Raw genomic sequence first — 56,879 nt, 5'->3', positions numbered from 1 at the left:
GCATCACCATTTTGGAATTCATCTACAAGCTCCTGACGGCGTGCTGTAGGCACCTTTCCATCAATCCTTACAGTCTTCAAGCCAGCTTTATGCAAAGTGGATTCAATGAGATCCAGCACGTCCTGGTGATGAGCGAAAAAGACCACCTTGCCTTGGGATTCCACAGCCTCAATGATGTACTCAGCAACAAGTGGTGCCTTGGCAACGGCGCTAATCTTCCTGACAAGCATAAGCTGCGAAAGGAAATTACCTCTGAGATCGGCTAAATCTTTTGCTGCTGCACGGTAGACCTTGTGCGAAGGGTCATATTTACTCATCGTCTTGATGATGCCTTCATACAGCTTGTGAGCTTTTTCAACTACGGCCATTTCGCCTTTAATAGCAATCTTCAATGAAGCATGGTCGCAAGGCATTGGCACAACACTGTGTATCTTGTCAGGTAATTCCGCTAACACATCCTTTTTCAAGCGACGAATCATTCCGGCTTCTTTAAGCTTCGTTTGTAATTCGTTCAGGTTCATTAAGAAGTGAGGGGCTATCTTCGTGTCAAATATGCCAGAACAATATCTATACCCAAATGAGCCATAAGACTTGAATGACTCTGGAGCTAGCTTGTTGGCTATCGTGAATATTTCATAAGGATTATTGAGGAAAGGTGTTCCTGTAAGAGCTATAAAGTTTTTGCATGGTATAGAAAGGGCAGAAATGGTTCTATTTGCTTTTGGGTTTTTTAAGTAGTGGCTTTCATCAAAGATTATATAGTCATAATTCTGAGCTGTAAGTGAATTAATCTGCTTTCCTAGAATATCGTAGTTGATTACATCTGCAGCATATTCTCTGTGGGTATCTATTATTGACTTGCTGGTCAATACAGATGCTGATTTTGAGAGTTCAGGATTTACTAACCATTTTTGTAATTCGCGTTTCCAATTCGATTTCAAAGTTGCTGGGCAAACTATAAGTATCTTTTTGGCATTTTGATAATTAATAACTCCAATCGCTTGTATCGTTTTACCTAGCCCCATTTCGTCAGCGATTAATGCATTACCTTTTGCGACAGCATATTCAATACCAGCCTTTTGGTATGGAAGGTAATGTAGACCAATTGGAGCGGGCACTACGAATTGGGAAGATGTTTTACTGGAAGCCGCGAGTCTCTTGTTTAATTCTGTTTCTGCAATATCTGATTGGTAATCAAAGTCAGGGGTTGTTGTGTATCCTTCTTCGCTTTCGTTTAGGGATTCTATAAGGTTCAATACGTTTACGAAGCTGGGCGTAACCCATGCGGTAAGCGGTTTGCTCCAGTTGAATCCAGCCGATTTTGGATAATCTTTTAAGTCATAAATTGTTTTGCATATGTAAGTGTTGTTCTCGTAGTGTAGGTTTAACATTTTATTATTGTTTGTTGTATTAAAATTATATCATCTTGATTTCTCCAAATTTGCTGTTAGTGAAGTTATTTATTAAATGTTTATGAAATAGATATGAATTACTTCATAAGTGGTTATGAAATACTTATTAAGTGGTTCTTAAATTATTGGTTTTTTACGGGTTGGATACGGCTTGGTTAGGATTCCGCACACGTCCTGTGTTGAAATTGGCAGGGCAATGCCTCGCAAAAAAGACCAGAATTCAACACAGAGCGCCTATGCTGGAGGAGTTTTCCGCAAGGAAATTCAAGATTGCTTTGCCCGTGAATAAGCTAGCCCATGATACCAAGCCGGTCGAGAAGGGTAGGAAGAGCCCCAAGAAAATAGACATGCTTGATTCCTGGGCGCGCCTAACTGGTAGCTATGGCAGTGGAAAGCGTTGAGGGTACGCTTATGAACAGTTTCGTAAGTGTTTATTAAGCGCGTCCAGTATGGATATGAACGACTTCATAAACGTTTATGAGCCAATTATGAAGTGGATGTGAACCATATATTAAGTGTTTGTGGTCTCACATGACATCCACAAAAAAGCCCCATTAGCGGGGCTCCTTTGTGAGGCAGTCATAGTCAACTAGCATTCATTTCTGATGCTTCGCCCGGTACTCGTTTGCAATTGTAGTAGCGTCAGCTCTTGCGCCTAAATTTGGCTTGGTTCCACCTTTCTCAATGATTTCGTTGACGTGCATACCATCGAAATAATCACCAAGATCTTTTTTGATGTCATCATCGTAACCATGCTTGATAACCCATTCATTCATTAGGTTAGGCACTGCGACGGCTAAGTCTTTCTTTTGGCCGGGAGTAAGCTGATCGCTATGCTCAATAAACTGACCTACATCATCGATGGTTTTTGCTTTGATGACAGGGCTTTTGTCGCCCCCGCAAGCAGCAAGAAATACGCAAAAGCAAACAGCAATACCAGCATTTCGCACAAGCTTCATGATCGTTCCTTGAATTGGTTAAGCTGAAGTATCTGGTTGATCCATTGCGGCCAATTGCTTTTGATAGTCATCAATGCGCTTCTTGGTTTGTTCAAGCTGATTTTTGTAACCGACCAACGAGTTTTCAAACCAGCTTTTCCAGCCAGCATCATCTAGAGTTTCAGCTACCGCGACCTTGGTACTCAAGTCGGTTGCTTTGATCAGAGTTACGTCAACCTGAAGGTTGCTTGGCTCATAACGATACGCAGATGAGGCTGAAACGTTGTATGAGACGTGATAGCTAGAGCCGGGAACCACGCCAGCACCGTCAATGGTCAGCCGTGTTGTAGGGCTTGTAATAACACCTGCATCGGCGGCTATTTTGACGTTAAACACTATTTCATTGAATTGGACTTGTGAGCCGTTCACCACGTCAAACTCGACAAACCTTTTGCGCGGGCCGTCTACCTTGATAGCTACATTCTTGATTTGGACTTTAGGATAGTCAGCAACTGCATCAGTAAATGGCTTCTTCTTGATTTCATACTCGCTGATTTGAGCTTCCAGCTTCGGAATGTTTTGCTCAAGCTGTGTGATGTTTTGAGTCAATTGCACTTTTTGTTGGCGGGCATATTCTAATTTCTGAATGCGAGCATTTTCAACGATTTGCTTTTGACGCTGCTCTGCTAATTCGTTTTGAGCTTTTTGCCACTGAGCTTTCAGTTTTACCAGCTCTTCATCCCAATCTTCTTTCTGGCTGATAACTTTGCTAGCGGTTTTGCCATCAAACAATTTCAGCAAGTCGCGCTCTGTCGCATCCTCTGCGCTCGTGTCCACTGTCTGACCTTGCATTCCGCGCATTACTTGACCAAAGATGTTGCCAATGTTTTGGTCCGGTGTACGCCCGCCGTGGTTTTTGGCATAGACGTAGTTCATGCCAGATTCAAAAGCCTCTTGAAATTTCACCTGCTCTACAGGATCGAGTTCTTTGGAGATTTTCTGAATGCTGGCTTTCAAAACGGAGACTGAAGGTGCTTCGATCTTTTCTTGGCATCCGGCCAACAGAGTGACGGAGCCAATCAATACAGCAGTTGCCAAAAGCTTGCGGTTGAAAAATTTCATTTGGGTCCAGTCCATTTGGTTAGGTAACAGTCAGATTTTTTCATAGACTGATAGCAGAAAGCTAGTTTTTTTTCGTTTTAATATCTTTCATTTTTCCTAGGCTGGCCGAACAAGTGGCTGATAAATGGGTAAGCTTCATATTTGCTTGTGAAGGGTTTAATAAATGGTTAATAAGTGCTTATGAACTGTTTATGAAGTACATATGAAGGGCTTCTGAAATTCCCACAAATCAGAGCTTAAATCGTAGGCCCAAAAAAGCCCCGATTAAGGGGCTTGGGTTTTTGAGTCTATATCAGTCGATGGTTCGTCTGAATTCTGTGTCTACGTCATCCAGGTAGGATTTCAGAACCGGGTCTGTCAGAGCCTTCAAGCGCAGGATGCACATGCGCTCAACGTCAACGCTGACTGAGCTACTCACGTACCCTTTGCCATAGCGCTTGTTGTTCGTGATGGACTCGAAAGCCTTGATAGCGCTATCGGTCTTGTCTGTGAACGCGAAGCTGCGCACGCTCAATTTGTTGCCTTCAGGCAAGGCTTTGTGTTCCTTCAAAGCTTGGTCGATTTTGAAAGCCAAGACCTTTTGATCGTGGATAGCTTTTTCAGCGGCTGCTTGCTCGATTTCTGCTTGAATCTGTTCCGGTGATTTTGGAGTTGTCTCTACCAAAGTGATTTCAGATACTGGTGGTGTAGTAGGTGCTTCCGCTCTTTTAGCTTCTGCACGGGCTTTTGCTGCTTGTAAGTCAAATGTCATGATTGTTATCTCCTTTTAGTTAGTTTGTGATTGATTCGTTTTGGGCAGTGGCGACCACTGATGTTTCAGCAATGGCTTCAAGAATCGCTTTCACCACAAGATTGAATTCAGCTTGTGCAATTTTGGCCGATTCAGTCGTGGCGTTATAAATGGTCTGCCCTTTGTTGAATTGGTTAGGGTATATCGAGCGAAAAATCAAAGGTGCTTCCAACGGCTTCTGGTGTTCACCAAACGCATCACCAAATGCCCTAATATCTGCATCAATCTGGTTCTTACGGTCGATTTCCTTCAAGGCTTTACGTTCTGCATTTCGGGCAAGTCTTGCTGCAGTCGTGGATGTATCCGTCAAGGTGAGGTTAGCGCTGACCTCTTTGGAATTTGCCTTGATGCGTGCTGGATCGAAAGCCAGCAGAGAGCGTACCTTTGTGGTGAATTTTCCGCCTAGGCTCACAGCGTCGTATTTCAAATCCTCAATGATTCCCGACACGGTAACGGCAGTCACTGCGTTCTGTGTGTCACCTTTGTAAGGTGTAATCACCAAGTCACTAAAGCTGATGAGCCTTTTAATTTCCTTGATTGGGTTGTTTTTCGAGTCGAGAACCTTGGCTGGAACATCTACAATAATAAAGTCAAAGTGAGCGTAGTCACGTTTGATTACATCAAATTGTGCGTCCAGCTCATAAAGGCTGCGGGCAATAACGATAGGACGGTTTTCAAGTGCGAATTCATCGTACTCAAGTTGATCCAGCAAGGACTGGTTTATAGCTCTACCTTTATTTTTAAGCAATTCCACCTTGGCTTTGTTTTTGATAATGCGTTTTTCTGTTACTTCTTTGTTCTGCTCGATATGCATTTGAATAGCTGGAACGCCATCAGTGTCGATAATCAGCGTGCGATAACCTTGAAGCGCCAAGGAGTGGCTGAGATTTGAAATGGTCGTGGTTTTAGTAATGCTTTTATGACTGATTAAGGCCAAAATTTTAGCTGGTTGGTTCATGATTAAATTCCTTTAGTTTTGGTTTGTTTTTAAAATAATAACATTTGAAAAAAGAAAACAAGCCGTTAGTGTGAAATATTTCATAAATAGTTATGAAATACTTATGAGGTGCTTCATAAGTGTTTATGAAGTGCTTAATAACGTGGTGGATCATGAATTAATTTTTGGCTTCAGTAAAATGATTGATCCATGGTTTTTAGACTGAAGGGATATCAAAACCTTACGTTTACTAATTTGCGGATATCAAAACCAAAAAAACAGGAATCTCTTCCTGTTTATTTTCTAAGATCACAATTATTTTTCTTAGTAAATCCTTTCTGGCAGAATTTCTTTATACGGTTCATTTGTGGATTCCTCCACAAAGCATTCCTCTGTAAGCATTCCTTGCTCGTAAAGCTCCGTTAGCTCTATGTCTCCATCGATTAGATCTTCAAAAGCTTGTTTTCTGGTTTTCTCGAAATTATTCATATTTTCAATGTCCTCTTTTTTTGTTGTTGTTCTTGGGGCGTAGGGGTCTCTACCGCTGAATCTCTAGGGCTTATGGTCGGCGCCTTCACCTGTGGCGTGGAATCCACTTCAGAGCGAGATAGGCGCTGTTTGATGAAGTCAGAGACGGGTAGGGTAGGGTCTAGGTCGTACTTGGCTTTGAGGTCATTCTCTAGCTTGTAGATGATCTCGTTCGCTGTGCGGTCTGCGTCTGCGGCAGCTTTGAATACCTGATCAGGCTTGTCTCTCAAGCCCTTCAAGGCCCAACCCACATCGTAGGTCTGGTGGTTCTTGAAAAAGGCATCGTCTAACTGTTCGCGCATACCGTCTGTGAGGTTGAAGTTCAGGTGCTTGATGACACCTTGTGCTGAGAGATTTGCTACCAATTCTTCATAAGCTCGGTGTTCATCGCTTTCTGCATATTTTGCGAGGCTTTCACGGTTTTTGCGGCTTACTACGCCGTATGAGTGGCTGACTTCGTGGAGAAGCGTCGATAGCTCGTGGAGGTCGCTCTTGAAGTAGCCAGACGGGGCCATGTAGATGGTGTCTTCAATTGGTGAGAAGTAATTGCTGTGTTCCGCCCCTGCGTGCCTTTTGAGCGGTGTGGGCATCGTATCCATGATTGACTGAAGCACCGTCTGTACTTCGGCTGGTGTTGGGAACTTGGCGCGTTGCGCCATCTGCGCTTTTATCTTCTCGGGTAGCTCGCCTGTAAATTGCTGCAGGTTGAAGACAGGGGATAGCTTTGAAGCACGTCTATAGATGGCTTTGCCTTCCCCATTGGGCTCCTGGTCATCGTTACCCCCAGTACCTGGCTTTTCGCCGTCTTTTACAAAGCCGATCTGCATGCCGAAGTGGTGAACAACGAAGTCTCCCTTCTCGCCCTTGTTTGACAGGCCAGCGTCGTAGCCCTGTTTCGCTGTGAGGTAGTAGGGCAGTTCAAAGCCTTTCTCTTTCCCTAGCATGGACAGAAGCATGGAGTTTTCGAGGTTGTAGACTGTTCCTGACACGGGATTCAGGTATCGGATTTTGAAGCAAGGGGAGTTCCAAACAGGCACGTATGGATTTTCTGTCTGGAGCATTGCGTGGATGCTATCGACCTTATCCGCAAGGAATCCTTCCAGCTTCTCTTTACTGTTGTCGATGTACTCCTTTTTTTCTTTGTATGATTTTCGTTTAGCTACTGCCATTTTGTTTCTGGTTGTTATATGACTGATTTTACCATTTCATTTTTAGAAGGCATTCGCTACGCGAAATAAAGGCAGGGGCACTGTGTCTAGACGAACTGTTGGGCATTGCAGGGAAAAGCAATTTTTAAGCTATATCTGCCGGGTTTCGTAAGGTTCTAAAATATTTCTTGGAACGATCTTGATTGATCCAGCAGACTGGAGCTATGGTTTTGCCTCTAACCAACATCGAGTGATTCAAATGAAAAGGATTTTGACTGCTGTCGTTCTTGCCATGTGCGTAGCTTCTGCAAGCCACGCAGATGACCGATTCACCTTTGAAAAATACCCGGCGTCATCTGTCTCTTCCAAGCCACTAGCTAAAGTCGATTGGTCGAGTAACAAAGCCCTGGCAGGCCAATGGCGTATCAAAGAATCCATCGAAGGCACCGTTGGCAAGAAAGCCGATTTTGCTGGGCACTTTGTGGTCGCTACTTATGGTTGCGGCACGGGATGCCAAGCCACGGTCTTCGTTGATGTGAACGATGGGAAGCTATACAAAGCACCTATGCAGTTTCCAAGCGAGTCAGATGCTCTTGCCCCAGCTAATGGTGGGGTTGCTCACAGGCAAAACAGCAATGCAATTTTCATGAGTGATTTGCGTTACTACAAAGCTGGTAGCCCTGACATGATGCAGAATGACGGCGTTGTCTTGTGGAATGAAAAGGCTAAGAAATTTGATATTGTGGCTAAATCCAAACCTTTTCTTGTGAAGATGGATTGACCAATTTTCCGATTTGAATGATTTCATGTATCATCAAATCACAACCAATTTATTAGGTATGCACAATGTCGAAGCTTGCAGAATTCCGTCAGCTAGAAAAACACCTAGCCGAACAAATGGCTCAGTTGGAAGCACTGAAAGGTGATGCTGGTCTAGCTGAAGAGATAAAATTTGAAGAGAAGCTGCGCAACCTTCTTGGCCAATATGGCAAAAGCCTGCGCGACGTGATCGCAATCCTCGATCCAGCTTCGCTCAACCGTAAAGGTGCAGCCCTGGCACCTATCAAAGCTACTCGCCGTGAGCGAGTTGTGAAGGTCTACAAGAATCCTCACACTGGCGAAACCATTGAAACGAAAGGCGGAAACCACCGCCAATTGAAAGAATGGAAAAGTGAGTTCGGTGCTGACACCGTTGAGTCTTGGTTGAAGTAACCTCGTAGCTATCATGCCGCCGCAATGGCGGCATGTGCCTCATTTCGCGTTGGCTGCTTTGATCTCGTTCAATGTGAAACTGATGTGATACTCAAAAAGTGAGACGTTTGGCACTGCCACCACCGCATGGCGTAAATTCTGGCTTATGTCCTTTGCGACAATGACTCCCTTCACCTTCGTTCCTTCCTCCTTGTTGGTTATCAGCCAGCCCATGTACCGGCTGATCTGGCCTATGGCTTTGTCGGCTACGCGACCACGTTTCAGCTCAAAGACGACATAGGCGCCATCTCTGTCTATTGCCAAAATGTCTATAGGGCCAACGCCAGTGGGGTATTCAACCCCGTCTCGTCCTTGGTCATCGACGTATAGGCGCAAGCTTTTGCCATCAACGGACAGTGATTCGATGTTATGAGCAATGAAGTCTCGCAACTGCCATTCCAGCTCAAAGACGCTACCCCGATCATCATCAGGCGTTTCACCACCTTCCTGCTCTAGCTCTTTGTTTTCCAGGTCTTTAAGTGCCGTTTGCGGCGTTCCTGGGTGAAGGATCAAAACCTGTGTCTCGGTTTCTTCTATGACCCAACCCATGCGGGCAAACCCTTTGCGAAGCTGCTGTGAGTTAGCTTCGTTAGGGTTCATTGAAGGGGCTTCAGTTGGGTTCTGCCTGCACCACTCCTTCATAGGGAAGAGATCGCTAGCTCCTTCTGGCCCTGCTTTCACTATCAGGTATTTCTTAGGTGGCTGCATACGCTTCAACTTGGAGGGGGGAGGGCAAGCAGCAATTTACCATGAAGAAATCTACTGGTTGATCTAATGATGGCGATTCGATAGCTTTATGAGCTAATTCAAGGAGGCGGGGACGCGCGGGATGAAGGAAGGAATCGCAATTATTTTACAGTGCATTGGCTATGCGGTTGCAGCTTCGCTTTGCTTATTCGTTCCGGTATATCTATTTTTCTGGTTTACGCAAACGGTTTCGTTCGCGAAGTACTATTCGCTTGGCGTAACGTTGGTTATTGCTTTGGCTTACGCGTATTACCGTATATGCACAAATTTAGAAAACACAAAAACTTCTTTCACGTTATATAAAAAACAGTTAAACAGCAGAGTCATAGCTGGTGTTTTTGCTGGTTGTGCTATTGCTGGAGTAGTGGGCTATACAGCTTATGACGTTCAAAGATCCCAGCAGATATGGGAAGAGCGGCTTGCACGATTAAGCAGCAAGAAAGCACTTCCAACGTCGTGTTATGACATAGGGGTTCAGTATGGGCGAGCTTCAGCAAATGGGCTGAAGGGAGAGGTTGTTGACGGAAAAAATGATATGGCTGTTCCTGAAAGGTGCCGTAATCAGCCGGAAACAAATAAAGGTATAGTGAAAGGGGTACAGGCATCTAGCACTTTGTAACCGTATTCAATCTTATAATTTATCGTATTACACGTCGAGGCTGCTTGGCAGTCTCAAAGGGGGGATTCGTGAGTAAAATGTCCATTGGCAAACGAAATGAATTTTTGGTGTGGGCTAAGCTTATTGAGGCTGGTTTTGACGTCTATCCTTCCCTTGTCGATGATAAAGGGATTGACGGTATTGTTGGTGCAAACGGTAAGTATTTCGAGATTCAGATAAAAAGCGGGGCCAATTGGGTAAATCAGCGTGGTTTCAAAAAGGAGGTTCTAGAGGCCAATCCCACTCGAATTTATCTAGTCTATAATTATACAGTTAATGAGTTTAGGTACTTTACAGCACAGCAAATACTTGAAGAGGTATTTTGGTCTCATTCCATTTCCTGGAAATTGTCACAAATAAATTTAAACAAAGCCATGTTGGAAAAGTATAAAGCTCATGATTGGAGTGGTTTTTTATCCTATCTTACCGCAGTATGAATTGCGGGTGGAAGACACAGGTTTTTAATTGTCCTTTTCAGTTGCTAATCTGACTTCCCAGGTGCCTAGAAGATATAGAGCGAGAGAGCCCGCCAGATTTACTGCCAGTTCTGCATGGCGTGGTGCGGGTTTAATACCAGTTTTCCCTTTGCCGTGGGAATCACTGAGTCGATTCCGTAGGGCTCCTAAACCTTCCACCACCGCTGTGCATCCTCCAAGAATTTGTTTGAAAACCTGTTCAGTGTGTTGAGATGGTGCAAGGTTCAGCAGCTCAGCTGTCTGCCTATATAGTTTGTTTAAGTCGGGACTGTCCTCGTATTTCGATCCTGCATCATCAAGAATATGTTTGCATACAGACTCGAGAAGAGTGCGAGCCATTGTAATAGCGCCCTCTGGATCAGTAGTGCGTCGCTCAAGAGATTTAGTCCACGCGTTCCTAACATGCTCCGAGTCAAACCTGTCGATAGCGCCAGATACAACGTGGTCTGCGGGTGAAAAACCGCCTTTCTCTACAAAATCAAGAAGTGGACGAAATTCATCCCATAGATACGCTCTGCGCTCAGCATATGTTCCGTATTTGTTCTTTATAAACTGCCAGAATTGCCCAAGGCTCCTGCAAGTGTTGAGCAGGCGCGGCGCCAATGTGTTGAGGGTTGGATCATCCAAAATTGCGCGGCGAAGCATGACGTAAGACGTATCGTCCTCGTTTCCTCCTGTCGCCTGTGAGACAAGAATGTTCTGGAGTGCTTCTGCTTCTTCTGATAGTGGGTGCATAGGTCTCACTTGAAGTCGTAGAGTGACGATTCTAAAGGTAATAATTAATTGGCATTCAATCCACTGTCACGAGTCAAAAGCCTCTGTTTCCAATGAATTTCCTTTAGCTTCATCTCTTCGACGCCGGTGTGCTTATCGGCAATTTCTAAGATGCTGAATCTGAAATTTTCAGAAAACGACTCACCACGTTTCAGGTGAAGGTCACGTATGCGGGCGTTACCGCCATGCCCATTCTTTGAGTACGTTACCCAGCGATCCCACAAGCCACCTGTGCCCGTAGCAGAGCCTACATAGAGCTGGTGTTCACCCTCGGTGCGGTCGGATATTAGGTAAACGCCTGCAACACTGCTCAAAGCAGTCTGCCACGACACAAACCCTTCCCTGGCGATGATTTTCAATTCTTGAAAGCTAATGTTCACATCCTTGAAGCCGGGGAATCCCCCCACGGTCATTTTCCTTTCTAGGATTTCAGACAGCTTCATCGTGGGCATGCATGTCTTGAGGTACAGGTAGTTGGCCCTTGGTTTTTTGTACTCAAGGACCAATCTCCCCGCCAGCTCTTCGAACTCTGGCACACGGCGGTATTCGTAAACGTAATCACGATTGACCTTGCCTTGGCGTACCTCTTTCACCTTCAACGAATCGTAGATCCCAGCTAGGAGCCAGTTCTTGGACTCTGGAATCTCAACAAGGCCGATGACGTATCGGCACTCGAAATTCTTCCTCGACTGCCACGACTGCCACTCATCAAAGTCCCCAGCCAGGTACACGTCCATTGGGTGTTCGATCCCGTTGTGCTGTGCCAAATGGATCTTGGTGTTATCGGGTGTGAGGGTAGGCAAGAGGCTGGTCAGGAGCTGCATGAGCATGTTGGTAGAAATCCTCGGACGATTCGAGAATCTAGCATTTGATGCATTCCGCTGCGCGGGAAGATGTGCCTTCAGGGGTTGCTAGGAGTGGAAGCTCTGGAAAAGCAGAAAAGGCGTTTTCAGCCTGATAATTTTGAGGGGAGGGGCATGGACCAGAGGAACCCTTGCAGGCTGTGGCTTTGAGCGTTTTTTAGGCAATAAAAAACCCGGCGCGTGGGCCGGGATCTTTGATTTGGAAGTTCCAAAAACACTTCCAAAAATTACTTCCAAAACTTTAAAACCGTAAGCTGGTAAGTGCTTGATTTTAAAGGAAAATCTTGGTGCCCCGAGGGAGACTCGAACTCCCACTCCTTTCGAAAACGGATTTTGAATCCGCCGCGTCTACCAATTCCGCCATCAGGGCTCAATGGCGGCGAAGTATAGAGATGAGATTACCGTTGGTCAATCACGTTTCATGGTCAATTTTCACTATTTCCGCTAGACTTCCCGGCCCTGCTAGACGAACCCCATCATGCGCGTTGCTGACTTTACTTTTGAGCTCCCTGATTCGCTGATCGCTCGCCATCCTTTGGCCGAGCGTCGCGCCAGTCGACTGCTGACCCTGGACGGGGTCAGCGGTGCCCTCGCACACCGTCAATTCACTGATTTGCTTGAGCATTTACGCCCAGGCGACTTGATGGTTTTCAACAATACCCGGGTGATTCCGGCTCGCCTTTTTGGCCAGAAAGCATCCGGCGGCAAGCTGGAAATTCTGGTGGAGCGGGTGCTGGACAGCCATCGCGTGCTGGCCCATGTGCGCTCCAGCAAGTCGCCGAAACCGGGTTCGAAGATCCTTATCGATGGCGGTGGCGAAGCAGAAATGCTGGCCCGTCATGATGCGTTGTTCGAGCTTGGGTTTGCCGAGGAAGTGTTGCCGCTGCTGGAACGCGTCGGCCATATGCCGTTGCCTCCTTATATAGACCGCCCGGATGAAGACTCGGACCGCGAGCGTTATCAGACGGTGTATTCCCAGCGACTGGGCGCGGTGGCTGCACCGACGGCGGGGCTGCATTTCGACCAGCCGCTGCTGGATGCGATTGCCGCCAAAGGCGTTGAAACGGCCTATGTGACCCTGCACGTGGGGGCCGGCACGTTTCAGCCGGTGCGTGTGGATAACATCGAAGACCACCATATGCACAGCGAGTGGCTGGAAGTCAGCCAGGACGTCGTGGATGCGGTTGAAGCGTGCAAGGCGCGCGGCGGGCGGGTGGTGGCGGTCGGTACGACCAGCGTGCGCTCGCTGGAAAGCGCGGCGCGCGATGGCGTGCTCAAGCCGTTCAGTGGCGACACAGACATCTTTATCTACCCGGGCCGGCCGTTTCATGTGGTCGATGCTCTGGTGACCAATTTCCATTTGCCGGAATCCACGCTGTTGATGCTGGTGTCGGCATTTGCCGGTTATCCCGAGACCATGGCCGCTTATCAAGCCGCCATCGATAACGGATACCGTTTTTTCAGCTACGGTGATGCGATGTTTATCACCCGTAATCCGGCGCCGCGCGGCCCAGAGGAACAATCATGAGTCGTATGTCGTTTGAATTGCTGGCCACGGATGGTAAAGCTCGCCGCGGCCGTTTGACTTTCCCTCGCGGTACCGTCGAGACCCCGGCTTTTATGCCGGTCGGTACCTACGGCACGGTAAAAGGCATGCTGCCGCGTGACATCGTCGCCACGGGCGCCGAGATCATCCTCGGCAACACCTTCCACCTGTGGCTGCGCCCGGGCACCGAAGTGATCAAGAAGCATGGCGACCTGCATGACTTCATGAAGTGGCAAGGCCCGATCCTCACTGACTCCGGTGGTTTCCAGGTGTTCAGCCTGGGCGCCATGCGCAAGATCAAGGAGGAGGGCGTGACCTTCGCCTCCCCGGTGGACGGCGCCAAAGTGTTCATGGGCCCGGAAGAGTCGATGCAGGTGCAACGTGACCTGGGCTCCGACATCGTGATGATTTTCGACGAGTGCACGCCGTACCCGGCCGATGAAGACGTCGCGCGGATTTCCATGGAACTGTCGTTGCGTTGGGCCCAGCGCTCGAAAAACGCCCATGGCGATAACACCGCTGCCCTGTTCGGTATCGTGCAGGGCGGCATGCATGAAAGCTTGCGCAAGCGCTCGCTGGAAGGCCTGGACAAGATCGGCTTCGACGGCCTGGCCATCGGCGGCCTGTCGGTGGGCGAGCCCAAGCACGAGATGATCAAGGTGCTGGATTACCTACCGGGCCTGATGCCGGCTGACAAACCTCGTTACCTTATGGGCGTTGGCAAACCGGAAGATCTCGTAGAGGGTGTGCGCCGCGGTGTGGACATGTTCGATTGCGTGATGCCAACCCGTAATGCCCGCAATGGGCATCTGTTCATCGATACAGGCGTGCTGAAGATCCGTAACGCGTTCCATCGCCATGATGAATCGCCGCTGGATCCTACCTGTGACTGCTACACCTGCCAGAACTTCTCGCGCGCTTATCTGCACCATCTGGACAAGTGTGGGGAAATGCTGGGTAGCATGTTGAATACCATCCACAATTTGCGTCACTACCAAGTCCTGATGGCTGGTTTGCGCGAGGCTATTCAACAGGGTACATTGGCCGCCTTCGTCGATGCCTTCTATGCCAAGCGCGGGCTGCCTGTGCCGCCCTTGGACTGAGTTTTCCGACCCTAAGATTCACTATTTGCAACTGGAGTGCTAAATGAGCTTTTTTATCTCTAATGCCATGGCTGATGCCGCTGCACCGGCCGCTGCCGGTCCTATGGGCGGTGGTTTTGAGTGGATTTTCCTGGTCGGCTTCCTGGTCATCTTCTACCTGATGATCTGGCGTCCACAGGCCAAGCGCGCCAAAGAGCAGAAGAACCTGCTGGGCAGCTTGCAGAAAGGCGACGAAGTCGTGACCACTGGCGGCATCGCCGGCAAGATCACTAAAGTGTCCGACGCTTTCGTGGTTCTGGAAGTCTCCGACACCGTAGAAATGAAGTTCCAGAAGGGCGCCATCGCTGCCACGCTGCCAAAAGGCACGCTCAAAGCGATCTAAGTAACAACCTTTACCAATCGACGGGGCGCGCAAGGCGCCCCGCGTTATAAGCGGGCGGCGTGATGCTGAACAAATACCCTCTGTGGAAATACGTACTGATCCTGGCGGTGCTGGCGATCGGTTTTATTTATTCCGCTCCCAATCTCTATCCTGATGACCCGGCTATCCAGATCACTGGCGCCAGCACTGCGCTGCAGGTCAATCAGGCTGATCTGGACCGTGCGAGCAAAGCGCTCACCGACGCGGGTATCCAGGTTAAAGCGGCAAGTTTGGCTGCTGATGCGAAGGGCGGCTTGTTGCGCCTGACCAAGCAAGAAGACCAATTGCCGGCAAAAGACGTTGTGCGCAAGGTCATGGGTGATGACTACGTCGTCGCACTGAACCTGGCACAGACCACGCCAAAATGGCTGCGCGCGATCGGCGCACACCCGATGAAGCTGGGTCTGGACTTGTCCGGTGGTGTGCACTTCCTGCTGGAAGTGGACATGGACAAGGCCCTCGACGCTCGCCTGAAAGTCTACGAAGGCGATGTGAAGAGCCTGCTGCGTAAAGAGCGCCTGCGTTATCGCAGCCTGCCGCAGCTCAACGGTGCCATCCAGCTGGGCTTTGCTGACGAAGCAACCCGCGAACAGGCCCGTGCGCTGATCCGCAAGAACTTCAACGATTTCGACATTGTTCCGGCCGACCTCAATGGTCAGGCGGTACTGCGTCTGGCGATGACCCCGGCCAAGCTGGCGGAAATCCGTGAATACTCGATCAAGCAGAACTTGACCACGGTACGTAACCGCGTCAACGAGCTGGGTGTGGCCGAGCCGATCGTTCAGCGCCAGGGTGCCAACCGCATCGTGGTTGAACTGCCGGGCGTGCAGGACACCGCTGAAGCCAAGCGTATCCTGGGTAAAACAGCCAACCTGGAATTCCGCCTGGCGGCTGAGCCGGGTGCTACCCGTGCTACTGCAGAAGAGTTCGAGTTCCGTGAAGGCAATCGTCCACCTGCACTGATCGAGCGTGGCTTGATCATTACGGGTGACCAGGTGACCGACGCCAAGGCTGGTTTCGGCGAGCACGGTACGCCTGAAGTGAACATTCGCCTGGATGGCCACGGCGGCGAACTGATGAGCCGCGCAACCCGCAGCAACGTCGGTCGCAGCATGGCGGTGATCTTCATCGAGCAGCGTCCTGTCACCACCTACACCAAGCAAGTGGTCGACGGCGTCGAGAAAGACGTACCGGTACAGACCTTTAAAGAAGAGAAGAAGATCATCAGCCTGGCGACCATCCAGTCGCCGCTGGGTGCTCAATTCCGCATCACCGGCCTGAACGGCCAGGGTGAGTCATCCGAACTGGCGCTGCTGCTGCGTGCCGGTGGCCTGGCCGCCCCGATGTACTTCGCTGAAGAACGTACCATCGGCCCGAGCCTGGGTGCTGACAACATCACCAAGGGTATCGACGCTGCACTGTGGGGCATGCTGTTCGTCTCCCTGTTCATCATCGCCATCTATCGCTTCTTCGGCGTCATCGCCACCGTCGCGCTGGCGGGCAACATGGTGATGCTGCTGGCCCTGATGTCGCTGCTGGGTGCAACGCTGACCCTGCCAGGTATCGCCGGTATCGTACTCACCATGGGTATGGCGGTTGACGCCAACGTACTGATCTTCTCGCGGATTCGTGAAGAGATTGCTGCGGGCATGACCGTGCAACGGGCAATCAACGAAGGCTTCGGCCGGGCATTTACTGCAATTCTCGACTCCAACCTGACCACCCTGTTGGTCGGCGGGATTCTCTTTGCCATGGGCACCGGCCCGGTCAAAGGTTTTGCGGTGACCATGTCCCTCGGTATCTTTACCTCGATGTTCACGGCCATCATGGTGACCCGCGCAATGGTCAACCTGATCTTTGGCGGACGTGACTTCAAGAAGTTGTGGATTTAAGGGGCTGCCATGTTACGTACAATCAACTTCATGGGCGTTCGCAACGTTGCGTTCGGCTTCACCATGCTCCTTACCGTTCTGGCGTTGTTCAGCTGGTTCCATAAGGGCCTGAACTACGGTCTGGACTTCACCGGCGGTACGCTCATCGAGCTGACCTACGAGAAGCCGGCCGACGTTAGCCTGGTGCGCAACGAGCTGGTCAAGGCCGGCTATCACGAAGCCATCGTCCAGAGCTTTGGTGCAACCACTGACCTGCTGGTGCGTATGCCGGGCGAAGACCCGCAACTGGGTCACCAGGTAGCCGAGGCCTTGCAGAAGGTCGGCGGCGACAACCTGGCGTCGGTCAAGCGCGTCGAGTTCGTGGGCCCGCAGGTAGGTGAAGAACTGCGCGACCAGGGCGGCCTCGGCATGCTGATGGCGCTGGTCGGCATCATGATCTACCTGGCTTTCCGCTTTCAGTGGAAGTTCGGTGTCGGCGCCATTGTGTCGCTGATCCACGACGTGATCGTGACCGTGGGTATCCTGGCCTACTTCCAGATCACCTTCGATCTGACGGTATTGGCGGCGGTGCTGGCAATCATTGGCTACTCCCTCAACGACACCATCGTGGTATTCGACCGGGTTCGTGAGAACTTCCGGGTGCTGCGCAAGGCGACGTTGATCGAGAACATCAACATCTCCACCACCCAGACCCTGCTGCGCACCATGGCGACTTCGATCTCCACCTTGCTGGCGATTGCCGCACTGATGGTGTTCGGTGGCGACAACCTGTGGGGCTTCTCGCTGTCGCTGTTCATCGGCGTGCTGGCGGGTACCTACTCGTCGATCTACATCGCCAACGTGGTACTGATCTGGCTGAACCTCAACAGCGAAGACTTGATCCCTCCTGCCAGCACCGGCAAGGAGGTCGACGACCGCCCTTGATGGGTGATTGTTGATCTGCTGTTACAAATAAGGCGCGAGTATTGAACTCGCGCCTTTTTTTTTGCTCCAAGGCTGGGTATAGCGCGGATCGTTCGGTCCGTTTGTGATGGTCAGGAGGTTCACGTGAACAAGTCGTTACTGGTTGGTGCGGTATTGGGTGCTGTCGGTGTGACTGCCGGGGGTGCTGTTGCCACCTACAGCCTGGTAAAAAGCGGCCCTGAGTATGCGCAAGTGCTGGCGGTGCAGCCGGTGAAAACCCAGATTAAAACCCCGCGTGAAGTCTGCAAGGATGTTGCCGTAACCCGGCAGAAACCTGTGCAGGATCAGCATCAAATCGTCGGTACGGTGGTCGGTGCGCTGGCGGGCGGCCTGTTGGGTAATCAGGTCGGCGGCGGTAATGGCAAGAAGCTGGCCACCGTGGCCGGTGCGGTCGGTGGCGGTTACGCTGGTAACAAGGTTCAGGAAGGCATGCAGAACCGCGATACCTACACCACCACGCAAACTCGTTGTAATACCGTTAATGACATCAGCGACAAGGTTGTCGGGTACGACGTACGTTACACCCTGGACGGCAAGGAAGGCTCCGTGCGCATGGATCGTGATCCAGGCAACCAGATCCCCGTCGACAAGGAAGGGCGCCTGGTTATCGGTCAGAACCAGCCGCAGCAGTAATCCCAGGTATAAAAAAAGCACCCCGAGGGGTGCTTTTTTGTGCTCGCTCGCTTAGCGCTTCAGCGAAGCCGGCAGGTGCGGCTGGATCGCCGTCAGGACTGCCTTGAAGCATTTGGTGTTGCCGGCAACCACGTGACCCTTCTCCAGGAAGTCGTGACCACCGGTGAAGTCGCTCACCAGGCCGCCCGCTTCTTGAATCAGCAGTGCGCCTGCAGCCATGTCCCACTCGGACAGGCCCGACTCCCAGAACGCATCAAAACGACCGGCAGCGACATACGCCAGGTCCAGGCTGGCTGCGCCGGCGCGACGGATGCCGGCGGTCTGGCCAACCAGGGCGCGGAACATGCCCAGGTAGTTTTCCAGGTTGTCCATCTGGTCGTCACGGAATGGGAAGCCGGTACCCAGCAGGGCGCCGTCGAGGCTGGTGCGACCGCTGACGCGCAGGCGGCGACCGTTCAACTGGGCGCCACGGCCACGGCTGGCGGTGAATTCTTCCTGGCGAACCGGGTCCAGCACAACGGCGTGTTCCAGGCGGCCACGGTATTTGCAGGCAATGCTCACGGCAAAGTGCGGGATACCGCGCAGGAAGTTGGTGGTGCCATCCAGTGGGTCGATGATCCACAGGTAGTCTTCGCCTTCGCCGCTACCTTTGTGCAGGCCGGTTTCTTCACCGAGGATGCCGTGGGTAGGGTAGGCCTTGCGCAGCGCGTCGATGATTTTCTGCTCGGCGGCGCGATCCACCTCGGATACGTAATCCTTGGCGTCTTTTTCGTCGACCTTGATGGTATCCAGGCGCTCGATGGAGCGGAAGATCAATTCACTGGCGCTGCGGGCGGCGCGCAGCGCGATATTCAGCATGGGCTGCATGGATGTGTCACCTAAGGTTGTTAAAGAAAGCCGAGCATTCTAGCAGAAACTTTCTTCAGGTGAAGGACGACGTTACCTTTCATGGCATAACCTTAGGCTGTTCTGTAAGATTTGCTCCCCTTTCCCGTGTCCGAGAGCGCCTCCCTTGCTGCAAAACATCCGTGTCGTCCTCGTCAATACCAGTCATCCCGGCAATATCGGCGGCGTGGCGCGAGCCATGAAGAACATGGGGCTGACGCGCCTGGTGCTGGTGGAGCCGCGGGTGTTCCCGCACCACGAGGCCGATGCGCGCGCGTCCGGCGCCAATGACATCCTCGAAAAAGCCCAGGTCGTTGCCACCCTGGAAGACGCCCTGGTCGGCTGCAACCTGGTGCTCGGCACCAGCGCTCGCGACCGTCGCATCCCCTGGCCGCTGCTGGATCCTCGCGAATGCGGGACCAAAGTCGTGGAAGAGGCCGCCGGCGGCGCAGAAATCGCCTTGGTATTCGGCCGTGAAGACTCCGGCCTGACCAATGAAGAGCTGCAGCGATGTCATTATCACGTGCACATCCCATCAGACCCCGAGTTCAGTTCGCTGAACCTCGGGGCAGCGGTGCAGGTGTTGAGCTATGAAGTGCGCATGGCCTGGCTGGCCGCTGAAGGCCAGCCAAGCAAGGTTGAAAAGGACGAGGTTGCATCGACCAAGAGTGGCGAACTGGCCACCATGGACGAGCTTGAGCGGTTCTATGAGCACCTGGAGCAAACCCTGGTGGCCATCGAATTCCTCGATCCGGAAAAACCGCGGCACTTGATGGCGCGTCTGCGCCGGCTATACGGACGCAGCTCGGTCAGCCGGGCAGAAATGAATATATTGCGTGGCATCCTCACGGAAACCCAGAAAGCGGCCCGTGGCGAGCTTCTTAAGCGGAAGGATTAAAAATGTTCGAGCGTTTGCGAGAAGATATCCAGAGTGTTTTCCACCGTGACCCGGCGGCGCGCAACGCCTTTGAAGTGCTGACCTGCTACCCGGGCATGCACGCGATCTGGATCCATCGCCTGTCCGGCGCCTTGTGGGGCATGGGCTGGAAATGGCTGGCGCGGCTGGTGTCGAACTTCGGCCGTTGGTTGACCGGGATTGAGATTCATCCGGGCGCCAAGGTCGGCCGTCGTTTCTTTATCGACCACGGCATGGGCATCGTTATTGGCGAGACCGCCGAGATTGGTGATGACGTGACCCTGTACCAGGGCGTGACCCTGGGTGGCACAACCTGGAACAAAGGCAAGCGCCACCCTACGCTGGAAGATGGCGTTGTAGTCGGGGCGGGCGCGAAGGTGCTCGGTCCGTTTACCGTCGGTGCGGGCGCCAAGGTCGGCTCCAATGCTGTGGTGACCAAGGCTGTACCGCCTGGCGCAACGGTTGTCGGCATTCCCGGGCGGATCATCGTCAAGCCGGAAGTGGGTGATGAGCAGGAAGCCAAGCGCAAGGCCATGGCCGAGAAGATCGGCTTCGATGCCTATGGCGTCAGCGAAGACATGCCTGACCCGGTAGCGCGTGCCATCGGTCAGTTGCTGGATCACCTGCAAGCGGTGGACGGCAAGCTGGACGGTATGTGCGGCGCCCTGAAAGACCTCGGCAGCAGCTACTGCGCCAAGGATCTGCCTGAGCTGCGCAAGGAAGACTTTGCCGAGATCAAGGACGAAAGTGCCGCCACCAAGGCTGGCTGAAGTCTCGCAATCACTGCAAAACCCATGTGGGAGCGGGCTTGCTCGCGAAAGCTGCGCGTCAGTCACCGAATATATTGACTGAATCACCGCATTCGCGAGCAAGCCCGCTCCCACATTTTGACCTTCATTAGTCCCGAATTCCCGCTTGGCCCTGTTCCCGCTGGTCCATCCCGTCCCGCCCTGCTATGATTCGCGCGCCCTTTTTACGGGTATTCCTGACTAAAGTACTAGGTCTTATAGTTGACTTAAATACTCGGGAATCGCATACTTGCTCCCATTCTGAAACACCTTGGTACTTGTCCATGAGACTGACTACAAAAGGCCGATACGCGGTGACCGCCATGCTTGACCTGGCCTTGCACGCGCAAAATGGGCCGGTGTCCCTGGCCGATATCTCCGAGCGCCAAGGCATTTCCCTGTCCTACCTCGAGCAGTTGTTCGCCAAGTTGCGCCGCAGCAATCTGGTTTCCAGCGTTCGTGGTCCAGGCGGCGGCTATCAATTGTCCCGCGACATGCAGGGCATCCAGGTCGCCCAGGTGATCGACGCGGTGAATGAATCCGTCGATGCCACCAAATGCCAGGGGCTGGGTGATTGCCACGCTGGTGACACCTGCCTCACGCACCACTTGTGGTGTGACCTGAGCCTGCAGATCCATGAGTTTTTGAGTGGTATCAGCTTGGCTGATCTTGTGACTCGCCGTGAGGTGCAAGAAGTAGCCCAGCGTCAGGACCAGCGCCGTTGCAACACCAAGGCGCCGCGTCTGGACAAGATTGAAGCGTCCGCCGTCGAGTGACAGCCGAAGAGCTAACGGCACGCCAGCCAGCCTGATTTAGGAGAAAGTCCATGAAATTGCCGATTTACCTTGATTACTCAGCGACCACCCCGGTTGATCCGCGTGTCGCGCAAAAGATGAGCGAATGCCTGCTGGTTGACGGAAACTTCGGTAACCCGGCGTCCCGTTCCCACGTTTTCGGCTGGAAAGCTGAAGAGGCAGTGGAAAACGCTCGTCGCCAGGTCGCTGACCTGGTGAATGCCGACCCACGTGAAATCGTCTGGACCTCCGGTGCAACCGAGTCCGACAACCTGGCAATCAAGGGTGCGGCGCATTTCTACGCGACCAAAGGCAAACACCTGATCACCACCAAGATTGAGCACAAGGCTGTCCTCGACACCATGCGCCAACTGGAGCGTGAAGGTTTTGAGGTTACCTACCTTGAGCCAACCACCGACGGTATCGTGACCCCTGCGATGATCGAAGCCGCGATGCGTGAAGACACCATCCTGGTTTCCGTGATCCACGTGAACAACGAAATCGGCACCATCAACGACATCGCCGCCATCGGCGAGCTGACCCGCTCCAAGGGCGTGTTGCTGCACGTCGACGCTGCTCAGTCCACCGGCAAGGTCGATATCGACCTGTCGAAACTGAAAGTCGACCTGATGTCGTTCTCTGCCCACAAGACCTACGGCCCTAAAGGCATCGGCGCCCTCTACGTGAGCCGCAAGCCTCGCGTACGTATCGAAGCCACCATGCACGGCGGCGGTCACGAGCGCGGCATGCGTTCGGGCACCCTGGCGACCCACCAGATCGTCGGCATCGGCGAAGCGTTCCGTGTGGCCAAGGAAGACATGGCTGCCGAAAACGTGCGCATCAAGGCCCTGAGCGATCGCTTCTACAAGCAGGTCGAGCACCTTGAAGAGCTGTACATCAACGGCAGCATGACCGCCCGTGTACCGCACAACCTGAATTTGAGCTTCAACTACGTCGAAGGCGAGTCGCTGATCATGGCGCTCAAGGACCTGGCGGTTTCGTCCGGCTCGGCCTGCACCTCGGCTTCCCTTGAGCCGTCTTACGTCCTGCGCGCCCTGGGCCGCAACGACGAACTGGCTCACAGCTCGATCCGCTTTACATTCGGCCGTTTCACCACCGAAGAAGAAGTCGACTACGCCGCGCAGAAAGTCTGCGAGGCCGTCACCAAGCTGCGTACCTTGTCCCCGCTGTGGGACATGTACAAGGACGGTGTCGACATTTCCAAGATCGAGTGGGCGGCACACTAAATATAGAAGCCGCCACCCAAAAGGCTCTGTAAAGACGTGGCGGAAAACGCAGGCGTGTTTACAGGGCTCCAGAGCGGCCCTGATGAGTGAGGATTCAGTACCATGGCTTACAGCGAAAAGGTCATCGACCACTACGAAAACCCGCGCAACGTCGGCAAGATGAACGCGGAAGACCCTGATGTCGGCACCGGCATGGTCGGCGCTCCGGCGTGCGGCGACGTTATGCGCCTGCAGATCAAGGTCAACGAAGCTGGCGTTATCGAAGACGCCAAGTTCAAGACCTACGGTTGCGGTTCGGCCATCGCCTCCAGCTCCCTGGCGACCGAATGGATGAAAGGCAAGACCCTGGATGAGGCTGTGACTATCAGCAACACCCAGCTGGCCGAAGAACTGGCCTTGCCGCCAGTGAAAATCCACTGCTCGGTACTCGCGGAAGACGCCATCAAGGCGGCCGTTCGCGACTACAAGCAGAAGAAAGGCTTGATCTAAGCAATTTGGCGACGAGTAAGGAGTCACGATGGCTATCAGCATGACAGAAGCGGCTGCGCAGCACATTCGCCGCTCCCTGAATGGGCGCGGTAAAGGTGAGGGGATTCGTCTGGGTGTTCGCACCACGGGCTGTTCCGGCCTTGCCTACGTGCTGGAGTTTGTCGACGAGGTGGTCGAGGAAGATCAGGTGTTCGAGAGTCACGGCGAAAAGGTGATCATCGACCCGAAAAGCCTGACCTACCTGGACGGCACCGAACTCGATTTCGTCAAGGAAGGGTTGAACGAAGGCTTCAAGTTCAACAACCCCAACGTACGCGGTGAATGTGGCTGCGGCGAAAGCTTCAACATCTGAGGCTGATTGTGGGTACTCCTTGTCATTTCGCTTTGTTCGAGCTGCAGCCGAGTTTTCGACTGGACCTTGAACAGCTTGCCACGCGCTACCGTGAACTGGCGCGTGGGGTGCATCCGGACCGCTTCGCTGACGCTTCCGAGCGTGAGCAACGCCTGGCGCTGGAGCAATCAGCCAGCCTCAACGAAGCCTATCAGACGCTCAAGAACCCTCCCAAACGCGCGCGCTACCTGCTCGCCATGGGCGGTCGCGAGCTGCCGCTTGAAGTCACGGTCCAGGACCCTGATTTCCTGATGCAGCAGATGCAATGGCGCGAGGAGCTTGAAGAACTGCAGGACGAGGCTGATCTGGCCGGTGTCGCGGTCTTCAAGCGCCGTCTGAAAGTGGCCCAGGATGAACTCAACGAAAGCTTCGCAGCCTGTTGGGATGATGCGGCGCAACGTGAACAGGCCGAACGCCTGATGCGGCGCATGCAGTTCCTCGACAAGCTCACCTACGAAGTGCGCCAGTTAGAAGAGCGCCTCGACGATTAACCCAGTGCCGCCCAGGTTGCACGCCTGATATACAGATAAGTCCTGATTACCATGGCCCTACTGCAGATCGCCGAACCCGGTCAAAGTCCTCAACCGCACCAGCGTCGTCTGGCGGTCGGGATTGACTTGGGCACTACCAATTCGCTGGTCGCTGCATTGCGCAGCGGTCTTTCCGAGCCGCTGCCCGACGCGGATGGCCAGGTCATCCTGCCGTCTGCCGTGCGTTATCACGCTGACCGCACCGAAGTGGGCGAGTCGGCCAAGCTGGCGGCGTCTACCGATCCTTTGAATACCGTGCTGTCGGTCAAGCGCTTGATGGGTCGTGGTTTGTCCGACGTCAAGCAGCTGGGCGACCAGCTTCCATACCGCTTTGTCGGCGGTGAATCACATATGCCGTTCATCGACACGATCCAGGGCCCGAAAAGCCCGGTGGAAGTGTCGGCCGATATCCTCAAGGTCTTGCGCCAGCGCGCCGAGACCACCTTGGGTGGCGAACTGGTAGGTGCGGTGATTACTGTTCCTGCATATTTCGATGACGCTCAGCGCCAGGCCACCAAGGATGCGGCGAAACTTGCCGGCCTGAACGTGCTGCGCCTGCTCAACGAGCCGACCGCAGCCGCTGTGGCTTACGGCCTGGATCAGCACGCCGAAGGCCTGGTGGCTATTTACGACCTGGGCGGCGGTACCTTTGATATTTCGATCCTGCGCCTGACCGGCGGTGTCTTCGAAGTGTTGGCTACCGGTGGCGATACCGCCCTGGGTGGCGATGACTTCGATCACGCCATTGCTGGCTGGATCATCACCAGCGCCGGCTTGTCTGCCGACCTGGACCCGGGTGCGCAACGTAATTTGCTGCAAACTGCCTGTGCCGCCAAAGAAGCGCTGACTGACGCTGCGTCGGTTGAAGTTTCCTACGGTAGCTGGTCGGCTCAACTGACCCGCGAAGCGTTCGATTCGTTGATCGAACCGATGGTCGCCCGCAGCCTGAAAGCCTGCCGCCGCGCCGTGCGTGATTCCGGTGTCGAGCTGGAAGACGTGGTCGCCGTGGTCATGGTGGGTGGTTCGACCCGCGTGCCGCGTGTTCGTGAGGCGGTCGCTGAAGCCTTCGGCCGTCAGCCGCTGACTGAAATCGACCCGGATCAAGTGGTGGCTATCGGTGCCGCGATCCAGGCCGATACCCTCGCCGGTAACAAGCGTGATGGTGGCGAACTGCTTCTGCTTGACGTGATCCCGTTGTCCCTGGGGCTGGAAACCATGGGCGGCCTGATGGAGAAGGTGATTCCACGCAACACCACCATCCCCGTTGCCCGCGCCCAGGACTTCACCACGTACAAAGATGGTCAGACGGCCATGATGATTCATGTGCTGCAGGGCGAGCGTGAGCTGATCAGCGACTGCCGTTCCCTGGCGCGCTTCGAATTGCGCGGCATTCCGGCGATGGTGGCTGGTGCGGCGAAGATTCGCGTGACCTTCCAGGTCGACGCCGACGGCTTGCTCAGCGTTGCCGCTCGCGAACTGGCCTCCGGCGTTGAAGCCAGCATCCAGGTCAAGCCGTCCTACGGCCTGACCGACGGTGAAATCGCCAAGATGCTCAAGGATTCGTTCCAGTACGCCGGTGACGACAAGGTCGCCCGCGTGCTGCGTGAGCAGCAAGTCGACGCCCAGCGCCTGCTCGAAGCGGTGCAGGGCGCCCTGGAAGCTGACGGCGAACGTCTGCTGGATGCCGAAGAGCGCATGGTCATCGACCTGCAAATGCAGGAACTGGCTGAATTGATGAAAGGCACCGATGGTTACGCCATCGAGCAACAGACCAAGCTCCTGTCGCAAGTGACCGATGCCTTTGCCGCCCGTCGTATGGACCAGACGGTAAAAGCCGCCCTGGCGGGCCGCAACTTGAATGAACTTGAGGATTAACTGATGCCGCAGATCATTTTTCTGCCACACGCCGAGCATTGCCCGGACGGTATGGTTGTGGAGGCTGAGACCGGCAAGTCCATTCTCGAAGTCGCTCACGATAACCACATCGAGATCGAAAGCGCCTGCGGCGGCGTTAACGCCTGTACCACGTGCCATTGCATCATCCGCGAAGGTTTCAATAGCCTGGAAGAGGCTGATGAGCTGGAAGAGGACTATCTTGATAGGGCGTGGGGCCTTGAGCCGACGTCGCGATTGAGCTGTCAGGCAAAAGTGGGAACAGAAGACCTCACCGTCGAGATTCCGAAGTATTCGCTCAACCATGCCGCCGAAGCGCCGCATTGATTCAAGGAAATGTCATGAGCCTGAAATGGGTTGATGTACAAGAAATCGCTATACAACTTGCTGAAGCTCACCCGGATGTCGATCCTCTGTCGGTGAACTTCGTCAAGTTGCGCAACCTGGTGATGCAGCTGCCGGAATTTGACGACATCCCGGATCGGGGTGGCGAAAAGGTTCTTGAGGCGATACAAGGCCTGTGGATCGAAGAAGCAGACTGAATCGCCTTTTTACGCAGTTAGGCAATACCCAAGAACCCGCGTATAATTCGCGGGTTTAATTTTTCGCAAATTACCGTTTCTGGAGTTACACCATGGCTGTTCAACGTACTTTCTCCATCATCAAGCCTGACGCTGTTGCAAAAAACGTCATCGGCGAGATCACCACTCGTTTCGAAAAAGCCGGCCTGAAGGTTGTAGCTTCGAAACTCAAGCAACTGTCCAAAGCCGAAGCTGAAGGCTTCTACGCTGAGCACAGCGCTCGTGGTTTCTTCGGCGACCTGGTTGCCTTCATGATCTCCGGTCCTGTTGTTGTTCAGGTTCTGGAAGGCGAAAACGCTATCGCTCTGAACCGTGAGCTGATGGGCGCTACCAACCCTAAAGAAGCTGCTGCCGGCACCATCCGTGCTGACTTCGCTGAATCGATCGACGCCAACGCCGTTCACGGTTCGGACTCCGAAGCCGCTGCTGCCCGCGAAATCTCGTACTTTTTCGCTGCTACTGAAGTAACCGCTCGCTAAGCATTGGCTTAAAAGAGCGAAGGTGAATCCATGACTACATTGACTGCAAAAACCAACCTGCTGGGTCTGACTCAACAGGAAATGGAAAAATTCTTCGACTCAATCGGGGAGAAGCGTTTTCGTGCCGCTCAGGTAATGAAGTGGATTCACCATCTTGGCGTCGATGATTTCGACGCCATGACGAACGTCAGCAAGGCCCTGCGCGACAAGCTCAAGGCCATTGCCGAAGTTCGCGGCCCCGAAGTGGTCAGCGAGGACATTTCCACCGACGGCACCCGTAAGTGGGTGGTGCGCGTGGCGTCCGGCAGCTGCGTCGAGACCGTGTACATTCCCCAGGGCAAGCGCGGCACTCTGTGCGTTTCGTCCCAGGCAGGCTGTGCCCTGGACTGCAGTTTCTGCTCCACCGGCAAGCAAGGTTTCAACAGCAACCTCACCGCCGCCGAAGTCATCGGCCAGGTGTGGATTGCCAATAAATCGTTCGGCAGCATCCCGGCGACCGCCGACCGTGCCATCACCAACGTGGTGATGATGGGCATGGGCGAGCCGCTGCTGAACTTCGACAACGTTGTCGCGGCCATGCACCTGATGATGGACGACCTGGGCTACGGCATCTCCAAGCGCCGCGTGACCCTGTCGACCTCCGGCGTGGTACCGATGATCGATGAGCTGGCCAAGCACATCGACGTCTCCCTGGCGTTGTCGCTGCACGCACCGAATGACGCATTGCGTAACCAATTGGTGCCGATCAACAAGAAGTATCCGCTTAAGATGCTGCTCGAATCTTGCCAGCGCTACATGGCGACCTTGGGCGAAAAGCGTGTGTTGACCATTGAGTACACCATGCTCAAGGACATCAACGACAAGGTCGAGCACGCGGTCGAGATGATCGAGTTGCTCAAGAACGTACCGTGCAAGATCAACCTGATTCCGTTTAACCCGTTTCCCCATTCTGGCTATGAGCGGCCGAGCAACAACGCCATCCGCCGTTTCCAGGATCAACTGCACCATGCAGGCTTCAACGTCACCGTGCGCACCACCCGCGGCGAAGACATCGATGCGGCATGTGGCCAATTGGTAGGACAGGTGCTGGATCGCACCCGTCGCAGCGAACGTTATATCGCCGTGCGTGAATTGAGTGCCGCCGACGATATGCCGCAAAGCGCCGCGACTCGAACCTGAGAGAGGATCTCTATGCCCTTGCGCCTTGCGCTGCTTTTGCTTGTTGCCAGCCTCGCGGCTGGCTGTGTTTCATCGGGCCATGACAGCCCGTTGCAAACCGGCAAGGGCCGTGACGAAGCGCGCGCTGCCTATGTGCAGTTGGGCTTGGGGTACTTGCAGCAAGGGATGACCGAACAGGCCAAGGTGCCGCTGAAAAAAGCCCTCGAGCTGGATGGCAGCGACGCCGACGCCAATGCTGCGTTGGCCTTGGTGTTCCAGGCCCAGGCCGAGCCTGAATTGGCCGATCAATATTTCCACAAGGCCCTGGCCACACGCCCTGGCGACCCAAGACTGCTGAATAACTACGGCAGTTTTTTGTTTGCGCAGAAACGTTATGCCCAGGCATCCGAATATTTCCAGCAGGCTGCGGCCGATACCCTCTATCCTGAGCGTTCGCGGGTTTTCGAGAACCTGGGGGTGACCTCAATGCTTCTCGGCCAGCGCGACACCGCACGCCAGCAACTGGAAAAAGCCCTGCACCTGAACCAGCGCCAGCCACGGGCCTTGCTCGAAATGGCTGAGTTGTCCTTCGAAGACAGGCATTATGTGCCGGCACGTGACTATTACGAGCGTTTTAGCCTGCTGAGCGGGCAAAATGCACGTAGTCTATTGCTCGGTGTGCGCCTGGCGACGGTTCATGAAGAACGCGACAAGGCCGCACGTTTTGGCCAGCAACTCGAACGACTCTATCCCGGTACGCCGGAATATCAGCAATACCTGTCGGAGCAATGATGAAAGCGGCGCACCCGGAAGTTGTAGCAGCTAATCGTGGAAACCCAGGCGAGACCTTGCGTCAGGCCCGCGAAAGCAATGGTTGGTCGCTGGCAGAAGTGGCCCTCAAGCTCAATTTGACCACGACTTCATTGGGCAACCTTGAAGCTGGCGCATTCGACAAGCTGCCAGGGCACACCTTTGCCCGCGGCTATATCCGCGCCTACGCCAAGTTGCTGGGTATCGACCAGGCTGCATTGGTCCAGGAGTTCGACCAAATCACCGGTACCGATTCCCAGGGCAGCAATGTCCATGGTCTTGGCCGCATTGAAGAGCCTGTGCGGGTTTCCCACACCATTTTGCGCATTGTCAGCCTGTTGCTGCTCATCGCCGTGATCGGCGGTGGTTTTGTATGGTGGCAGGATCAGACCGCCCAGCGTGGCAAGGACTTGTCCAGCAACGCCATGGAGCACGTCGAAGTCGAAAGCGCCGACGGCACCACCCAGATTCATCCGTTGGATGAGCCGGAAGACCAGGCCGTGGCCCAGGGTCAGGCGGCGCCTGAGGCAGAACCAGGCGCCGAGCAGCCTGCGCCCGAAGCAGGTACTGCCGCCGCAGTGGCACCCGTCGCACCCGCTCCAGCGGTTGCAGTGACGCCTGCTGCTCCAGCTCATACGCCAGCAACGCCAGCAGTACCGGCGCAGGCTCCGGCAACAACGGCTCCCGTCGCCCCGGCGATTTCCGCGCCAACCACCCCGGTACTGATCGCCGGTGATGGTCGAGTCCAAATTACCTACGTCGCTGACTGCTGGACGCAAGTCTCCGATGGCAACGGCAAGGTGCTGTTCAGTGGTCTGAAGCGTAAGGGAGATACACTTGACCAGGGCGGCAAGCCTCCTTTGACGCTGCGTCTGGGCTTTGCCCGTGGCGCGCAAGTGGCCTACAACGGCCAGCCTGTGGACGTGGCGCCGTTCACCAGTGGCGAGACTGCTCGCCTCAAGTTGGGACAATAAAGTCATGCACGGCGAATCTCCAATCAAACGTCGCGTATCGCGCAAGATCTGGGTCGGCTCGGTGCCGGTGGGCGGCGATGCCCCCATCGCAGTACAAAGCATGACCAACAGCGACACCAATGATGTGGCGGCCACTGTCGCCCAGATCAACCGCCTGGAAGCGGCGGGCGTCGACATCGTGCGTGTATCCGTACCGGATATGGACGCTGCCGAAGCCTTTGGCCGCATCAAGCAACTGGTCAAGGTGCCGCTGGTCGCCGATATCCACTTCGACTACAAGATCGCGTTGCGCGTGGCCGAGTTGGGCGTCGATTGCCTGCGGATCAACCCGGGCAACATCGGTCGTGAAGACCGGGTTCGCGCCGTGGTGGATGCCGCCCGTGATCGCGGGATTCCAATTCGCATCGGCGTCAACGCCGGCTCCTTGGAAAAAGACCTGCAAAAGAAATACGGCGAGCCGACGCCGGCCGCACTGGTCGAGTCCGCGCTGCGCCACGTTGAACACCTCGAACGCCTGAATTTCCAGGACTTCAAGGTCAGCGTAAAGGCTTCCGACGTGTTCATGGCGGTAGAAGCGTACCGCCTGCTGGCCAAGGAAATCGTCCAGCCGCTGCACCTGGGTATCACCGAAGCCGGCGGTTTACGCTCAGGCACAGTGAAATCTGCGGTGGGTCTCGGTATGCTGCTGGCCGACGGGATTGGCGATACTATTCGCATCTCCCTCGCGGCAGACCCGGTAGAGGAAGTGAAAGTCGGTTACGACATTCTCAAATCCCTGCATTTGCGTTCCCGTGGCATCAACTTCATTGCCTGCCCGAGCTGCTCGCGGCAGAACTTCGACGTGGTGAAAACCATGAACGAACTGGAAGTACGCCTCGAAGACCTGCTGGTGCCGCTGGATGTCGCGGTGATCGGCTGTGTGGTCAACGGGCCGGGTGAGGCCAAAGAGGCCCATGTGGGCCTGACCGGTGGTACGCCAAACCTGATTTACATCGACGGCAAGCCGTCGCAGAAATTGACGAATGACAATCTGGTGGATGAGCTGGAACGGCTGATCCGCCAGAAAGCGGCCGAAAAGGTCGAAGCTGACGCAGCGGTTATCGCGCGCGGCTGATCGAACGAATTTAAGGATTTGATGTGAGCAAGTCTCTGCAAGCCATTCGTGGCATGAACGACATCCTGCCTGAGCAGACGCCCCTGTGGCGCTACTTCGAGGGCACTGTCGCGCGCCTGCTGGATAACTACGGTTACAAGCAGATCCGCATGCCGATCGTCGAGTTCACCGAGCTGTTCAAGCGCTCCATCGGTGAAGTGACCGACATCGTCGAAAAAGAGATGTACACCTTCGAAGACCGCAACGGTGACTCCCTGACCCTGCGTCCGGAAGGTACTGCCGCGTGTGTGCGTGCGGTACTCGAACATGGCCTCACCGGCGGTGGCCAGCCGCAGAAGCTCTGGTACATCGGCCCGATGTTCCGCCACGAGCGTCCGCAGAAAGGCCGTTATCGCCAGTTTCACCAGATCGGCCTGGAAGTCTTCAACCTCGACGGTCCGGACATCGACGCCGAGCTGATCGTGCTGACCTGGCGCCTGTGGGGCATGCTGGGCATCCGTGATGCGGTCAAGCTTGAACTCAACAGCCTGGGCACCAGCGAATCCCGGGGCCGCTACCGCGAAGCCCTGGTGGAATTCCTGTCGGCCCACCTGGACAAGCTGGACGAAGACAGCCAGCGCCGCCTGAAAACCAACCCGCTGCGGGTACTGGACACCAAGAACGCCGAGACCCAGGCCGTACTGGTGGACGCGCCGAAAATGGCCGACTACCTGGACGACGAGTCCCGTATCCACTTCGAGGGCCTCAAGGCTCGCCTGGATGCAGCCGGTATTCCTTACGTCATCAACCCGAAACTGGTGCGTGGCCTCGATTACTACAGCAAGACCGTGTTCGAGTGGGTCACCGACAAGCTCGGCGCCCAGGGCACGGTGTGTGCCGGTGGTCGTTACGACGGCCTGGTCGAGCAGATGGGCGGCAAGCCGACCACCGGCGTAGGTTTTGCCATGGGCATCGAGCGGCTGATCCTGCTGCTGGAAACCCTGGAGCAGGTTCCCGAAGAAATCTCCCGTCAGGTGGACGTGTACTTCTGTGCCTTTGGCGAGGCGGCCGAACTGGCTGCCCTGGCCCTGAGCGAGAAACTGCGCGACCAACTGCCGAACCTGCGCCTGCAAGTCAATGCCGGCGCCGGCAGCTTCAAAAGCCAGTTCAAGAAAGCCGACAAGAGCGGTGCGTTGTATGCACTGATCCTGGGTGATGATGAGTTGGCCCAGCAAGTGGTAAGTTTCAAACCCCTGCGTGGTCAGGGTGAACAACAAAGCATTGCCTTTGATGCGCTTGCAGCGCACCTGGCCACCTGCATCGTGCAGGGTTGAAGCTGTCAAACAGCCGATTTAGCGATTAAGGAGTATTGGGGTGTCGAGTACTGATGATGACCAGCTGGCCGAGTTCAAAGACTGGTGGCAGCGCAACGGCAAGCCCCTGGTCACTGGCGGCTTGCTGGCTTTAGTAGTGGTGTTCGGCTGGCAAGCCTGGCACAAGTATCAGGCTAACCAGTCGCAAGGCGCCTCGATTATCTATCAGCAACTGCTGGAAACCACGCTGACGCCAAACGGCAAGCCTGACCTGGCCCAGGTTGCAGACCTGGCCGGCAAGCTGAAGAGCGAATTCGGCGGTAGCACCTACGCGCAATACGGCAGCCTGTTCGTCGCAAAAGTTGCGGTCGACAACGGCAAGCTGGATGACGCCGCCTCCGAGCTGAAAGCCATCACCGACAAGCCGGCCAACCCGACACTGGGTGAAATCGCACGTCAGCGTCTGGCTCAGGTACTGGCGGCACAGAACAAGGCCGACGAAGCACTGAAACTGCTCGACGGCGATGCTGACAAGGCATTCCTGGCCACTCGTGAAGAGCTCAAGGGCGACCTCCTGGTCCAATTGGGTCGTACCGACGAAGCCAATGCTGCGTACCAAAAAGCCAAGGCGGCGCTGTCTGATGAAGCGGCGGTCGGTGGCTTACAAATCAAGCTCGACGACTTGGCCAAAGGGGATGCGTGACGTGATCCGTTGGAAACATGCAGCATTGCTGGCTCTGGCCGTTTTGGCCGCGGGTTGCAGCAGCAACAGCAAAAAAGAACTGCCTCCGGCCGAGCTGACCAGCTTCAAGGAAGAAGTGGTCCTGCAAAAGCAGTGGAGCCGCTCCATTGGTGACGGTCAGGGCGATCTGTACAACCTGATGGTCCCGGCGATCGACGGTGACACTATCTACGCCGCTGATTCCACCGGTGTTGTGGTCTCCATGGATCGCATGAACGGCGACGTCAAGTGGAAGAAAGACCTCGAACTGCCTGTGTCCGGCGCCGTTGGCGTGGGTTCTGGCCTGGTGATGCTCGGCACGCTGAAAGGCGACGTCGTGGCACTGGATTCGAGCACCGGTGAAGAGAAATGGCGCGCTCGCGTGACCAGTGAAGTGCTCTCGCCGCCTGCTACCAACGGTGACGTGGTTGTCGTGCAGACCCAGGATGACCGTGTGATCGGCCTCGACGCCGCCACCGGTAACCAGCGCTGGTTGTATGACAGCACGCCGGCGGTCCTGACCTTGCGCGGTACCAGCGGTCCGGTTGTGACCAGCAACCTGGCACTGGCAGGCCTGTCGACCGGTAAAGTGGTCGCCCTGGACACCCAGAACGGCGTGCCGGCCTGGGAAACCCGGGTCGCGATTCCTCAAGGTCGTTCGGAACTGGACCGCGTAGTGGACATCGACGGTGGCTTGCTGCTGTCGGGTGATACCCTTTACGTTGCTACTTATCAGGGCCGTGTTGCGGCGCTGGACGTGCAGAGCGGCCGGATCAACTGGCAGCGTGATGCTTCCAGCTACGCCGGTGTCGCCCAAGGGTTTGGCAGCGTCTACGTAAGCCTGGCGTCCGGCACCGTTGAAAGTGTCGACGAGCGTTCCACCACTGCGTTGTGGAGCAACGACTCCCTGGCCCGCCGTCAGTTGTCGGCACCGGAAGTGTTCTCCAGCTACGTGGCGGTAGGCGACTTTGAAGGTTACCTGCACCTGCTGAGCCAGGTGGACGGTCGCTTCGTGGGTCGCGAACGTATCGACAGCGACGGCCTGCGTGCCCGTCCGCTGGTGGTAGGTAACATGCTTTACGTGTATGGCAACAGCGGCAAACTGGAAGCGCTGACCATCAAGTAATGGTTTGACTATGCTTGGGGTAATTCCCAGGCGGCCCTGCTTCGGCAGGGCATGCGGCGCTTTCGAGCGCTGCCCCGAGCACCAGCCGCTGCCTTGCAGCGGCTTTTGTATTTTCTGAAATAACGAAGTGGAGAGCCGCATGGTTCCCGTAATCGCCCTGGTGGGCCGACCGAACGTCGGCAAGTCCACCTTGTTCAACCGCCTGACCAGGACTCGCGACGCCATCGTCGGCGACTTGTCCGGTCTGACCCGTGATCGCCAATACGGTGAGGCAAAGTGGCAAGGGCGCTCCTACATTATTGTCGACACCGGTGGTATCTCCGGTGACGAGCATGGCATGGACGAAAAGATGGCCGAGCAGTCGCTGCTGGCCATTGAAGAAGCTGATGTCGTGTTGTTCCTGGTGGACGCCCGCGCGGGCTACACCGCTGCAGACCAGATGATTGGCGAGCACCTGCGCAAGCGCAACAAGCGTTCCTACGTGGTGGCCAACAAGATCGACAATATCGATCCTGAAATGGCCCGCGCCGAGTTCAGCCCGATGGGCCTGGGCGATGCGATCCCGATCGCCGGTGCCCACGGTCGCGGCATCACCCAGATGCTGGAAATCGCCCTGCGCGACTTCCCGCGTGATGACGTGGATGAAGTCGAAGGCGAAGAAGAAATCGTTGCCGAAGGCGAGGAAGCCAAGCGCATTCCTGGCCCAAGCGAAAAAGACGGTATCAAGATCGCTATCATCGGCCGTCCGAACGTCGGCAAGTCGACCCTGGTCAACCGCATGCTCGGTGAAGACCGGGTAATCGTCTATGACGAGCCGGGCACCACTCGCGACAGCATCTACATCCCGTTCGAGCGTAACGACGAGAAGTACACGCTGATCGACACTGCCGGTGTGCGCAAGCGCGGCAAGATCCACGAGGAAGTTGAAAAGTTCTCCGTGGTGAAAACCCTGCAGGCGATCAAAGACGCCAACGTAGTGATCTTCGTCATGGACGCCCGCGAAGGCGTGGTAGACCACGACCTGAACTTGCTGGGCTTTGCCCTGGAAGCCGGTCGCGCCCTGGTGATTGCGATCAACAAGTGGGACGGCATGACGCCGAGCGAGCGCGACTACGTCAAGGTCGAGCTGCAGCGTCGCCTGTTCTTCGTCGAGTTTGCCGATATCCACTTTATCTCGGCACTGCACGGTACCGGCGTGGGTAACCTCTACGCCTCGGTGCAGAACTCGTTCAAGTCCGCGGTTACCCGCTGGCCGACCAACCGCCTGACCCAGATTCTTGAAGATGCGGTCAGCGAGCACGCGCCGCCGATGGTCAACAACCGTCGGATCAAGCTGCGTTACGCTCACTTGGGTGGTGCCAACCCGCCGATTATCGTGATTCACGGTAACCAGCTGGAGAAGGTGCCGAAGTCCTACGTGCGTTACCTGGAAAATACCTACCGCCGTGTCTTGAAACTGGTCGGTACGCCGATCCGTATCGAGTTCAAGGGTGGCGAGAACCCGTACGAAGGTAACAAGAACAGCCTCACCGACCGCCAGGTCAACAAAAAGCGCCGGATGATGACGCACCACAAGAAGGCCGACAAAAAGCGCCGCGACAAGCGCTGATCCTGATCGGTTGAAAAAGGGCTCTTTCGGAGCCCTTTTTTTGTGCCTGGCGGTTGACCCTTCGCGGCATGCAGCTTAAAACTTGGGGCTCACCGCAAGGGGCGCACCGATGATCACCAGCAAGCTGCCGAATGTCGGCACCACCATCTTCACCACCATGTCGCAACTCGCTGCCGAAACCGGTGCGCTCAACCTGTCCCAGGGCTTTCCCGACTTTAACGGGCCCCAGGAGTTGCTCGATGGAGTGGGCAGACACATTGCCCTGGGCCATAACCAATACGCCCCCATGACCGGCCTGCCGGTACTGCGCCAGCAAGTGGCGGCCAAGATCGCCCGCAGCTATGGCGCAACGGTGAATGCCGACAGCGAAGTGACCATCACCCCAGGCGCCACTGAAGCGATCTTCTGTGCGATCCAGGCGGTGATCCGCAGCGGTGATGAAGTCATCGTGTTCGATCCGGCCTACGACAGCTACGAGCCTTCTGTGGAACTGGCAGGCGGTCGCTGCGTACACGTGCAACTGGGCCTGGATGATTTCGCCCTGGACTTCGAGCAACTGCGCGCTGCGCTGTCGCCGCGCACCCGCATGATCATCCTCAACAGCCCGCATAACCCCACCGGTGCCCTGATCAGCCGTGCCGAGCTGGACCAGTTGGCCGAGTTGATCCGCGACCGCGACATCTACCTGGTCAGCGACGAGGTCTACGAGCACCTGGTGTTCGACGGAGTGCCCCATGTCAGCGTGCTGGCCCACGAAGAGCTGTACCAGCGCGCCTTCGTGGTCAGCTCCTTCGGCAAGACCTACCACGTCACCGGCTGGAAAACCGGCTACGTGGTTGCGCCTCCGGCCCTCAGCGCCGAGCTGCGCAAGGTGCATCAATATGTCAACTTTTGCGGCGTGACCCCGTTGCAGTACGCTTTGGCAGACTTCATGGCCGAACACCCGGAACACGTCGAGGAGCTGCCGGCTTTTTATCAAGCCAAGCGCGACCTGTTCTGCGACCTGCTGGAACCGTCGCGTTTCAGCTTTACCCGGGTGGCCGGTACCTACTTTCAATTGGTGGATTACTCACAGATTCGCCCGGACCTGGATGACGTCGCCATGTCGCTGTGGATGACCCGCGAGCATGGCGTAGCAACCATCCCGGTCTCGGTGTTCTACCAGAACCCACCGCAAGGCCAGCGCCTGGTGCGACTGTGCTTTGCCAAACGCGAGGAGACGCTGCGTCAAGCAGCCGAGAAACTATGCGTGATCTGAGTGCACTGCCCAACCTGAACATCGCCCTGGTGCAAACCACCCTGGCCTGGCACGACCGCCAGGCCAACCTGGAGCATTTTGAACTGTTGCTGGAACAGGCCAAGGGTGCCGACCTGATCGTGCTACCGGAGATGTTCACCACCGGTTTCTCGATGGAATCGGAAACCCTCGCCGAGCCTGAAAACGGCCCCACCCATCAATGGCTGCAGGCCCAGGCGAAGAAGTACAACGCGGTGATCACCGGCAGCGTGATCATCCAGGCCGCCGACCGCAGTCACCGCAACCGCCTGCTGTGGGCGCGACCGGATGGTGAGGTGTTGCACTACGACAAGCGTCACCTGTTCCGCATGGCCGGTGAGCACGACCACTACACCCCCGGCGAGCGCCAGGTGCAGTTCGAACTCAAGGGGTGGCGGATTCGTCCGTTGATCTGCTACGACCTGCGATTCCCGGTGTGGAGTCGTGACGCCCAGGACACTGACTTGCTGCTGTACACCGCCAACTGGCCGGGCGCACGTCGCCAGCACTGGAACCGTCTGCTGCCGGCACGGGCCATTGAAAACCTGTGCTACGTGGCGGCGGTGAATCGGGTGGGCACGGACGGCAAGGGCTTTGCCTACACCGGCGACAGCCAGGTCGTGGACTTCCAGGGCGAAAGCCTGCTGAGCGCAGGGGAGGCGGACGGGGTGTTCCAGGTGTGCCTGGACGCAGCGGAATTGGCGGAGTACCGCACACGCTTCCCTGCGAACCTGGATGCGGACAGCTTCGAGTTCACCTGAAGGATTTTCGCCGCCTTATAGATTGCCTTCGCGAGCAAGCCCGCTCCCACATTCGTCCTGCGCTACCTGAAAGAACGCGGTCAAAATGTGGGAGCGGGCTTGCTCGCGAAGAGGCCCTTAAAATCACCACAAATTCCAATAAAAAGGCCCCTGGATTCTCATCCCGGGGCCTTTTGCATTTCAGCGGTCAGTGTTATGCCGCTTTCGCTTCCAGCTGGCTCAACGAGCGGTTCAGCGCGCTGAACACCGCCTTGAAGCTCGCCGTGGTGATGTTTTCATCAATGCCCACGCCATGCACCGGACGCTCACCGTTCACTCGCAGCTCGATGTAGGCCGCCGCCTTGGCATTGGTGCCGGCGCCAATCGCATGTTCGTTGTAATCCATGATCTCCACACCAATCGGCAGCCCGGCCACCAGCGCTTCCAGGGCGCCGTTGCCTTTGCCGTGCCAGCGCAGGTTGGTTTCGCCCTGGCCCTTGCCGGAGACTTCAACTTCCACCGAGCTGTTGCCGTTCTCTTCCTGCAAGCGATGGCTGACCAGCGCGTAAGGAATGTTGGCTTGCAGGTATTCACGCTGCAACAAGCTGTAGATCTGCGCGGCGGTCATCTCCAGGCCCACTCGGTCGGTTTCGGCCTGTACCACCTGGCTGAACTCGATCTGCATGCGGCGCGGCAAGCTGATGCCGTATTCCTGCTCCAGCAGGTAGGCGATGCCGCCTTTGCCCGACTGGCTGTTGACGCGAATCACCGCCTCGTAGCTGCGGCCGATGTCGGCCGGGTCGATCGGCAAGTACGGCACTTCCCACAAGGCGTCGTCTTTCTGCTGGGTGAAGCCCTTGCGGATCGCGTCCTGGTGGGAGCCGGAGAAGGCGGTGTGAACCAGGTCGCCGACGTACGGGTGACGCGGGTGCACCGGGATCTGGTTGCACTCTTCGACAACTTTGCGGATGCCGTCGATGTCGGAGAAGTCCAGCTGAGGGTCGAGGCCCTGGGTGTACATGTTCAAGGCCACGGTGACCAGGTCGACGTTACCGGTACGCTCGCCGTTGCCGAACAGGCAGCCTTCGACACGGTCGGCGCCGGCCATCAGGCCCAACTCGGTGGCGGCTACGCCGGTGCCACGGTCGTTGTGGGTGTGCAGGCTGATGATCACGCTGTCGCGACGGTTGATATGACGACCGAACCACTCGATCTGGTCGGCATAGATGTTCGGGGTGGCGCACTCGACGGTGGCTGGCAGGTTGAGGATCACCTTGTGCTCAGGCGTCGGGTTCCAGACCTCGATCACCGCGTCACAGACTTCCTTGGCGAACTCAAGCTCAGTGGCGCTGAACGTCTCTGGCGAGTATTCGAAGGTCCACTGGGTTTCCGGCTGCTGGGCGGCGTATTTGACGAACAGCTTGGCCGCGTTGACCGCGATGGCCTTGATGCCGTCCTTGTCCTGGTTGAACACGATGCGGCGGAACGACGGCGAGGTGGCGTTGTACAAGTGAACGATGGCTTTCTTCGCCCCGCGCAGGGATTCGAAGGTGCGTGCGATCAAGTCTTCACGGCCCTGGGTCAGCACCTGGATGGTGGTGTCCTCGGGGATGTGATTGTCTTCGATCAGGGTGCGCACGAAGTCGAAATCGGTTTGCGACGCAGCCGGGAAGGAGGCTTCGATTTCCTTCACACCGACGGCGACCAAGGTCTTCCAGAAACGCAGCTTTTTCACCGCGTCCATCGGTTCGATCAGCGACTGGTTGCCGTCGCGCAGGTCGGAACTGCACCAGATCGGCGCGGTGGTGATGGTTTTCGAAGGCCAGGTGCGGTCCGGGATATCAATGGTCGGGAACGCGCGGTACTTCGAAGACGGGTCTTTGAGCATGCTCATCGGGAAATCCTTTGTCTAGGGGCCGAGAAAAGGCGGCCTGCCGTAAAACTGTTATTGGGGATAAAGCGGAAGACGAGGCAGATCGATTCAGCCTGGCAGTCGTGCGCTGACTAGGCACAGGCTGCGGTGCTGGCGGAGCTGAATGAGGGTGTGAGAGGTTTTCATAGGTCCAACCCTAACCGCCGGGGTGAAAGATGGCAAGCAGTCGGAAAAAATTGAGAGAAGTTCTGCTATTGCTGAGGAAAACGAGATTTTATGGTTGAGAATTGTGCGCGGGGTTGTTTTGTTTGCGCACCCTTTGCCGGGTGCGCAATTTAGCATCAGGGCTGAAACGCGCCGATAAAGATCGCCGGATCCACCCGTGCGTCGTTCAGGCTGATGTTCCAATGCATATGCGGCCCGGTCGCCCGGCCGGTGGAACCGACCTTGCCCACCACCGCACCACGAGCCAGTTGCTGGCCCACGCTCACATCAATCTTCGACATATGGCAGAACATGCTGATAAAGCCCTGGCCATGGTCGACAAACACGGTGTTGCCGTTGAAGAAGTAGTTGCCGGTCAGGATCACCTTGCCCGCTGCCGGGGTCTTGATCGGCGTGCCGGCGCCCACGGCAAAGTCCAGGCCGGAATGCGGATTCCGCTCCTCGCCATTGAAGAAACGTCGCACGCCGAACTTGCTCGACAGCGGCCCGTTCACCGGCTTGTCCAGCAGCAGGTTGCTCGGCGTGTTCGGGCTGAAACTGCGATAGGCCTTGAGCTGGACTGCCAGCTCGCCTTCGATGCGCTTGAGTTGCGCCGGGTCCGGGTTCACCTGGCTCTTGTTCTTCAGGGTGATGTGCTGCTCGGGGTATTTCTTGAAGCCCACGACAAACGGCAGGTTCTGGCTGCCGCTGGTGATGCGTTGGGTGCCAGGCTTGACCGTCAGCGGGATGCCCACAATCGCCAGCCAGTTGTTTTGCTCCTTCACCACCAGCACTGGGCGGTTCATGTAGGTGGCTTTGGGCGCCGTGGCCGAAGTGCCGAGGTCGACCACCGCCACGCCACCGGGCACCGGCTTGTTCAGCAGGCGGGTGATGTAGCTGTCGGCATGGGCGTTAAAGGTCAGGCACAGCAGCATCAACAAACTTAAAAAGCGTGGCATCAATCAATCCAGTAACGAGAGGGTGACGGGCGTCAGGTGGTTGTCTTCCACCCGTACCTGCAATTGGCCTTCACCGAGGCGCGCGGTCAGGCGCTGGCCGGTGTGGGTTTGCGCGGCGTTGCGAATCGCCTGGCCGCGTTCGTCGAGCAAGATGCTGTAGCCGCGTCCAAGCGTCGCCAGCGGGCTGACCACGTGCAGCGTCTGCACCTGGCTTTGCAGTTGCAGGCGACGGGCCTTGAGGCCTTCGCGCATGGCACGGGGCAGGCGTTCGGCAAGGCTGTCCAGGCGTTGGCGCAACAGCGCCAGTTGGCGGCCGGGGTGTTGGCCGGCGAGGCGGGTTTCCAGGCGGATCAAACGCTCGCGACGGGTGTTGAGGCTGCGCTCGAAGGCACGCCGCAGGCGCATGTCCAGGTCATCCAGGCGCTGGGCCTGTTGGCGCAGGCGCTCGCCCGGGTGACGCAGGCGACGAGCCATGCCTTCCAGGCGCAGGCGGTCGTGGGTCAGGCGGTTGCGCATCAGCATCACCAGGCGGCGGTGCAGGTTCTCTACCTGGCGAGTCAGGTGGCTGGAGTCCGGCGCCAACAGCTCGGCAGCGGCGGAAGGCGTTGGGGCGCGTACGTCGGCGACAAAGTCGCTGATCGACACATCGGTCTCATGGCCAACGGCGCTGACGATGGGCGTCACGCAGGCGTCCACCGCACGCGCCACGGCTTCTTCGTTGAAGCACCAGAGGTCTTCCAGCGAGCCGCCGCCACGGGCCAGGATCAACGCGTCGAAGCCGCGTGCATCGGCCAGCTTCAGTGCACGGACGATCTGCGCCACGGCTTCACGACCTTGTACGGCTGTCGGGATCAACGTCAGTTCCACGTTGGGCGCCCGGCGACGGAACACGCTGATGATGTCGCGAATCACCGCACCGGTGGGCGAGCTGATAATCCCGATGCGCCGTGGGTGTGCGGGCAGCGGCACCTTGCGCTCGGCACTGAACAGGCCTTCGGCGCTGAGTTTTTCCTTCAGCGCGTCGAAGGCCAGGCGCAGTGCGCCGTCACCGGCCGGCTCCACCGTGTCGAGAATCAGCTGATAGTCGCCACGGCCCTCAAACAGCGAGACCTTGCCCCGCACCTTCACCGCCAGGCCGTCTTTCAACGCCTGGCGCACCCGTGCGGCGTTCTGCCGGAACAGCGCACAACGCACCTGGGCGCCACTGTCCTTGAGGGTGAAATACACGTGGCCGGAGGCCGGGCGGGCGAGGTTGGAGATCTCGCCTTCGACCCAGATATTGGTGAACACGTCTTCCAGCAACACCCGCGCGCGGCCGTTGAGCTGGCTGACAGTCAGGACTTCGCGGTCCAGGCCCAGACGGGCAAAGGGATCTTTAATCATGGGCGGCAGTTTATAGGCATTCGTGCAGGGTTTGACAGAACTGCTCCACCAGCGCGCTCGGCGTTTGCTGGCAGGCGAGGGCGACGGTGCTTTGGCAATCGGGATCGGCCAGGGGTAAAAAATGGATGTTGGCCGGCGCAATGTCCTGCATCGACTCCGGCAGCAAGGCGATCCCGAATCCGGCCTGGATCAGCTGTAGCTGCGTGGTCTTGCGCGACATCACCCGCGCCGCCTTGGGGAAAAATCCTGCACGCATGCACAACTCGGCTGACAGGTAACTCAGCCCTCCGCGCTGGGGGTGAGGGATCGAGATAAACGCTTCGTTCTTCAGTTGCGCCAAATCGATACCGGATGTGTGCCCGGCCAACCGGTGGTTCGGCGGCACGGCCAGCAACAGCCTTTCGCTATATAAAGGCACGATGCGCACGCCTTCGCGCTGGCGCAACACCGGTAAGCGCAACAGCCCGACCTCCAGTCGGCCGTCGGCGATTTCTTCCAACTGGGCTTCGGAGGACAGTTTGGCGATGTCCATCGATACGCCCGGGCATCGTTCCAGCCAGGCACCGATGCCGCGCAGCAGGCGGCCACTCATCGGCACCGTGCTCGAATGGCTCATCCGCAGCGTGCCGAGCTGTCCATTGCCCACTTGCGTCGCCATCTCACTGGCCTTGAGCAGTTCGCCCAGCAGGTTGCGTGCCCGCGGATAAAAAGCCTCTCCCGCAGCCGTCAGCCGTGGCTGGCGCGCAGTGCGTTCAAACAGCGGCGTTTGCAGCAGGTTTTCCAGCTCCTTGATCTGCCGGCTCAGTGCCGATTGCGCCACAAACAGCCGCTCGGCCGCTGCGCTGAAGCTGCCGCTCTCGGCGATTTCGACGAAGTAACGCAATTGCCGGGTGGAAATCACAAGTCATGCCTTTTCGAGATGAGTGATGGGCTTTGAAGATATTAGTCGCAAGGCTTGCCAATGGCTAAAGTGATGGCCATCTCTAATAAGGAATACGTCATGAGTCCGGTCGAGCTGTTGAGTCATTGGTCGTTTGGCGGTGTGGACTGGCTGGTGATCGGCGTGGCGATTGCCCTGGCGTATATCGTGTTCGGCATTGCAGGCTTTGGTACCGCATTGGTGGCGGGGCCGATCCTGATTCTGTTCATGCCGCTGTCGAAGATCATCCCCTTGCTGGTGCTGCTGGATTTTGTCGCGGCCTTCGGCAACCTTCTGCAATCGCGCCGGGATGTGGTGAAACCGGAGTTGTTCAGGCTACTGCCGTGCATGGCGATTGGCTGCACCCTTGGGGTGATCTTCCTGCTCAACCTGCACTCTGATTTATTGCTGCTGTTGATGGGGCTGTTTATCAGCGCCTATGCGATCTACAGCCTGGCGGTGAAGGCCAAGCCCACGCAGATGGCAGCCGGCTGGGCGATTCCCATGGGGGTTGTCGGCGGGCTGTTTGGCGCGTTGTTTGGCAGTGGCGGCTTTCTGTATGCGATCTACCTCAACAGCCGATTGCCCAAGGATGGCGCGCGGGCGACCCAGAGTGCGTTGATCAGTTGCAGCACGGTGGTGCGCCTGAGCCTGTTTCTGATCGCGGGCGTGTATGCCGAGCTACCCTTGTTGATGTTGGCGGTGTGCCTGTTGCCGGCCATGGCGCTCGGGCTGTGGGTGGGGCGGCGGTTGACCCTGCGCATGTCCCGCGAGGCGTTTGTGCGGTTGGTGACCTGGCTGGTGCTGGCCAGTGGCATTGCCTTGATTGCCCGTTACTTGAGTACTTGACCTGATTGTTTCAGGGATTAAGCTGCCAGCCTTCAGGGCCTCTTCGCGAGCAAGCCCGCTCCCACATTTGGAACGCATTCCCCCTGTGGGAGCGGGCTTGCTCGCGAAGGCGCCAGTAGCCACGCCGCAGGACTCCCATGAATTCCCAAAGCATCCTTGTCCCGAAAATCTCCACGCTACCCGTCCACGAACCCCGCGCCCGGGCGATCGTGCGCTGGCTGGTGCGCAAGAACATCGTCAAGGAAGAACTCACCACCTGCGGGCGCACCGGCAACCGCATGGGCTATGCCCTGGCCGACGGTGCCCGCGCCGTGGTGCTGCACCCCGACGCGCTGCCGTTCAACGAGCCGATCAACGGCCTGGAGATCATCTACAAGCGCTGCATCTACACCCCGGCCAAAGGCTTCCTGGAAGAGGCCGGCTGTCCCGAGTGCCTCAAGGAAGTCGGCGAAGCCCTGTTCGAAAGCCTGGAAGACTGGATGCCCGGCCACACCGATAACTTCACCTGCCCGCTGTGTGGGCATGAGGACGACATCAACGGTTTCCTGTTCCTGCAGGAATGCGGCTTTTCCAACCTGGGATTCATCTTCAATAACTGGGCGGAGGCGGGGTTCAAGCAGAGTTTTATCGACGAATTTGCCGACTGGCTGGACCAGAAGATGAGCTGGGTCAAAGTCGAACTTTAATTCGATGTGAGCGTTCCCACGCAGAGCGTGGGAACGCTCAGTGCTGCAAAAATCATCCATCTATCAGTATTACCAAGTTTGTCAGAGTTTTACATTGAACCCGAGGGGGTGTCTGACTATAATGGCGCGCTTCCATTTTCCCGCTCGGGAGCCCCCGCGATGCTGCGTATCAGCCAAGAAGCTCTGACATTCGACGACATTCTCCTAGTGCCCGGTTATTCCGAGGTGCTTCCTAACGAAGTCAGTCTCAAGACCCGCCTAACCCGTGGCATCGAGCTGAATATTCCTCTGGTTTCCGCTGCCATGGACACCGTCACTGAAGCCCGTTTGGCAATCGCCATGGCTCAGGAAGGCGGCATCGGCATCATCCACAAGAACATGACCATCGAGCAGCAAGCTGCCGAAGTTCGCAAGGTCAAGCGTTACGAAGCCGGTGTGGTCAAGGACCCGATCACCATCGAGGCCGATGCCACCGTTCGTGACCTGTTCGACCTGACCCGCCTGCACAACATCTCCGGCGTTCCGGTGCTGCACGATGGCGACCTGGTCGGCATCGTCACTTCCCGTGACGTGCGTTTCGAGAACCGCCTTGAAGTCACCGTCCGTGAAGTGATGACGCCTAAAGAGCGCCTCGTTACTGTCAAGGAAGGCGCCGACAAGAACGATGTGCGCGAGCTGCTGCACAAGCACCGCATCGAACGCGTACTGATCGTCGACGACAAATTCGCCCTCAAGGGCATGATGACCGTCAACGACATCGAAAAAGCCAAGGCTTACCCGCTGGCCAGCAAGGATGATCAAGGTCGTCTGCGCGTAGGCGCTGCGGTCGGTACCGGCAAAGACACCGGTGACCGTGTAGCGGCCCTGGTGGCTGCCGGTGTTGACGTGGTGGTGGTCGACACTGCCCACGGTCACTCCAAAGGCGTGATCGACCGCGTTCGCTGGGTCAAACAGAATTTCCCTGACGTGCAAGTGATCGGCGGCAACATTGCCACCGGCGCTGCCGCCAAAGCCCTGGCCGAAGCCGGTGCTGATGCGGTCAAGGTCGGTATCGGCCCTGGCTCGATCTGCACCACCCGTATCGTGGCCGGTGTAGGCGTGCCGCAAATCAGCGCCATCGCCAACGTCGCCGCGGCCCTTGAAGGCACTGGCGTACCGTTGATCGCCGACGGCGGCATCCGTTTCTCCGGTGACCTGTCCAAGGCCATCGTCGCCGGTGCTTCCTGCGTGATGATGGGCTCGATGTTCGCCGGTACTGAAGAAGCGCCGGGCGAGATCGAACTGTTCCAGGGTCGTTCGTACAAGGCTTACCGTGGCATGGGTTCCCTGGGTGCCATGTCCCAGGCTCAAGGCTCTTCCGACCGCTACTTCCAGGACTCCTCCGCGGGCGCCGAGAAGCTGGTACCGGAAGGCATTGAAGGGCGTGTTCCGTACAAGGGCACCCTGAGCGCCATCATCCATCAACTGATGGGCGGCCTGCGTTCCTCGATGGGCTACACCGGCAGCGCCGACATCGAAGAAATGCGCACCAAGCCTGAGTTCGTGCGGATCACCGGTGCCGGCATGGCCGAGTCCCACGTACACGACGTACAGATCACCAAGGAAGCGCCAAACTACCGCGTAGGTTGATGCTTCCAGCAAATAGTTAAGTAACCGGGGCTGTCTTATTCAGCCCCGAGTTGTTTCTGATTCATTAGACGAGACTGATCTCATGGCCCTCGACATTCACGCCCACCGCATCCTGATCCTCGACTTCGGTTCCCAGTACACTCAGCTGATCGCCCGCCGCGTGCGTGAAATCGGCGTGTACTGCGAACTGCATCCGTTCGACATGGACGACGAAGCGATTCGCGAATTCGCTCCAAAAGGCGTCATTCTCGCCGGCGGCCCCGAGTCCGTGCACGAAGCCAACAGCCCGCGTTGCCCGCAGGCGGTGTTTGACCTGGGCGTGCCGGTCTTCGGTATCTGCTACGGCATGCAGACCATGGCCGAGCAACTGGGCGGCAAGGTTGAAGGTTCCGAGCTGCGTGAATTCGGTTACGCCCGTGTCGACGTGGTCGGCAAGAGCCGCCTGCTGGACGGTATCGAAGACCACATCGACGCCGACGGCCTGTTTGGCCTCGACGTATGGATGAGCCACGGTGACAAGGTCACCCGGATGCCGGAAGACTTCCACATCCTGGCCAGCACCCCGAGCTGCCCGATTGCCGGCATGTTCAACGACGAGCGCGGCTACTACGGCGTGCAGTTCCACCCGGAAGTGACCCACACCAAGCAAGGCGGTCGCATCCTGTCGCGCTTCATCCTCGACATCTGCCAGTGCGAAGCCCTGTGGACCCCGTCGAAGATCGCTGAAGACGCCATCGCCAACGTACGTGCCCAGGTCGGCACCGACAATGTCCTGCTGGGCCTGTCCGGCGGCGTTGACTCCTCCGTGGTTGCGGCGCTGCTGCACAAGGCCATCGGCGACCAACTGACCTGCGTCTTCGTCGACAACGGCCTGCTGCGCCTGCACGAAGGCGAGCAAGTGATGGCCATGTTCGCCGAGAACATGGGCGTCAAGGTGATCCGCGCCAACGCTGAAGATCAGTTCCTGAACAACCTGGCCGGCGAGTCCGACCCGGAGAAGAAGCGCAAGATCATCGGTCGCACCTTCATCGACGTATTCGATGCCCAGTCCAACAAACTGGACAACATCAAGTACCTCGCCCAGGGCACCATCTACCCGGACGTGATCGAATCGGCCGGCGCCAAGAGCGGCAAGGCCCACGTGATCAAGTCCCACCACAACGTGGGCGGCCTGCCTGAGGAAATGAACCTCAAGCTGGTAGAACCACTGCGCGAACTGTTCAAGGACGAAGTCCGTCGTCTGGGCCTGGAATTGGGCCTGCCGTACGACATGGTCTACCGCCACCCATTCCCGGGCCCGGGCCTGGGCGTGCGGATCCTCGGTGAAGTGAAGAAGGAATACGCCGACCTGCTGCGTCGCGCCGACCACATCTTCATCGAAGAACTGCGCAAGGCCGACTGGTATCACAAGGTCAGCCAGGCGTTCGTAGTGTTCCAGCCAGTCAAGTCGGTTGGTGTCGTAGGCGATGGTCGTCGTTACGCCTGGGTTGTGGCCCTGCGTGCGGTGGAAACCATCGACTTCATGACCGCCCGTTGGGCACACCTGCCGTACGAACTGCTGGAGACTGTCAGCGGTCGTATCATCAATGAGATCGAAGGTATTTCGCGCGTGACTTATGACGTGTCGAGCAAGCCGCCGGCGACCATTGAGTGGGAATGATCCTGCCGTAGCAGGTGAGCGCTGAATAACAAAACCCCGGCCTGGTGCCGGGGTTTTGTGTTTCTGGCGTTTGTCTACCGCCGCGCAATATCCGAAAAGTAAAACTTATCCAGCGTATGCCGCGACTCGGTGTACTCGAACTGCCGTCCATCCTGCAAAAACGTCTGGTTGCTCACCACGATCACATGGCTCTGGCCTTCGAGGTCCAGGTGTGTCTGGTCGTCCTTCCCCCGTGGCAGCGCTTCGATGGTGCGCTGGGCATAGCTGATCTGCAGCTGCAAGGTCTGTTCGATAAACGCATAGATCGACTGCTCGGCAATCTCCCGATCCAGCCCCGGTATCAGGTCGGCGACGAAGTGGTTGATGTCGAGGATCACCCGTTTGCCGTCGATCCGCCGCACCCGTTTGACCCGGGTAATCAGGCTGCCAGCTTCGGCCTCAATGTGTTGCATCAACGGGCCTTCCAGCGGGAATTGGCTGAACTCCACCACTTCGGTACTGACGTCGTCGCCGAGGGCGGCATGGGTCTCGCGAAAGCTGACGATACCGCCGAGCTGGAACTCGATGGGGTTGGGTGACAACACGAAGGTGCCCTTGCCGTGGATCTTTTGCGCGAAGCCGCGCTCCTGCAATTGCTCGATCGCCCGGCGTACCGTGCCACGGCTGGCCTGGTAGGCGTCCATCAGTTCGGTTTCGGAGGGCAGGCGCGTGCCGCGTTGCAGGCGTTCGGTGGTGATGCTGGCAAGCAGATCGGTATAGATCTGGTTGTATTTACTCATGGGGAAGGGCTCTGTGCCGCGTTGGCGTTCAAGGCAGGAACCTTAGTGGCAGCGATGGGGTTTGTCCATGCAACCCATTGTAGAACTCGGAAATTTCTGACTCAAAAAACAGAAAATTAATCATTTTCAAACTCGTACATACGAGTTATTGCTTTAACTCGTACAGACGAGTACTTTTGGCTTCGGCGTGCTGCCTATGACCGCCCAATAAAAAAAACCAGAGTGGATACCAAGCATGAGCCACGACTATCCGAATATTGCCCGCGAGATTCTCAAGAACCTCGGCGGCAGCGACAACCTTGAGCAAGCTGCCCATTGCGTCACCCGCTTGCGCCTGGCCCTCAAGGACCCGAGCCTGGCCAACAGCGGCGAGCTGAACCAGGTCGACCTGGTCAAGGGTTCGTTCTTCACCGGCGGCCTGTTCCAGATCGTGATCGGCCCCGGCGAAGTGGAAAAGGTCTACGCCGCCCTGCGCGAGCAAACGGGCCTCGCCGCGTCGACCATCGCGGACGTGAAACAGAAAAGCGCCGACAAAATAAACCCGATGCAGCGCCTGGTGCGGGTGTTCTCCGATGTGTTCATGCCGATTTTGCCGGCGCTGATCATTGCCGGTTTGCTCATGGGGGTGAACAACCTGATGGGCGCCAAGGGCATGTTCATCGCGGACAAGACCTTGCTCGACGCCTATCCGAACCTGGATGGCCTGTGGAGCCTGATCAACCTGATGGCCAACACCTCGTTCGTGTTCCTGCCGGCACTGGTGGGCTGGTCGGCGGCCAAGCGCTTTGGTGGCAGTGAAATCCTCGGCATTGTCCTCGGCCTGATGCTGGTGCACCCCGATCTGCTCAACGCCTGGAACTACGGCAAGGCGGTCGCCGGCCTCGACGGCCAGAGCCTGCCGTATTTCGATATTTTCGGCTGGTTCAAGATCGAGAAGGTCGGCTACCAGGGCCAGATCCTGCCGATCCTGCTGGCCGCCTACGTGATGAGCGTGATTGAGAAATGGCTGCGGGCACGGGTGCCGAATGCCATTCAGTTGCTGGTGGTGCCGATCACTACCATCGTCGTCACCGGCGTACTGGCGCTGGCGATCATCGGCCCGGTGACCCGCCACCTCGGCATCCTGATCACCGAAGGCGTGGTCACTCTGTTTGACCTGGCGCCGATGGTCGGTGGCGCAATCTTCGGTCTGCTGTATGCACCGCTGGTGATCACCGGCATGCACCACATGTTCCTCGCCGTGGACCTGCAACTGATCTCCACCCAGGGCGGCACCTTTATCTGGCCGATGATCGTCATGTCCAACCTGGCCCAGGGCAGCGCGGCGCTCGGCGTGTTCTACATGAGCCGCAATGCACGGGACAAGAGCATGGCGTCCACCTCGGCGATTTCCGCCTACTTCGGCATCACCGAGCCGGCGATGTTCGGGGTCAACCTGCGCTTCAAGTTTCCGTTCTACGCGGCGCTGACCGGCTCGGCGCTGGGCAGTATTTTCCTCTCGCTGAACAAGGTGCAGGCCTCGGCCATCGGCGTCGGTGGCTTGCCCGGGTTCATCTCGATCATCCCGCAGTACATCCCAAGTTTTGTCATCGGCATGGTCGTCGCGATTGTCGTGCCGTTTGTTTTGACCTGTGTGTTGAGCATGAAAATTGTCCGGCCCGGATACCGGGTCGCCTGATCTACCGCTATCGCAGGCAAGCCAGCTCCCACAGTTGATCGCATTTCAAATTGAAGGAACCCGTCATGCAAAACTGGCAACACTCGGTGATCTACCAGATCTACCCCAAAAGCTTCCACAGCCACGCGGGTAACGCCACCGGTGACCTGCTGGGCATCGTGGACAAGCTCGATTACCTGAAGTGGCTGGGCGTCGACTGCCTGTGGATCACCCCGTTCCTGCGCTCGCCGCAACGCGACAACGGCTACGACATCAGTGACTACTACGCCATCGACCCGAGCTACGGGACCATGGCCGATTGCGACTTGCTGATCAGCGAAGCCGCCAAGCGCGGCATCACGCTGATGCTCGACATCGTGGTCAACCACACTTCCATCGAACACGAGTGGTTCCAGCAGGCCCGCAGCAGTCTCGACAACCCGTACCGCGACTTCTACATCTGGCGCGACCAGCCGAACAACTGGGAATCCAAGTTCGGCGGCTCGGCCTGGGAATACGAGGCTCAGACCGGCCAGTACTTCCTGCACCTGTTCGACCACACCCAGGCCGACCTGAACTGGGACAACCCCAAGGTGCGCGCCGAAGTGTTCAAGCTGATGCGCTTCTGGCGCGACAAGGGCGTGGGCGGTTTCCGCCTGGACGTGATCAACCTGATCTCCAAGCCGGCGGATTTTCCGGAAGACAACAGCGACGGTCGGCGCTTCTACACCGACGGCCCGAACGTGCATGAATACCTGAAGGAAATGCACCGCGAAGTGTTCGAGGGGCATGACCTGATCAACGTCGGCGAGATGTCGTCCACCAGCCTTGAGCACTGCATTCGTTATTCGAATCCACAGTCGAAAGAGCTGTCGATGACCTTCAACTTTCACCACCTGAAAGTCGACTATCCGAACCTGCAGAAGTGGGTCGCGGCCGACTTCGACTTCCTGCAACTCAAGCAGATTCTGTCCGACTGGCAACTCGGCATGCAGGCCGGTGGCGGCTGGAATGCGCTGTTCTGGTGTAACCACGACCAGCCGCGGGTGGTCTCGCGTTTTGGTGACGACGGCGAGCACCGCGTGGTCTCGGCGAAGATGCTCGCCACTGCGCTGCACTTCCTCCAGGGCACGCCTTTCGTGTACCAGGGCGAAGAGCTGGGGATGACCAATCCGGGCTTCGACACCATCGACCAATACCGGGATGTCGAGACGCTGAACATCTATCGGCTCAAACGCGAGGCCGGTGAGTCCGAGGCATCGAGCATGGCGGCGATCATGCAGAAGTCCCGCGATAACAGCCGCACACCGATGCAATGGAACGCCGAGCAAAACGCCGGCTTCAGCCGCGGCGAACCGTGGATCGGCATCCCGGCCAACGCGGCGCAGATCAACGTGCAAAGCGAGCTGGATGACCCGCAATCGGTACTGCATCACTACCGTGCGCTGATCAAGCTGCGTCGGCATGAGCCGCTGATTCAGGAAGGCGTTTATCGCCAACTGCTGCCGCAGCACACCCAGGTCTGGGCGTACCTGCGCGAAGGCCACGGCGAACGCCTGCTGGTGCTGAACAACTTCTACGGTACGCCCTGCCAGATCGAACTGCCCGATGGCCTGCTGACGGCGGCGAGTGAGCAACGCCTGCTGATCAGCAACTACGACGACTGCCCACCGGGCTCGAGCCAGGTCTCGCTGCGCCCGTATGAATCGTTTGTGCTGCACCTCAAGGACTGAGACCCGCTTTACCCCCGGCGTGGGAGAGCCGGGGCGCTTAAAAAAACATAATAAAAATATCGGAGTGCTTCATGAAAACAACAATAAAGCTGGGCCTCGTTGCATCCTGCCTGACCTTGCCGATGGCAGCCCAGGCGTTGGAATTTGCCGGCTACTTGCGTAGCGGTGCGGGGACTTCAACCGGCAGTGGCAAGCAGCAGTGCTTCCAGTTGCCGGGTGCACAATCCAAATACCGCCTGGGCAACGAGTGCGAGCAGTACGCCGAACTCGAATTGCGCCAGGACCTGCTGACCCTCGACGACGGCTCGGTGTTCAGCGTCGACGCCATGGCTTCGCTGTACAACAAGTACGACCGGGCGCTGAAGTTCCAGGGCGAAGACAACGGCTCGGCACGCATGCCGCAGATGTACGCGCAGTGGTCGAACATCCCCAGCCTCAACGGCGGTTCGCTGTGGGCCGGCCGGCGCTACTACAAACGAAACGACATCCATATCTCCGACTTCTACTACTGGAACCAGAGCGCCACGGGCGGTGGTATCGAGGACGTGAAAATCGGCGACCTGAAATACAGCTACGCGCTTTCCCGCAAGGACAACCTGTACCAGAAGGAATACGCCACCCGTCACGACTTTAACGTGGCCGGCTTCAAGACCAATCCCGGCGGCGAGCTGGAACTGGGCTTGAGCTATATCGAAAAAGCCGGTGGCCGTGACACCAACAGCGGCTGGGCCATTACCGCCCAGCATGTGCAGAAACCCTTCCTCGGCGGGCGCAACAAATTTGCCCTGCAGTACGGCGAAGGCCCCGGCACCGGCCTCGGCTACACCGGCGATACCTTCCTCGATAAAAGCAGCAAGAGCTACCGCGCAGTGGAGTTCTTCGACTGGCAAGTGACACCACGGTTTGGCGGGCAGATCGAGGCCGTGTACCAGAAGGATATTCGCCCGGGCAACCAGGATCAGACCTGGATGTCGCTGGGCGTGCGCCCGGCCTATGCGATTTCCGAACAGTTCAAGCTGGTCACCGAACTCGGTCATGATCAGGTCGAGGCTACCGGTGGCACGCGCAAGCTGAGCAAATTTACGTTCGCCCCGACCTGGTCGCCCAAAGGCCCGGATTTCTGGGCACGACCGGAAGTGCGCTTGTATTACACCTACGCGACCTGGAACGAAGCGGCCAAGCGTGCGGCCAATGAACTGGCGGCAGGTTCGGCGTTGTCCGACACCGGCAGTTATGGCTCGGCGTTGCATGGCTCCAACTTTGGTGTGCAGGTTGAGTACTGGTGGAAATAAGCCGTCGATGCCCAATGATTTTTACAGAACCAAACAGCAGGTGAAGTCATGACCACAACCCAATCCCTGGAATTGCTGGCGCCATTGTCCGGGGTGCTGCTCGCCCTGGACCAGGTGCCTGATCCGGTGTTCTCCACTCGCCTGATCGGCGATGGCCTGTGCATCGATCCGACCTCGCAGACCCTCTGCGCGCCACTGGCCGGGGTGATCAGCAATATCCAGGACAGTGGTCATGCGGTGAGCATCACCGATGACAACGGCGTCCAGGTGCTGATGCACATCGGCCTGGACACCGTGAACCTGGCGGGCAAGGGTTTCACCCGATTGGTCGAGGAAGGCCAGCGGGTGGAAGCCGGGCAACCGCTGATTGAATTCGATGCCGACTACGTGGCGCTCAATGCCCGTAGTTTGCTGACCCTGATGCTGGTGGTCAGTGGCGAGCCCTTCAAGCTGCTGACGCCCGAGCAGGGCCTGGTAGACGTGGGGCAGCCACTGCTGCGAGTCACGCCGCAAGCCGTTGCCGACGAGGTGAAAGACGAGGAGGGTGACGCCCTGTTCTCCAGGCCACTGACCTTGCCCAACGCCAACGGCCTGCATGCGCGCCCGGCGGCGGTGCTGGCGCAGGCGGCCAAAGGCTTCAAGGCGAGTATTTACCTGCACAAGCAAACCGAGAGCGCCAACGCCAAGTCGCTGGTACGGATCATGGCGTTGCAAACGGTGCAGGGTGACACCTTGCAAGTCAGCGCGGCCGGCGAGGATGCCGAAGCGGCGATCCAGGCGCTGGTGACCTTGCTGGCCGAAGGCTGCGGCGAAACCGTCGCGGCTCATCAACCTGACGCTGCACCCGTGGCGCCTGATTCATCGGCGACCTTGCTGCGCGGCGTGTGCGCCTCGCCCGGTTCGGCGTTTGGTCAAGTGGTGCAGGTCAAGGAGCCGGCACTGACGTTCGTAGAGACCGGCAAAGGTGAAGCGCTGGAACGTGCGGCCCTGACCCATGCCCTGAACAACGCCAATCAGGCGCTGCAAGCCCTGCAGGAAAAGGCCGTCGGCACTGCCCAGTCCGAGATCTTCCGCGCCCATCAGGAGTTGCTGGACGATCCGGCCCTGCTGGAACAAACCCGCGACCTGCTGGACCAGGGCAAGAGCGCGGCCTTCGCCTGGAACAGCGCCACCGAGGCCACCGCCACGCTCTTCCAGGGCCTGGGCAACGCCTTGCTTGCCGAGCGCGCTGCCGACCTGGCAGACGTTGGCCAGCGGGTGCTGAAATTGATCCTCGGGGTTCAGGACAGCGCCTGGGATTTGCCGGAGCAGGCAATCCTGATTGCCGAACAACTGACTCCCTCGCAAACCGCCAGCCTCGACACGCGCAAGGTGCTGGGTTTTGTGACGGTGGGCGGCGGCGCTACCAGCCACGTCGCCATTCTCGCCCGCGCCCTTGGCTTGCCGGCCATCTGCGGGGTGCCGGCGCAGGTGCTGGAACTGGCCAACGGCAAGCAAGTGCTGCTGGATGCCGACAAGGGCGAGTTGCACCTGGACCCGGACCTGGCCGAGATCGAACACTTGCAAGCCAGCCGCCAACAACAAGTGCTGCGCCGCCAGCGGGAAGTGGAGCAGGCGTCGTTGCCCGCCACGACCCGCGACGGTCATCACGTCGAAGTGACGGCCAACGTCGCATCGTTGCAGGAGGTGGAGCAGGCATTGTCCCTGGGGGGCGAAGGCGTTGGTTTGCTGCGTTCCGAGTTCCTCTACCTGGACCGCAACCGCGCGCCGAGCCCCGAGGAGCAGGCGGGCACCTACAGCGCCATCGCCCGTGCATTGGGCCCGCAGCGCAATCTGGTGGTGCGCACCCTCGACGTTGGTGGCGACAAGCCGTTGGCCTATGTGCCGATGGACAGCGAGACCAACCCGTTCCTTGGCCTGCGCGGGATTCGCCTGTGCCTGGAGCGCCCGGAACTGTTGCGTGAACAATTCCGTGCAATTCTCGCCAGTGCCGGTTTCGCCCGTTTGCACATCATGTTGCCGATGGTCAGCCTGCTCTCGGAGCTGCGCCTGGCGCGGCAGATTCTTGAAGAGGAGGCGCTGGCCCTGGGGCTGACGGAACTGCCGAAGCTGGGAATCATGATCGAAGTGCCATCGGCGGCATTGATGGCCGATCTGTTTGCGCCGGAGGTGGATTTCTTCTCCATCGGCACCAACGACCTGACCCAATACACCCTGGCCATGGACCGCGATCACCCGCGCCTCGCCAGCCAGGCCGACAGCTTTCACCCGGCGGTGCTGCGCCTGATCGCCGCCACCGTCAAGGCGGCCCATGCCCATGGCAAGTGGGTCGGCGTGTGTGGGGCGTTGGCGTCTGAAGCGCTGGCAGTGCCGGTGCTGATCGGGCTGGGGGTGGATGAGTTGTCAGTCAGCGTGCCGCTGATCCCGACCATCAAGGCTACCGTGCGCGAGCTGGACCTGGCGGACTGCCAATCCATCGCCCGCCAGGTGCTGGGCCTGGAAGAAGCGTCGCAGGTTCGCGAGGCGTTACGCCTGTATCACGCGGCTACCGTTGAAACCTCATTGGTTGTGGAGAACTGACATGTTCGAGAAATTTCAGCGGGCGTTCTGGAAGGCCCTGACGCCGGATCTGGTGCTTGAAACGCCGCAGGCAGCTCCAGTGAGCGAAACACTGTTGGCCCCGGCAGTGCTGAATGCGCTGGGCGGCGCGGAGAATCTCAAGTCGCAGCAGCGAGTAGCACTGACCCGGGTGCGGGTGCAGTTGCAGGATGCGGGGCGGTTGGATGCGCAGGCGCTCAAGGCGGCAGGCGTGCCGGGCGTGATGGTGTTGGCGGGTGGGGTGGTGCACCTGCTTACCGGCCTGAACACCGCTCTATAAGACGACGAAGATCAAATGTGGGAGCGGGCTTGCTCGCGAAGGCGGTGTGTCAGTCAATCCATGTGCTGGCTGAACCACCGCCTTCGCGAGCAAGCCCGCTCCCACATTGGTTTTGTGGTGTTTGGAGAATCGGGGGATTACAGCTGCGGGGTTTCTTCCGTCGGCTTGGTCTTGTCCACACCCGGCACATGCAGGTTGCCTTCGACCACCTGGTTGCCTTCCAGCTGCGGCTGCGTCACCCACGTCAGGATGTCGTAGTAACGCCGGATGTTCGCCACAAAATGCACGGGCTCACCGCCACGGGCATAGCCATAACGCGTCTTGCTGTACCACTGCTTCTGCGACAGGCGCGGCAGCATCTTC

The 56,879-nt window shown here is 57.1% G+C and carries 57 protein-coding genes and 1 tRNA gene (2 of these 58 cut by a window edge); 40 read left to right on the top strand and 18 right to left on the bottom strand.

The window, feature by feature from the left end:
* The 7 genes from A462_RS33820 to A462_RS05590 form a co-directional block, all read right to left on the bottom strand.
* Positions 1-1,391 carry the 5' portion of a DEAD/DEAH box helicase gene (locus tag A462_RS33820; protein WP_083853249.1) on the bottom strand. Its footprint begins 322 nt before the window's first position, so 1,391 of the gene's 1,713 nt are visible here — the first part of the coding sequence; it begins with the start codon at positions 1,389-1,391; its stop codon lies off the left edge, out of view.
* 617 nt (positions 1,392-2,008) lie between these two features.
* Positions 2,009-2,371, bottom strand: coding sequence for a hypothetical protein (locus A462_RS05570; protein ID WP_008438310.1), 363 nt, complete (start codon positions 2,369-2,371; stop codon positions 2,009-2,011).
* 18 nt (positions 2,372-2,389) lie between these two features.
* A complete protein-coding gene (locus A462_RS05575; protein ID WP_008438308.1) occupies positions 2,390-3,472 on the bottom strand; it encodes a hypothetical protein in 1,083 nt (360 codons plus the stop codon).
* A 292-nt stretch (positions 3,473-3,764) separates the two neighbouring features.
* Complete coding sequence (locus tag A462_RS05580) at positions 3,765-4,223, bottom strand: hypothetical protein (RefSeq protein ID WP_008438306.1); 459 nt, start codon at positions 4,221-4,223, stop codon at positions 3,765-3,767.
* Positions 4,224-4,242: 19 nt separating this feature from the next.
* The gene (locus tag A462_RS05585; protein WP_008438304.1) at positions 4,243-5,220 is read right to left on the bottom strand and encodes an AAA family ATPase; all 978 of its coding nucleotides are present in this window, start codon (positions 5,218-5,220) and stop codon (positions 4,243-4,245) included.
* A 303-nt stretch (positions 5,221-5,523) separates the two neighbouring features.
* Positions 5,524-5,688: a hypothetical protein gene (locus tag A462_RS34390; RefSeq protein ID WP_157222864.1), complete on the bottom strand. Its 165-nt coding sequence runs from the start codon at positions 5,686-5,688 to the stop codon at positions 5,524-5,526.
* Positions 5,685-6,896 carry a zincin-like metallopeptidase domain-containing protein gene (locus A462_RS05590; protein WP_008438302.1) on the bottom strand — a complete coding sequence of 404 codons (1,212 nt, stop codon included), beginning with the start codon at positions 6,894-6,896 and terminating at the stop codon, positions 5,685-5,687. The genes A462_RS34390 and A462_RS05590 overlap by 4 nt, the downstream gene beginning before the upstream one ends.
* 178 nt (positions 6,897-7,074) lie before the next feature.
* Between A462_RS05590 and A462_RS05595 the strand changes: the two genes are divergently transcribed.
* Both A462_RS05595 and A462_RS33815 read left to right on the top strand, forming a co-directional pair.
* Entirely contained in the window at positions 7,075-7,656 is a 582-nt protein-coding gene (locus A462_RS05595; protein ID WP_238544265.1) for a hypothetical protein, read from the top strand.
* Between the two features lie 65 nt (positions 7,657-7,721).
* Positions 7,722-8,087 carry a histone-like nucleoid-structuring protein, MvaT/MvaU family gene (locus A462_RS33815; RefSeq protein WP_008438298.1) on the top strand — a complete coding sequence of 122 codons (366 nt, stop codon included), beginning with the start codon at positions 7,722-7,724 and terminating at the stop codon, positions 8,085-8,087.
* Between the two features lie 39 nt (positions 8,088-8,126).
* On the opposite strand, the gene A462_RS05600 is transcribed toward A462_RS33815, so the two are convergent.
* On the bottom strand, positions 8,127-8,726 hold the full coding sequence (locus A462_RS05600; protein WP_238347413.1) for an endonuclease NucS domain-containing protein: 600 nt from the start codon (positions 8,724-8,726) through the stop codon (positions 8,127-8,129).
* 229 nt (positions 8,727-8,955) lie between these two features.
* Between A462_RS05600 and A462_RS34385 the strand changes: the two genes are divergently transcribed.
* On the top strand, positions 8,956-9,492 hold the full coding sequence (locus tag A462_RS34385) for a hypothetical protein (protein WP_138739343.1): 537 nt from the start codon (positions 8,956-8,958) through the stop codon (positions 9,490-9,492).
* A gap of 68 nt (positions 9,493-9,560) precedes the next feature.
* Complete coding sequence (locus A462_RS05605) at positions 9,561-9,968, top strand: hypothetical protein (RefSeq protein WP_177324604.1); 408 nt, start codon at positions 9,561-9,563, stop codon at positions 9,966-9,968.
* Between the two features lie 24 nt (positions 9,969-9,992).
* Here A462_RS05605 and A462_RS33810 read toward each other — a convergent pair whose 3' ends face one another.
* From A462_RS33810 to A462_RS05615, 3 genes are all read right to left on the bottom strand, one after another.
* Entirely contained in the window at positions 9,993-10,742 is a 750-nt protein-coding gene (locus tag A462_RS33810) for an abortive infection family protein (protein WP_008438295.1), read from the bottom strand.
* A gap of 44 nt (positions 10,743-10,786) precedes the next feature.
* Positions 10,787-11,611 carry a GIY-YIG nuclease family protein gene (locus A462_RS05610; RefSeq protein ID WP_008438294.1) on the bottom strand — a complete coding sequence of 275 codons (825 nt, stop codon included), beginning with the start codon at positions 11,609-11,611 and terminating at the stop codon, positions 10,787-10,789.
* A 318-nt stretch (positions 11,612-11,929) separates the two neighbouring features.
* Positions 11,930-12,014: transfer RNA gene (locus tag A462_RS05615), tRNA-Leu, on the bottom strand.
* A 108-nt stretch (positions 12,015-12,122) separates the two neighbouring features.
* Between A462_RS05615 and queA the strand changes: the two genes are divergently transcribed.
* The 6 genes from queA to A462_RS05645 all read left to right on the top strand — a co-directional run bounded on the left by queA (position 12,123) and on the right by A462_RS05645 (position 18,202).
* Positions 12,123-13,172, top strand: coding sequence for a tRNA preQ1(34) S-adenosylmethionine ribosyltransferase-isomerase QueA (gene queA, locus A462_RS05620; protein ID WP_008438293.1), 1,050 nt, complete (start codon positions 12,123-12,125; stop codon positions 13,170-13,172).
* A gap of 5 nt (positions 13,173-13,177) precedes the next feature.
* Positions 13,178-14,293, top strand: coding sequence for a tRNA guanosine(34) transglycosylase Tgt (gene tgt, locus A462_RS05625; RefSeq protein WP_003210314.1), 1,116 nt, complete (start codon positions 13,178-13,180; stop codon positions 14,291-14,293).
* A 43-nt stretch (positions 14,294-14,336) separates the two neighbouring features.
* The gene (yajC, locus tag A462_RS05630; protein ID WP_003175975.1) at positions 14,337-14,675 is read left to right on the top strand and encodes a preprotein translocase subunit YajC; all 339 of its coding nucleotides are present in this window, start codon (positions 14,337-14,339) and stop codon (positions 14,673-14,675) included.
* Positions 14,676-14,737: 62 nt separating this feature from the next.
* Positions 14,738-16,606: a protein translocase subunit SecD gene (secD, locus tag A462_RS05635; RefSeq protein WP_003210312.1), complete on the top strand. Its 1,869-nt coding sequence runs from the start codon at positions 14,738-14,740 to the stop codon at positions 16,604-16,606.
* A gap of 9 nt (positions 16,607-16,615) precedes the next feature.
* Positions 16,616-17,530: a protein translocase subunit SecF gene (secF, locus tag A462_RS05640; RefSeq protein ID WP_008438292.1), complete on the top strand. Its 915-nt coding sequence runs from the start codon at positions 16,616-16,618 to the stop codon at positions 17,528-17,530.
* 123 nt (positions 17,531-17,653) lie between these two features.
* Entirely contained in the window at positions 17,654-18,202 is a 549-nt protein-coding gene (locus A462_RS05645) for a glycine zipper 2TM domain-containing protein (RefSeq protein ID WP_003210309.1), read from the top strand.
* 51 nt (positions 18,203-18,253) lie between these two features.
* On the opposite strand, the gene suhB is transcribed toward A462_RS05645, so the two are convergent.
* The gene (suhB, locus tag A462_RS05650) at positions 18,254-19,069 is read right to left on the bottom strand and encodes a type III secretion system regulator SuhB (RefSeq protein ID WP_003175971.1); all 816 of its coding nucleotides are present in this window, start codon (positions 19,067-19,069) and stop codon (positions 18,254-18,256) included.
* 145 nt (positions 19,070-19,214) lie between these two features.
* On the opposite strand from suhB, the gene trmJ reads away from it, so the two are divergent.
* From trmJ to A462_RS05755, 21 genes are all read left to right on the top strand, one after another.
* Positions 19,215-19,985 carry a tRNA (cytosine(32)/uridine(32)-2'-O)-methyltransferase TrmJ gene (gene trmJ / locus A462_RS05655; protein WP_003210307.1) on the top strand — a complete coding sequence of 257 codons (771 nt, stop codon included), beginning with the start codon at positions 19,215-19,217 and terminating at the stop codon, positions 19,983-19,985.
* Positions 19,986-19,987: 2 nt separating this feature from the next.
* Positions 19,988-20,773 (top strand): serine O-acetyltransferase, encoded by a 786-nt coding sequence (gene cysE, locus A462_RS05660; protein ID WP_008438291.1) that lies wholly within the window; start codon positions 19,988-19,990, stop codon positions 20,771-20,773.
* Positions 20,774-21,075: 302 nt separating this feature from the next.
* A complete protein-coding gene (gene iscR, locus A462_RS05665) occupies positions 21,076-21,567 on the top strand; it encodes a Fe-S cluster assembly transcriptional regulator IscR (protein WP_003210305.1) in 492 nt (163 codons plus the stop codon).
* Positions 21,568-21,617: 50 nt separating this feature from the next.
* Positions 21,618-22,832 (top strand): IscS subfamily cysteine desulfurase, encoded by a 1,215-nt coding sequence (locus tag A462_RS05670; protein WP_008438290.1) that lies wholly within the window; start codon positions 21,618-21,620, stop codon positions 22,830-22,832.
* A gap of 102 nt (positions 22,833-22,934) precedes the next feature.
* On the top strand, positions 22,935-23,321 hold the full coding sequence (gene iscU, locus A462_RS05675) for a Fe-S cluster assembly scaffold IscU (RefSeq protein WP_003209682.1): 387 nt from the start codon (positions 22,935-22,937) through the stop codon (positions 23,319-23,321).
* A 28-nt stretch (positions 23,322-23,349) separates the two neighbouring features.
* Positions 23,350-23,673, top strand: a complete 324-nt coding sequence (gene iscA, locus A462_RS05680) for an iron-sulfur cluster assembly protein IscA (protein ID WP_003209680.1) — start codon at positions 23,350-23,352, stop codon at positions 23,671-23,673.
* A gap of 8 nt (positions 23,674-23,681) precedes the next feature.
* Entirely contained in the window at positions 23,682-24,203 is a 522-nt protein-coding gene (hscB, locus tag A462_RS05685) for a co-chaperone HscB (protein WP_008438289.1), read from the top strand.
* A 51-nt stretch (positions 24,204-24,254) separates the two neighbouring features.
* Positions 24,255-26,117 (top strand): Fe-S protein assembly chaperone HscA, encoded by a 1,863-nt coding sequence (gene hscA, locus A462_RS05690; RefSeq protein WP_008438287.1) that lies wholly within the window; start codon positions 24,255-24,257, stop codon positions 26,115-26,117.
* 3 nt (positions 26,118-26,120) lie between these two features.
* Positions 26,121-26,462 (top strand): ISC system 2Fe-2S type ferredoxin, encoded by a 342-nt coding sequence (fdx, locus tag A462_RS05695; protein WP_003209674.1) that lies wholly within the window; start codon positions 26,121-26,123, stop codon positions 26,460-26,462.
* Between the two features lie 14 nt (positions 26,463-26,476).
* Positions 26,477-26,677, top strand: coding sequence for a Fe-S cluster assembly protein IscX (iscX, locus tag A462_RS05700; protein WP_003209673.1), 201 nt, complete (start codon positions 26,477-26,479; stop codon positions 26,675-26,677).
* A gap of 92 nt (positions 26,678-26,769) precedes the next feature.
* Positions 26,770-27,195, top strand: coding sequence for a nucleoside-diphosphate kinase (ndk, locus tag A462_RS05705; RefSeq protein ID WP_003175956.1), 426 nt, complete (start codon positions 26,770-26,772; stop codon positions 27,193-27,195).
* Between the two features lie 30 nt (positions 27,196-27,225).
* Entirely contained in the window at positions 27,226-28,374 is a 1,149-nt protein-coding gene (gene rlmN, locus A462_RS05710; protein ID WP_003209670.1) for a 23S rRNA (adenine(2503)-C(2))-methyltransferase RlmN, read from the top strand.
* 12 nt (positions 28,375-28,386) lie between these two features.
* Complete coding sequence (pilW, locus tag A462_RS05715) at positions 28,387-29,145, top strand: type IV pilus biogenesis/stability protein PilW (RefSeq protein WP_008438284.1); 759 nt, start codon at positions 28,387-28,389, stop codon at positions 29,143-29,145.
* Positions 29,145-30,137: a RodZ domain-containing protein gene (locus A462_RS05720; RefSeq protein WP_008438282.1), complete on the top strand. Its 993-nt coding sequence runs from the start codon at positions 29,145-29,147 to the stop codon at positions 30,135-30,137. The genes pilW and A462_RS05720 overlap by 1 nt, the downstream gene beginning before the upstream one ends.
* 4 nt (positions 30,138-30,141) lie before the next feature.
* Positions 30,142-31,251, top strand: a complete 1,110-nt coding sequence (ispG, locus tag A462_RS05725) for a flavodoxin-dependent (E)-4-hydroxy-3-methylbut-2-enyl-diphosphate synthase (protein WP_003209666.1) — start codon at positions 30,142-30,144, stop codon at positions 31,249-31,251.
* A 23-nt stretch (positions 31,252-31,274) separates the two neighbouring features.
* The gene (gene hisS, locus A462_RS05730; protein WP_003209664.1) at positions 31,275-32,564 is read left to right on the top strand and encodes a histidine--tRNA ligase; all 1,290 of its coding nucleotides are present in this window, start codon (positions 31,275-31,277) and stop codon (positions 32,562-32,564) included.
* Positions 32,565-32,604: 40 nt separating this feature from the next.
* Entirely contained in the window at positions 32,605-33,246 is a 642-nt protein-coding gene (locus A462_RS05735; RefSeq protein WP_003209663.1) for a YfgM family protein, read from the top strand.
* Positions 33,239-34,390 (top strand): outer membrane protein assembly factor BamB, encoded by a 1,152-nt coding sequence (bamB, locus tag A462_RS05740; RefSeq protein ID WP_003209662.1) that lies wholly within the window; start codon positions 33,239-33,241, stop codon positions 34,388-34,390. The genes A462_RS05735 and bamB overlap by 8 nt, the downstream gene beginning before the upstream one ends.
* A gap of 139 nt (positions 34,391-34,529) precedes the next feature.
* Positions 34,530-35,999, top strand: coding sequence for a ribosome biogenesis GTPase Der (der, locus tag A462_RS05745; RefSeq protein ID WP_003209661.1), 1,470 nt, complete (start codon positions 34,530-34,532; stop codon positions 35,997-35,999).
* Positions 36,000-36,108: 109 nt separating this feature from the next.
* Positions 36,109-37,257, top strand: a complete 1,149-nt coding sequence (locus tag A462_RS05750) for a pyridoxal phosphate-dependent aminotransferase (protein ID WP_008438276.1) — start codon at positions 36,109-36,111, stop codon at positions 37,255-37,257.
* Complete coding sequence (locus A462_RS05755; RefSeq protein WP_008438274.1) at positions 37,245-38,036, top strand: amidohydrolase; 792 nt, start codon at positions 37,245-37,247, stop codon at positions 38,034-38,036. The genes A462_RS05750 and A462_RS05755 overlap by 13 nt, the downstream gene beginning before the upstream one ends.
* A gap of 193 nt (positions 38,037-38,229) precedes the next feature.
* Here the strand turns inward: A462_RS05755 and leuA are convergent, their stop codons facing one another.
* The 4 genes from leuA to A462_RS05775 all read right to left on the bottom strand — a co-directional run bounded on the left by leuA (position 38,230) and on the right by A462_RS05775 (position 43,335).
* On the bottom strand, positions 38,230-39,909 hold the full coding sequence (leuA, locus tag A462_RS05760; RefSeq protein WP_003209657.1) for a 2-isopropylmalate synthase: 1,680 nt from the start codon (positions 39,907-39,909) through the stop codon (positions 38,230-38,232).
* Between the two features lie 320 nt (positions 39,910-40,229).
* A complete protein-coding gene (locus tag A462_RS05765; protein WP_008438272.1) occupies positions 40,230-41,051 on the bottom strand; it encodes a peptidoglycan DD-metalloendopeptidase family protein in 822 nt (273 codons plus the stop codon).
* A 3-nt stretch (positions 41,052-41,054) separates the two neighbouring features.
* The gene (gene xseA, locus A462_RS05770; protein ID WP_003209653.1) at positions 41,055-42,434 is read right to left on the bottom strand and encodes an exodeoxyribonuclease VII large subunit; all 1,380 of its coding nucleotides are present in this window, start codon (positions 42,432-42,434) and stop codon (positions 41,055-41,057) included.
* A 10-nt stretch (positions 42,435-42,444) separates the two neighbouring features.
* The gene (locus tag A462_RS05775; RefSeq protein WP_003209651.1) at positions 42,445-43,335 is read right to left on the bottom strand and encodes a LysR family transcriptional regulator; all 891 of its coding nucleotides are present in this window, start codon (positions 43,333-43,335) and stop codon (positions 42,445-42,447) included.
* 99 nt (positions 43,336-43,434) lie between these two features.
* On the opposite strand from A462_RS05775, the gene A462_RS05780 reads away from it, so the two are divergent.
* The 4 genes from A462_RS05780 to guaA all read left to right on the top strand — a co-directional run bounded on the left by A462_RS05780 (position 43,435) and on the right by guaA (position 48,177).
* Positions 43,435-44,202 (top strand): sulfite exporter TauE/SafE family protein, encoded by a 768-nt coding sequence (locus A462_RS05780; RefSeq protein WP_008438269.1) that lies wholly within the window; start codon positions 43,435-43,437, stop codon positions 44,200-44,202.
* Positions 44,203-44,339: 137 nt separating this feature from the next.
* A complete protein-coding gene (locus tag A462_RS05785; protein ID WP_003209647.1) occupies positions 44,340-44,888 on the top strand; it encodes a hypothetical protein in 549 nt (182 codons plus the stop codon).
* Positions 44,889-45,047: 159 nt separating this feature from the next.
* Positions 45,048-46,517, top strand: coding sequence for an IMP dehydrogenase (gene guaB / locus A462_RS05790; protein WP_003209646.1), 1,470 nt, complete (start codon positions 45,048-45,050; stop codon positions 46,515-46,517).
* A gap of 82 nt (positions 46,518-46,599) precedes the next feature.
* Positions 46,600-48,177, top strand: coding sequence for a glutamine-hydrolyzing GMP synthase (gene guaA, locus A462_RS05795; RefSeq protein WP_003209644.1), 1,578 nt, complete (start codon positions 46,600-46,602; stop codon positions 48,175-48,177).
* 74 nt (positions 48,178-48,251) lie between these two features.
* On the opposite strand, the gene treR is transcribed toward guaA, so the two are convergent.
* Positions 48,252-48,956: a trehalose operon repressor gene (gene treR, locus A462_RS05800; protein WP_003209636.1), complete on the bottom strand. Its 705-nt coding sequence runs from the start codon at positions 48,954-48,956 to the stop codon at positions 48,252-48,254.
* Between the two features lie 235 nt (positions 48,957-49,191).
* Between treR and treP the strand changes: the two genes are divergently transcribed.
* The 5 genes from treP to A462_RS05825 all read left to right on the top strand — a co-directional run bounded on the left by treP (position 49,192) and on the right by A462_RS05825 (position 56,516).
* A complete protein-coding gene (gene treP / locus A462_RS05805) occupies positions 49,192-50,634 on the top strand; it encodes a PTS system trehalose-specific EIIBC component (RefSeq protein ID WP_008438268.1) in 1,443 nt (480 codons plus the stop codon).
* A 65-nt stretch (positions 50,635-50,699) separates the two neighbouring features.
* The gene (gene treC, locus A462_RS05810; protein WP_008438267.1) at positions 50,700-52,346 is read left to right on the top strand and encodes an alpha,alpha-phosphotrehalase; all 1,647 of its coding nucleotides are present in this window, start codon (positions 50,700-50,702) and stop codon (positions 52,344-52,346) included.
* A gap of 71 nt (positions 52,347-52,417) precedes the next feature.
* Positions 52,418-53,638, top strand: coding sequence for a maltoporin (locus A462_RS05815; RefSeq protein WP_032899755.1), 1,221 nt, complete (start codon positions 52,418-52,420; stop codon positions 53,636-53,638).
* 48 nt (positions 53,639-53,686) lie between these two features.
* Positions 53,687-56,218: a phosphoenolpyruvate--protein phosphotransferase gene (gene ptsP / locus A462_RS05820; RefSeq protein ID WP_008438265.1), complete on the top strand. Its 2,532-nt coding sequence runs from the start codon at positions 53,687-53,689 to the stop codon at positions 56,216-56,218.
* 1 nt (position 56,219) lies between these two features.
* The gene (locus A462_RS05825) at positions 56,220-56,516 is read left to right on the top strand and encodes a PTS transporter subunit EIIB (RefSeq protein WP_003209625.1); all 297 of its coding nucleotides are present in this window, start codon (positions 56,220-56,222) and stop codon (positions 56,514-56,516) included.
* A gap of 137 nt (positions 56,517-56,653) precedes the next feature.
* Here A462_RS05825 and mltF read toward each other — a convergent pair whose 3' ends face one another.
* Positions 56,654-56,879, bottom strand: partial view of a membrane-bound lytic murein transglycosylase MltF gene (mltF, locus tag A462_RS05830; RefSeq protein ID WP_008438264.1) — the final stretch only. 1,235 nt of this gene lie beyond the right edge of the window; only the last 226 of its 1,461 coding nucleotides appear in the window; its start codon lies off the right edge, out of view — the gene reads right to left on this strand; its stop codon occupies positions 56,654-56,656.

Origin of the sequence: Pseudomonas sp. Ag1 (assembly GCF_000278565.1) — a bacterium.
Lineage (GTDB): Bacteria > Pseudomonadota > Gammaproteobacteria > Pseudomonadales > Pseudomonadaceae > Aquipseudomonas.
The sequence above is the reverse complement of the archived record's forward strand: the minus strand, read 5'-3'. Positions and strand labels throughout refer to the sequence as shown.

Excerpts from the sequence above, each read along its gene's own strand:
- A462_RS05570 (WP_008438310.1), bottom strand. The coding sequence starts at position 2,371 with ATGAAGCTTGTGCGAAATGCTGGTATTGCTGTTTGCTTTTGCGTATTT.
- A462_RS05575 (WP_008438308.1), bottom strand. The coding sequence starts at position 3,472 with ATGAAATTTTTCAACCGCAAGCTTTTGGCAACTGCTGTATTGATTGGC.
- A462_RS05580 (WP_008438306.1), bottom strand. The coding sequence starts at position 4,223 with ATGACATTTGACTTACAAGCAGCAAAAGCCCGTGCAGAAGCTAAAAGA.
- A462_RS05585 (WP_008438304.1), bottom strand. The coding sequence starts at position 5,220 with ATGAACCAACCAGCTAAAATTTTGGCCTTAATCAGTCATAAAAGCATT.
- A462_RS34390 (WP_157222864.1), bottom strand. The coding sequence starts at position 5,688 with ATGAATAATTTCGAGAAAACCAGAAAACAAGCTTTTGAAGATCTAATC.
- A462_RS05590 (WP_008438302.1), bottom strand. The coding sequence starts at position 6,896 with ATGGCAGTAGCTAAACGAAAATCATACAAAGAAAAAAAGGAGTACATC.
- A462_RS33815 (WP_008438298.1), top strand. The coding sequence starts at position 7,722 with ATGTCGAAGCTTGCAGAATTCCGTCAGCTAGAAAAACACCTAGCCGAA.
- A462_RS05600 (WP_238347413.1), bottom strand. The coding sequence starts at position 8,726 with ATGAACCCTAACGAAGCTAACTCACAGCAGCTTCGCAAAGGGTTTGCC.
- A462_RS34385 (WP_138739343.1), top strand. The coding sequence starts at position 8,956 with ATGAAGGAAGGAATCGCAATTATTTTACAGTGCATTGGCTATGCGGTT.
- A462_RS33810 (WP_008438295.1), bottom strand. The coding sequence starts at position 10,742 with ATGCACCCACTATCAGAAGAAGCAGAAGCACTCCAGAACATTCTTGTC.
- A462_RS05610 (WP_008438294.1), bottom strand. The coding sequence starts at position 11,611 with ATGCTCATGCAGCTCCTGACCAGCCTCTTGCCTACCCTCACACCCGAT.
- queA (WP_008438293.1), top strand. The coding sequence starts at position 12,123 with ATGCGCGTTGCTGACTTTACTTTTGAGCTCCCTGATTCGCTGATCGCT.
- tgt (WP_003210314.1), top strand. The coding sequence starts at position 13,178 with ATGTCGTTTGAATTGCTGGCCACGGATGGTAAAGCTCGCCGCGGCCGT.
- yajC (WP_003175975.1), top strand. The coding sequence starts at position 14,337 with ATGAGCTTTTTTATCTCTAATGCCATGGCTGATGCCGCTGCACCGGCC.
- secD (WP_003210312.1), top strand. The coding sequence starts at position 14,738 with ATGCTGAACAAATACCCTCTGTGGAAATACGTACTGATCCTGGCGGTG.
- secF (WP_008438292.1), top strand. The coding sequence starts at position 16,616 with ATGTTACGTACAATCAACTTCATGGGCGTTCGCAACGTTGCGTTCGGC.
- suhB (WP_003175971.1), bottom strand. The coding sequence starts at position 19,069 with ATGCAGCCCATGCTGAATATCGCGCTGCGCGCCGCCCGCAGCGCCAGT.
- cysE (WP_008438291.1), top strand. The coding sequence starts at position 19,988 with ATGTTCGAGCGTTTGCGAGAAGATATCCAGAGTGTTTTCCACCGTGAC.
- iscR (WP_003210305.1), top strand. The coding sequence starts at position 21,076 with ATGAGACTGACTACAAAAGGCCGATACGCGGTGACCGCCATGCTTGAC.
- A462_RS05670 (WP_008438290.1), top strand. The coding sequence starts at position 21,618 with ATGAAATTGCCGATTTACCTTGATTACTCAGCGACCACCCCGGTTGAT.
- iscU (WP_003209682.1), top strand. The coding sequence starts at position 22,935 with ATGGCTTACAGCGAAAAGGTCATCGACCACTACGAAAACCCGCGCAAC.
- iscA (WP_003209680.1), top strand. The coding sequence starts at position 23,350 with ATGGCTATCAGCATGACAGAAGCGGCTGCGCAGCACATTCGCCGCTCC.
- hscA (WP_008438287.1), top strand. The coding sequence starts at position 24,255 with ATGGCCCTACTGCAGATCGCCGAACCCGGTCAAAGTCCTCAACCGCAC.
- fdx (WP_003209674.1), top strand. The coding sequence starts at position 26,121 with ATGCCGCAGATCATTTTTCTGCCACACGCCGAGCATTGCCCGGACGGT.
- iscX (WP_003209673.1), top strand. The coding sequence starts at position 26,477 with ATGAGCCTGAAATGGGTTGATGTACAAGAAATCGCTATACAACTTGCT.
- ndk (WP_003175956.1), top strand. The coding sequence starts at position 26,770 with ATGGCTGTTCAACGTACTTTCTCCATCATCAAGCCTGACGCTGTTGCA.
- rlmN (WP_003209670.1), top strand. The coding sequence starts at position 27,226 with ATGACTACATTGACTGCAAAAACCAACCTGCTGGGTCTGACTCAACAG.
- pilW (WP_008438284.1), top strand. The coding sequence starts at position 28,387 with ATGCCCTTGCGCCTTGCGCTGCTTTTGCTTGTTGCCAGCCTCGCGGCT.
- A462_RS05720 (WP_008438282.1), top strand. The coding sequence starts at position 29,145 with ATGAAAGCGGCGCACCCGGAAGTTGTAGCAGCTAATCGTGGAAACCCA.
- ispG (WP_003209666.1), top strand. The coding sequence starts at position 30,142 with ATGCACGGCGAATCTCCAATCAAACGTCGCGTATCGCGCAAGATCTGG.
- bamB (WP_003209662.1), top strand. The coding sequence starts at position 33,239 with ATGCGTGACGTGATCCGTTGGAAACATGCAGCATTGCTGGCTCTGGCC.
- der (WP_003209661.1), top strand. The coding sequence starts at position 34,530 with ATGGTTCCCGTAATCGCCCTGGTGGGCCGACCGAACGTCGGCAAGTCC.
- A462_RS05750 (WP_008438276.1), top strand. The coding sequence starts at position 36,109 with ATGATCACCAGCAAGCTGCCGAATGTCGGCACCACCATCTTCACCACC.
- A462_RS05755 (WP_008438274.1), top strand. The coding sequence starts at position 37,245 with ATGCGTGATCTGAGTGCACTGCCCAACCTGAACATCGCCCTGGTGCAA.
- leuA (WP_003209657.1), bottom strand. The coding sequence starts at position 39,909 with ATGAGCATGCTCAAAGACCCGTCTTCGAAGTACCGCGCGTTCCCGACC.
- A462_RS05765 (WP_008438272.1), bottom strand. The coding sequence starts at position 41,051 with ATGCCACGCTTTTTAAGTTTGTTGATGCTGCTGTGCCTGACCTTTAAC.
- xseA (WP_003209653.1), bottom strand. The coding sequence starts at position 42,434 with ATGATTAAAGATCCCTTTGCCCGTCTGGGCCTGGACCGCGAAGTCCTG.
- A462_RS05780 (WP_008438269.1), top strand. The coding sequence starts at position 43,435 with ATGAGTCCGGTCGAGCTGTTGAGTCATTGGTCGTTTGGCGGTGTGGAC.
- A462_RS05785 (WP_003209647.1), top strand. The coding sequence starts at position 44,340 with ATGAATTCCCAAAGCATCCTTGTCCCGAAAATCTCCACGCTACCCGTC.
- guaB (WP_003209646.1), top strand. The coding sequence starts at position 45,048 with ATGCTGCGTATCAGCCAAGAAGCTCTGACATTCGACGACATTCTCCTA.
- guaA (WP_003209644.1), top strand. The coding sequence starts at position 46,600 with ATGGCCCTCGACATTCACGCCCACCGCATCCTGATCCTCGACTTCGGT.
- treR (WP_003209636.1), bottom strand. The coding sequence starts at position 48,956 with ATGAGTAAATACAACCAGATCTATACCGATCTGCTTGCCAGCATCACC.
- treP (WP_008438268.1), top strand. The coding sequence starts at position 49,192 with ATGAGCCACGACTATCCGAATATTGCCCGCGAGATTCTCAAGAACCTC.
- treC (WP_008438267.1), top strand. The coding sequence starts at position 50,700 with ATGCAAAACTGGCAACACTCGGTGATCTACCAGATCTACCCCAAAAGC.
- A462_RS05815 (WP_032899755.1), top strand. The coding sequence starts at position 52,418 with ATGAAAACAACAATAAAGCTGGGCCTCGTTGCATCCTGCCTGACCTTG.
- ptsP (WP_008438265.1), top strand. The coding sequence starts at position 53,687 with ATGACCACAACCCAATCCCTGGAATTGCTGGCGCCATTGTCCGGGGTG.
- A462_RS05825 (WP_003209625.1), top strand. The coding sequence starts at position 56,220 with ATGTTCGAGAAATTTCAGCGGGCGTTCTGGAAGGCCCTGACGCCGGAT.